The following is a 56,743-nucleotide window of genomic DNA, read 5'->3' as shown; positions in this document are numbered from 1 at the left end:
GGCACGCTCGATCCGTCGGGTCATCAGGTAGCTGTACGGCGTCTCGCCGAAGGCGGCACGGAAGCTGCGGGAGAAGTGACCGGTCGACATCAGCGCGTCGCGGGCGAGCGCGGGTACGTCGAGCGGCCGGGCGTACTCCCGGTTGATCAGGTCACGGGCCCGGCGGAGCCGGACCAGGTCCGCTCGTGTCACGGGGTCCAGCATGGCACGGACCAGTCGGAATCCGGTGTGACGGGCCATCGGCCTCGACACACCGGATCCCTGGCTGACGAGCGTCAGACCTCGACCACGTTCGGCACGATCATCGGCCGGCGGCGGTACGCGTCGTTCACCCAGCGCCCGACCGTACGGCGGACGATCTGCTGCAACTGGTGCGGATCGGTGATGCCGTCGGTCGCGGCCCGGCTCAGCGCCTCGGTGATCAGCGGGATCACCGGGTTGAACGCCTCCGGGTCGTCGGAGAAGCCCTTCGCGGAGACGGTCGGACCGCCGACGACCTTGCCGGTGACCGAGTCGATCACCACGGTCGCGGCGATGAAGCCACCGTCGCCGAGCATCCGCCGCTCGGTGAGGAGCGACTCCCCCACGTCACCGACGGCCAGGCCGTCGACGTAGACGTACCGGCTCTTCACGTGACCGACCAGCGACGCCCGCCCCTCGACCAGGTCGACCACGTCGCCGTCCTCGCAGAGCACCACCCGGTCGGGGGCGACACCGGACTCGATCCCCAGCCGGGCGTGCGCCCGCAGGTGCCGCCACTCACCGTGCACCGGCAACAGGTTGCTCGGCCGCACCACGTTGAGCAGGTAGAGCAGCTCGCCGGCGGGCGCGTGACCGGAGACGTGCACCTTCGCCACGTCCTTGTGCACGACGGTCGCGCCGGCCCGGGAGAGGCGGTTGATCACGCGGTAGACCGAGGTCTCGTTCCCCGGCACCAGCGAACTGGCGAGCACGACGGTGTCGCCGGGCGCGATGGTGATGTGCCGGTGGTCACCGGTCGCCATCCGACCCAGCGCGCTCATCGGCTCACCCTGCGAACCGGTCGACATCAACACGATCTGGTCCGGCGGCAGGGCGGTCGCCTCGTCCAGCCCGACCACCAGGCCCGGCGGGATCTGCAACAGTCCAAGGTCGCGGGCGATGCCCATGTTGCGCACCATCGAGCGACCGATCAGGGCCACCTTGCGGTCGTACTCGGCCGCCGCGTCCAGCACCTGCTGCACCCGGTGCACATGCGAGGCGAACGACGCCACGATGATCCGGCCACGCGCCTTGCCGAAGATCGATCCGAGCACCGGGCCGATCTCCCGCTCCGGTGTGACGAAGCCGGGGATCTCCGCGTTGGTCGAGTCGGACAGCAGCAGGTCGACGCCCTCGGCACCGAGCCGGGCGAAGCCGGCCAGGTCGGTCAGGCGCCCGTCCAACGGGAGCTGGTCCATCTTGAAGTCACCGGTGTGCAGCACCAGCCCGGCCGGGGTACGGATGGCCACCGCGAGCGCGTCCGGGATCGAGTGGTTGACCGCGAAGAACTCACACTCGAACGGGCCCAGCCGCTCCCGCGCACCCTCCCGCACGGTGAGCGCGTACGGCTCGATCCGCCGCTCGGCGAGCTTCGCCTCGACCAGCGCGAGGGTGAACTGCGAGCCGACGAGCGGAATGTCCGGCTTGTGGGCAAGCAGGTACGGCACCGCGCCGATGTGGTCCTCGTGCCCGTGCGTCAACACGATCGCCTGCACGTCCTCCAGCCGATCGAGGATCGGTGCGAAGTCAGGCAGGATCAGGTCCACGCCGGGCTGCTCGACGTCGGGGAAGAGCACCCCGCAGTCGACCACCAACAGCTTGCCGTCGTACTCGAAGACGGTCATGTTGCGCCCGATCGCGCCCAGACCGCCCAGCGGTATCACCCGCAGCCCACCCACCGGCAGCGGTGGGGGCAACTCCAACTCCCGCGCTTGCGGCTGGCTCATGCCACCGCCTCGTCGCGCTCGACCACAACCGCCGCCTCACTGTTCAACTTGCCCCTATCGCCGACCTTACTGACTGACCCACTCATGCCGGCAACTCCAGACCGGCGTCCGCACAGTCGACCCGAAGCTGCGCCAGCTCCGCCTCGGTCGCGTCGACCAGCGGCGGCCGGACCGGTCCGGCCGGCCGACCCGACGCGGCGAGACCCGCCTTCACCAGAATGGTGCCCTGGGTCCGGAAGATGCCGGTGAACAGCGGCAGCAACCGGCGGTGCAGGAGCAGCGCCGTCGCGTTGTCGCCGCGGTCGTACGCCTCGATCATCTGCTTCGCCAGCGCCCCGGTGAAGTGCGTGGAGGTGCCGACCAGGCCGACCCCGCCGACCGCGAGCGAGGCCACGGTGAGCGAGTCCTCGCCGGAGTAGACAGCCAGGTCCGTCCGGCTGGTCACCCAGGAGGTCGCGGTCAGATCGCCCTTTGCGTCCTTGACACCGACAATCCGGTCATGCTCGGCCAACCGCACCAGCGTCTCCGTGGCGATCGGCACCCCGCTGCGGTGCGGGATGTCGTAGAGCATCACCGGCAACCCGGTGGCGTCCGCGACCGCAGTGAAGTGCCGCAGCAGCCCCGCCTGCGGCGGCTTGCTGTAGTACGGCGTCACCACCAGCAAACCGTGCGCGCCGGCTTTCTCGGCCGAGACGGCCAGCTCGATGGTGTGCCGGGTGTCGTTGGTGCCGACCCCGGCGACCACCTTCGCGCGGTCACCGACGGCCTCCACCACCACACGCAGCAGTTGTTCCTTCTCCGCGTCGGTGGTGGTGGGCGACTCGCCGGTGGTGCCACTGATCACAAGAGCGTCGTTGGCCTGTTCGTCCACCAGATAGGTGGCGAGCTGAGCCGCGCCGTCGAGGTCCAGCGAGCCGTCCGGGGTGAACGGCGTGACCATGGCCGTGAGCAGTCGCCCGAAGGGACGGGGTACCGCCCGGTCGGCGGCGGCAGGGTGGTCGTGCGTCATACCGCTAACCTATCGGACGCCCAACCCCCGGCCACCGGGGAAGTCGCTGCTCGGTCCCGTCCCCACGGCCGACCCTCGCTCAGGACTGCTGGGCGTACGGGCTCGCCGCCACCTCGCTGCCGTCGGGCAGGGTGCTGATGGTGAAGTCCGCGAAGACGTTCGGTGCCACCCGCTGGAGCTGCCGGAGGCATTCCACCGCCAGCTCGCGAATCTCGACGTCCGCGTGCTCAGTGGCACGCATCGCCACGAAATGCCGCCAGGCACGGTAGTTGCCGGTGACCACGATCCTGGTCTCGGTGGCGTTCGGCAGCACCGCACGCGCCGCCTGCCGGGCCTGCTTGCGCCGCAACGTCGGGTTCTCGACGTCGGCGAAACGCTGCTCCAGCCCCTCCAGCAGGTCGTTGTACGCCCGTACGCTCGCCTCGGCCGCCTCGACGAACCGCTTGTGCAGCTCAGGGTCCTCGGCAATGGCCGCCGGCGCCACCACCGCGGCGTCCCGCTCCGGGACGTAACGCTGGGAGAGCTGCGAGTACGAGAAGTGCCGGTGCCGGATCAGCTCGTGGGTGAACGACCGGGACACACCGGTGAAGTAGAAGGTCACGCTGCCGTGCTCCAGCACGGAGAGGTGACCGACCTCAAGAATGTGGGCGAGATAACCGGCGTTGGTGGCAGTCGCCGGGTTGGGCTTGCGCCAGGACTGGTAGCAGGCCCGGCCGGCGAACTCGGCGAGCGCCTGACCCCCGTCCGCGTCCGTGGACCAGGGCACCTCCTCCGGCGCCTCGAACTGAGTCCACGCGATGAGCTTGACCTGCGGCGACACGATTTCCGGCATTCCTGGGACTCTAGTTGCCCCGGCTACACCAGTGGCAGATGGGGCCGGCGGGTCAGACGTAGAACCAGGTGAACGGGGCCCAGGGCAGGTTGCGCAGCACCGAGAACGCCATCCAGGCACCGAGGAAGATCCCGATCGTCATCGGCCCCACGGTCAGCCGGGGCAGCCGCCAGCCGAAGAGCTGTTTGGAGGCCCAGGCCAGATAGAGGTAAACGACAAAGGGGACGGCGAAGACAAAGAGGATGTGGTGCCGGGCAGCGGCCGGTAGGTCGCCGTGGAGCAGGTACCAGAACGCGCGGGTCCCCCCACAACCGGGACAGTCGAGGCCGGTGGTGAGCTTCAACAGGCAGGTCGGAGCCGCGTCCGGGGCGCTGCGGGTCGGGTCGGCGTAGAGGGTGTAACCCACCGCGCCACCAAAACAGGCGAGCACGGCGATCGGGGCCAACCAGCGCGGGGACCGGGTGGCGATCCGGTCGAAGAAACGGGTGATCCGGTCGGGCCGCGCCACCTCGTAGACCGGCTCTCCCGGATAGGGCGCCGCTTCCCCCGGGTAGGTGGGCTCGGCGGGCGGCATCGTCGGTCCACCGGCGCTCGTCATCGCCACCCCACTCGTCGCATCGGCCGGTCTCACCGTACACCGATGGTGCTTGCCAACGCGGCGGCGAGCGGGCCGGCAAGATCTCCCACGACGGGCGGCGCCACCGCGCTCAGGCCGAGCCAGCCGGCGAGCCGGCGCAGCTCGGCCGCGAGCGCCAGGGCGGTGTCCGCCGGGTCGGCCCCCGGCTCCAACCAGGCCGCCGGCACCAACAGCACACCCGCCTTCCGGTCGGCCTTCAGGTCGACCCGGGCGGTGAACCGCTCCCCCTGCAGGAACGGCAACACGTAGTAGCCGTACACCCGCTGCGGCGCCGGAACGTAGATCTCGATCCGGTAGCTGAGGTCGAAGAGCCGCTCCGTCCGGGCCCGCTCCCAGATCAACGGATCGAAGGGGCTGACCAGGGTGCTGGCCCGGACCCACCGGGGCACCCGGGCGTCCACGTGCAGGTACGCCGGAGCGCGCCAACCCTGCACCGCCACCGGCCGCAGCTCACCCGCCTCGACCAGCTCGGCGACCGCCACCCGCGCCGCCGCCACCGGCAACCGGAAGTAGTCCCGCAGCTCCGGTTCGGCGGCCACCCCCAGGCAGCGTGCGGCGACCGACACCAACCGCCGGTACGCGTCCGCCGGAGCCGGCGTCGGCGCCCCCACCACCGCCGGGGGCAGCACCCGTTCGGGCAGGTCGTAACGGCGGGCGAAGGAGTTGGTCCGACTGGCCGCGGCAACGTCGCCGGCCCAGAAGAGAAACTCCAGCGCCCGCTTCACCTCCGACCAGTTCCAGCCCCAGTTGCCGGTCTGCCGGGGTGCGTCGTGCTCGATCTCGGCGGCGGTCAGCGGCCCTCGGTCACGTACCTCGTCGCGGACCCAGGCGACCAACTGAGGCTGCTCCTGCGCGATCCGGCGCATCCCGCCCCAGGCATCGTCCCGGGCCGCCGCCATCCGCCAGCGCAGCGCCGGGTGCAGGTCGACGGGGACCAGCGACGCCTCGTGCCCCCAGTATTCGAACAACTCCCGCGGCGGCTGATAGGCGGCCCGGTCCAGCAGGCCGGTCGGATAGGGGCCGAGTCGGCTGTAGAGCGGCAGGTAGTGGGCTCGCTGCAACACGTTGACCGAGTCCATCTGGATCAACCCGACCCGGTCGAGCACCCGGCGCAGGTGACGCAGGGTCGGCACACCGGTCGGCACGGGATCGGCGAACCCCTGGGCGGCGAGCACCACCCGGCGAGCCTGCGCCAACGACAAAGATTCCGGAACACCCACCCTCGGAACCCTAGCCACCTCCCCCGACACCCTTGGTGGAAGGAAGGGCCCCTTGTTATCGCTTTCGGTAGTACAAGGGCCCCCTCCTAACCCGCCGGGGGGCGCGGACGGATGAGCTGGACTCGCCGCCCGGCAGGGGTTAGAACGGAGACGTGCTGACCATCCGACCCGAGGAACCCGCCGACGCCGAGGCGGTGGCGAGCGTGCACGTACGCACCTGGCAGGCCGGGTACGCGGGAATCATGCCGGACGAGGTGCTGGCCCGGCTGAACATCCAGGCGTGGGCGCAGCGGCGGCGAGACGTCGGCACCGCCGAACCGGACCACCCGTTCACCACCCTGTTGGCGGAACGGGACGGCACGGTGATCGGCTTCACCACCTTCGGGCCGTACCGCAACAACCAGGACCGGGACGACCTCGACCACGCGTACGGCGAGATCCTCACCATGTACGTCGACCCGGAGCACTGGGGTACCGGGGTCGGCCGGGAGCTGATGAACGCCGGGCTGACCGGCCTGACCGGGCGCGGCTGGCGGGACATCCGGCTCTGGGTGTTGGAGGAGAACGAGCGGGCCCGCCGCTTCTACGAAAGGGCCGGGCTAGTCACCGACGGTGAGCGGTCGACGTACGAGATCCACCGGACCGCGGGACGGCCGCCGCTCGGGCTGATCGAGCTTCGGTACGCCGCCCGTCTCGGCGAGCCCTGACCCGGATCCGCCGCCGGCCGCCGCACCGGGTCCGGTCTCCGGTGTCGGCCGAGCCGGTGCGGCCGACCGGGGCCGGTTGCCGATCGGCATCCCGACCAGCAGGGCGATGCTGACCCACACATAGGCGTTGCTGCCGAGGAAGCCGCCGACACCGGTGGAGTCGTGTTCCCAGATCCAGACGAGGCGACTACAGAGCACCCCGTACGCGATGATCGCGAAGGCCAGCAGGCCACGTCGCCGGCGGCTGCCCACGGGCGCCGCGACCGCGTGGTCGACCACGAGCACCAGCGCCGGAATCAGCCAGACCAGGTGGTGTACCCAGGTCACCGGGCTGACCAGGGCACCGAGCACCCCGGTCAACGCCAGCCCGGCCACCTCGTCCCCGGCGGCGACCGCCGCCCGCACCCGCCAGGCCCAGACCGCCAGCGCGGCGACGGCCAGCACCAACCAGGCCAGGGTGCTCGGGTCGGCCGGGTCGAGCCGGGCGACCACACCCTGCAGCGACTGGTTGGAGATGAACGCCAGCTCACCCACCCGGTCGGTGTCCCAGAGCGCGCTGGTCCAGAACTCGCGGGAGGCGTCGGGGGCGACCGCCGCGGCGATCAGCGTGGCCACGGCGGCGGCACCGCTCGCCGTCACGGCCGCGCGCCACCGGCCGGTCACCAGCAGGTAGACGATGAAGATGCCCGGGGTGAGCTTGATCGCGGTGGCGAGACCGATCCCCACCCCGGCCCAGCGCCGGTAGCGGGCCGGGTCCCGGCGGCCGGCCGGTGGACGTCCGGGCAGTGCGTGACCGGGCACGACCTGACCCGGTGCGGCGTACCCGGGGCGGACCAGCCAGAGCAGGTCGGCCGCGACCAGCACCAACAGCAGCATGTTGACCTGACCGAAGTCGACCGTCTCGCGCATCGGCTCGAACGCCGCAGCCAGGCAGACCGCCACCGCCAGCGCGAACCAGCGGGTCCAGCCCATCCGACGGGCGACCGGGTCGACCAGCCACCAGAGCAGCAACACGCTGACCAGCGCGGTGAGGGCCACGCTGAGCACTGTCGAGAGCAGGAACGGCAGGTACGCGAGCGGGAGCATCAGCAGCGCCGCGAACGGCGGGTAGGTGAAGCCGTACTTGCTGTTCGGCTTCAGCCAGTCGTAGATCTCGCCGCCCTCACGGGCCCAGTAGTGCAGGGCGCCGGAGTAGACCTTCAGGTCGAAGAAACCGTGCCCGACCGCCGCGACCGAGAGGAAGGCGGCGACCAGCACCGCCAACGCGACCACGAAGAGCACCTGGTACCGGATCTGCCGGAAGGCACCCTGCGCCACCGTCGTCTCCCTCGCGTCCGTACGCTCACCGTTCATGGCTCTCGGGTACGTCCGCCCGGCGCGTCCGGAGGACGCCGCCGAAATCGCACGCATTCAGCTCGCGACCTGGCGGGTCGCCTATCGCCGGTTGCTCCCCAAACACGTGCTCGAACGGTTGGACGAGGGGTGGCTCGGCAAGCGGTGGAGTGCCGCGATCGAGGCACCGCCGTCCGGTCAGCATCGTGTGCTGGTCGCGGTCGAGCAGGCCGAACAATCGTATCTGGTGGGTTTTGCCGCATCCGGACCGGCGGACGAGCAGTCCCTCGCCCCGGACGAGCCTGCCGACGCCCTCGGCCCGCAGGTGGTCGCGGTGACCGACCTGCTGGTCGAACCGCGCTGGGGCCGTCGTGGGCACGGCAGTCGGTTGCTGGCGGCCAGCGTCGACCTGTGGCGTGAGGACGGCTTCGGTACGGCGGTCGCCTGGGCCTTCGACGGCGACCCGGCCACCCGGGCGTTCCTCACCAGCACCGGTTGGGAGCCGGACGGGGCGAGCCGGGCGCTGGACGTGGACGACATGCTGGTGCCCCAACTGCGCCTGCACGTGGCCGTCGACGCCGCCCCGGACCCCGACGCCGGCTGAGTGGCGTCGGGGCCTGGCGCGCGGGTCACTCAGCCCTTGTCGGGCCCGTACCGGTCACTCAGCCCTTGTCGGCGCCCTGGTTGGCGTCGCGGACGAAACAGCGCTGGATGACCACGAAGATGATCGCCGCCGGGATGGTGGCGAGCCACCTGCACCGTGTCTACGGCACCGAGGTCAGCGCCCCGGTGGACCGGACCGGTGCCGCCACCGTCACCGGGCTCCCTGCCGGCCTCACGCTCGTGCGGGAGCAGTAGGAACGCCCAAACGAACGCCGTCCCGGCACCGGTTCGACCGGGGCCGGGACAGCAGACGTGCACAGGGGCGTGCTCAGTCGAGCAGGGCGTCCAGGCCGATGGTGAGACCCGGACGACGGGTCACCGACCGGACGGCGAGCAGCACGCCCGGCATGAACGACGCCCGGTCGTACGAGTCGTGCCGGATGGTCAGCGTCTCGCCGGTCGTGCCGAAGAGCACCTCCTGGTGCGCGACCAGGCCGGTGGCGCGGACCGCGTGCACCCGTACGCCGTCGATGTCGGCCCCGCGCGCACCCGGCACCTCGTCCTTGGTCGCGTCGGGCATCCCGGCCAGACCGGCCTCGGCCCGCGCCTGGGCGATCAACCGCGCGGTGTGCGTGGCGGTACCGCTCGGCGCGTCAAGCTTCTTCGGGTGGTGCTGCTCGATCACCTCGGCCGACTCGAAGTAGCGGGCGGCGCGGGCGGCGAACTGCATCATCAGCACCGCGCCGATGCCGAAGTTCGGTGCGATGACCACGCCGACCCCCGGCTTGTGCGACAGCCAGTTGCGCACCCGGTCGAGCCGCTGCTCGGTGAAGCCGCTGGTGCCGACGACGACGCTGATCCCCTGGTCGACGCACCAGTGCAGGTTGTCCATCACCACGTCCGGGGTGGTGAAGTCGACGACCACCTCGGCACCGGCGTCCGAGGCGTTGAACAGCCAGTCGCCCTGGTCGATCATCGCTACCAGTTCGAGGTCGTCGGCGGCGTCGACCGCCTTGCACACCTCGACGCCCATCCGGCCCCGGGCGCCCAGCACCCCGACCCGCAGCGGCTCCGTCGACGTCTCGGCCAGTGCTTCAAGTCCGTCACTCACGGGGCACAACCTATCCCACCCGGCGCGGGCACATCCGGGGACGTCCCATGCCGACCGTACGCCGGGCGCCCGACCACCCGTTCAGGCAACGGGCGCGGTGAAGTCGTCCTCGCCGAACGGACCGACGACCGCGAGTGACATCGGTCGGGCCAGCAGGTCTGCGGCGAGTGTGTTGACCTCCTCGGCGGTCACCGCGTCGACCCGGGCCAGCAGCTGGTCGACCGAGAGCAGGTCGCCGTAGAGCAACTCACCCTTGGCCAGCCGGCTCATCCGGGAACCGGTGTCTTCCAGGCCGAGGACGTACGAGCCCTTCGCCATGCCCTTGCCCCGGGCCAGCTCACCGTCGGTGACACCCTGCGCGGCAACCGTCGCCAGTTCCGCGCGGACCAGACCCAGCACCTCCTCGACCTTGCCCGGCGCGCAGCCGGCGTAGACGGCGAAGAGACCGCTGTCGGCGTACTGGCTGGCGTAGGAGTAGACCGAGTAGGCCAGGCCCCGCTGTTCGCGGATCTCCTGGAAGAGCCGGCTGGACATGCCGCCGCCGAGCACGTTGTTGAGTACGCCGAGCGCGAACCGCCGCTCGTCGACCCGACCGATGCCCGCGCTGCCGAGCACCACGTGCGCCTGCTCGCTCTCCTTGTGCTCGACCACCGTACGGCCGGCCCTGGTCCTTGCCGCGGGTGTGGCCGCCCGGGGTGCCGCCGGCTGGGCCGGCGGAGTGTCCAGCGGAGTGCCCCGCAGCGCCTGGCGGACCAGCTTGACCACGGCCGCGTGGTCGAGATTGCCGGCGGCGGCGATCACGATGTTCGGCGCGGTGTAACGCCGCTTGTAGAAGCTCTGGATCTGCCGGCGGGTCATCGGGGAGATGGTCTCCTCGGTACCCGAGATCAGCCGGCCGAGCGGGTGGTCGCCGTAGATGGCGGTGGCGAAGAGGTCGTGCACCTCGTCACCGGGCTCGTCGTCGTGCATGGCGATCTCTTCGAGGATCACCCCACGCTCGGTCTCCACGTCGGCGGGTTCGAGCACCGAGTCGGCGACCAGGTCGCACATGACGTCGATGGCGAGCGGTAGATCCTGGTCGAGCACCCGCGCGTAGTAGCAGGTGTACTCCTTGGTGGTGAAGGCGTTCGTCTCGCCGCCCACCGCCTCGATCTCGGCCGAGATCTCCAGCGCGCCCCGCTTGTGGGTGCCCTTGAAGAGCAGGTGCTCCAGGAAGTGCGAGACACCGGAGGAGGTCCCGGTCTCGTCCCGGGAACCGACCGCCACCCAGATGCCGAACGACACGCTGCGGACCGTCGGGATCGCCTCGGTGAGGACACGCAGCCCGCTCGGCAGGACGGTACGGCGCACGGTGCCACCCAGCGGGTCGGCGCTGAGCGTACGGGTCACCGCCCGGTGCGCGGTGCCCGAGCCGGGTACGTCGGCGGGCCGGCGGTGGCCCCGCCCGGTCAGCAGAGATGGTGGTTGCGTATCCCGCTTCAAGAGGCCAGGGCTCCTAGTTTGACGGAGATGGACAGGCCGTGCCCTGCCGATCGAGGTGATCGACAGGACACGGCCCGGTTGAACCTGTGGATCAGCTACGGCGGTCGCGGCGACGACGTTCGCCGCCACCACCCTCGCCGCCGCCTTCGCCGCCCTCACCGCGGCTCGGGCCCCGGTCGCCGCGGTCCCGGTCGCCCCGGTCCCGCGGGCCCCGGTCGCCCCGGTCACGGCTGGCCGGACGCTCGGCACCGGCATCGGCCGGCGCCTCCTCGCCCTCGGGCCGCACCTTGTCCAGGTAGATCTTGCCCCGGGCGTCGATGTCGGCGATCGACACCTCGACCTTGTCGCCGACGTTCAGGAAGTCCTCGACCCGCTCGACCCGCTTGCCGTCGCCGACCTTCGAGATGTGCAGCAGGCCGTCGCGGCCGGGCAGCAGCGAGACGAAGGCGCCGAACGCGGCGGTCTTGACCACGGTGCCGAGGAACTTGTCCCCGACCTTCGGCAGCGTCGGGTTGGCGATCGCGTTGATCCGCTCCACCGCGGCCTCGGCCGACGGGCCGTTGGTCGCGCCGACGTAGATCGTGCCGTCGTCCTCGATCGAGATCTCGGCGCCGGTCTCGTCCTGGATCGCGTTGATGGTCTGGCCCTTCGGCCCGATCACCATGCCGATCTTGTCGACCGGGATCTTCACCGTGGTGACCCGGGGCGCGTAGTCCGACATGGTGGCCGGACCCTCGATCGCCGCCTGCATCACGCCGAGGATCGTGGTGCGGGCCTCGTTCGCCTGCTGCAACGCGGCGGCCAGCACGTCCGACGGGATGCCGTCGAGCTTGGTGTCGAGCTGCAGCGCGGTGACGAACTCCGGCGTACCGGCGACCTTGAAGTCCATGTCACCGAAGGCGTCCTCGGCTCCGAGGATGTCGGTCAGCGTCACGTACTGGGTCTTGCCGTCGACCTCGTCCGAGATCAGGCCCATCGCGATGCCGGCGACCGGCGCCTTGAGCGGCACACCGGCGGAGAGCAGCGCCAGGGTGGACGCGCAGACCGAACCCATGCTGGTCGAGCCGTTCGAGCCCAGCGCCTCGGAGACCTGACGGATGGCGTACGGGAACTCCTCCCGTGCCGGCAGCACCGGGATGAGGGCCCGCTCGGCCAGCGCGCCGTGGCCGATCTCGCGGCGCTTCGGCGCACCGACCCGGCCGGTCTCACCGGTCGAGTACGGCGGGAAGTTGTAGTTGTGCATGTAGCGCTTGGACTTCTCCGGGGAGAGGGTGTCCAGCGCCTGCTCCATCCGGAGCATGTTGAGCGTGGTGACGCCGAGGATCTGCGTCTCGCCGCGCTCGAACAGCGCCGAACCGTGCACCCGGGGCAGTACCTGGATCTCGGCGGTCAGCGGCCGGATGTCGCGCGGTCCACGGCCGTCGATCCGGACCTGCTCGCGCAGCACCCGGGCCCGCACCTCGGACTTGGTCAGCGACCGGAAGGCGGCGCTGATCTCACGCTCGCGCCCCTCGTAGTCGGTGGCGAGCTGCTCGCGCACCCGGTCCTTGATCCGGTCCAGGGCTTCCTCACGCTCGGCCTTCGGAGCGATCTTGAGCGCCTCGGCGACCTCGCCGCGGCCCGCCGTGGCGACCGCCTCGAACACGTCGTCCTGGTAGTCCAGGAAGATCGGGAACTCGGCCACCGGCTTCGCCGCGACCTCGGCCAGCTCGCTCTGCGCCCGGCACAGCTCACGGATGGCCGGCTTGGCGGCCTCCAGACCGCTCGCCACGACCTCCTCGGTCGGGGCGATCGCACCGCCGGCGACCAGCGCCACGGTGTGCTCGGTCGCCTCGGCCTCGACCATCATGATGGCGACGTCGCCGTCCGGCAGCGTGCGGCCGGCAACCACCATGTCGAAGGTGGCCCGGGCCAGCTCCTCGTGGGTCGGGAAGGCAACCCACTGGCCGTCGATGTGGGCCATCCGGGTCGCCCCGATCGGGCCGGAGAACGGCAACCCGGAGAGCTTGGTGGAGAGCGACGCCGCGTTGATCGCGACGACGTCGTACGGGTGCTGCGGGTCGAGCGCGAGCACGGTCTCGACGACCTGCACCTCGTTGCGCAGCCCCTTGACGAAGGACGGGCGCAGCGGCCGGTCGATCAGGCGGCAGGTGAGGATCGCGTCCTCGCTCGGGCGACCCTCGCGGCGGAAGAACGAGCCGGGGATCCGACCCGCGGCGTACATCCGCTCCTCGACGTCGACGGTGAGCGGGAAGAAGTCGAACTGCTCCTTGGGCTGCTTGCCCGCGGTGGTGGTGGAGAGAACCACCGTCTCGCCGAGCTGGGCGAGTACGGATCCGGCGGCCTGGCGGGCCAGCCGGCCGGTGGAGAAGGTGATCTCACGGGTGCCGAACGCACCGTTGTCGATCACGGCCTTGCTCTGCTCGTTGCCGAGTTTGTTCTGCTCGGTCATGAGTGTGTTGCACTCCTTCGGTCGTGGGGCTCACGACCGCCCGGTGCGTCGGTACGTCCCGGCGCACGCCCGGAAGGCATCGGGGAACTGTTCGAACGGCCGGTCTTCGATCGAAGCGCCCGGGGTGTCGGCTCGTGCCGGGCGCCCGGGGGCCACTACCGAGGACCGGTGCCGACCCGCTCCCGCTGGGTGGTCGCGCTGGCCCCGGTTATTCGTTGGTGACGGGTCGGGGGAGCGGGCGCCGCCGGGTCCGACCCGGCCGTGCACCACTCCCCCGCTCAGTCACCTCCGCAGGCCGAGCCGCTCGATGAGCGACCGGTAGCGGCTGATGTCCTTCTTCTGCATGTAGTTGAGCAGCCGGCGACGACGGCCGACCAGCAGCAGCAGACCACGACGGCTGTGGTGGTCGTGCTTGTGCACCTTCAGGTGCTCGGTGAGGTCGGCGATGCGCTTGGTGAGGACGGCAACCTGCACCTCGGGCGAACCGGTGTCGCCCTCGACGGTCGCGTACTCCTGCCGGATCTTGCTCTTGGCTTCCTGATCGAGCGCCATTTTCTCCCTGTTCTGATGGGTTTCAGTGGTAACCCTCGCACCCGCGGCGTCGTGCAGGCGCGCGAGGACCCTCGTCGGTGACCCGACGTCTCCGCCACATTACCAGCCTGTGGGCCGTCAACCCCCCGAAGGGCGGTAGGGACCCGCCGTGATCAGGCCCGGAACCCCCACACCCGCCGGGCGGGCAGAGAGCCGGCGGCGGCGCAGCCGGATCAGCCGAGCAGCTTTCGGGCCTGGGCGACGTCCTCGTGCATCTGCGCCACCAACGGCTCGACGCCGTCGTACTGGCGGGTCTCCCGCAACCGGGCCACGAAGTCCAGCGCGAGCCGCTCTCCGTACAGGTCACCCTCGAAGTCGAGCACGTACGCCTCGATCCGCCGTTCCCGGCCGTTGAAGGTCGGGTTGGTGCCGATCGAGACCGCCGCCGGCAGGACCTCCGGGGCGTGGCCGGTGCGACCGCGCTGCCGGATCAACCGGGCCGCGTAGATCCCGTCCGCCGGCACCGCCGCGTGCCGGTGGCAGAGCAGGTTGGCCGTCGGGAAGCCGATCTCCCGCCCCCGCTGGTCGCCCCGGACCACCACACCTTCGAGCCGGTGCGGGCGGCCGAGCGCGGCGGCGGCGGCGGTCACGTCCCCGGCCGCGACACAGGCCCGGATGTACGTCGAGGAGAAGACCGTGTCGTCGACGGCGACCAGCGGCGCCCCCTCCACCCCGAACCCGAAGGTACGGCCGAGCCGTTCCAGCAGCACCACGTCACCCGCGGCCCGGTGCCCGAAACGGAAGTTCTCCCCGACCACCACCAGCGCGGCGTGCAGGTTCTCCACCAGCACGTTGTGTACGAACGCCTCGGCGGTCAGCCGGGAGAAGTCGGGGGTGAACGGCACCACCCAGAGCACGTCGACGCCGAGCGACTCGATCAGTTCGGCCTTCCGGACCGGCTCGCTCAGCACCGCCGGGTGCGAGCCGGGGCGCACCACCTCGGCGGGATGCGGATCGAAGGTGACCACCACCGACTGCACGCCGAGGTTCCGGGCGCGCTTCACCGCGTACCCGATGATCGCCTGATGCCCCTGGTGGACCCCGTCGAAGACGCCGATGGTGACCACCGAGCGACCCCAGCCGCCCGGCACCCCGTCGTTCCCCCGCCAACGCTGCATGCGTTTCCCTTTCCGCTCCTACGCCCGCGATCCTCGGTCGACGGCCCCGCCCCGGTCAGGCCGGCGCGAGCACGATCTCCGCCCGGGCCCGGCCGTCCCGCTCGCTGACGATAGCGATCAACCCGCCGGCCGGGTCGAAGACCGCGTACGGCCCGACAATGCCGGCCGGGTCGAGCGGGCCACCGTGCGAGAGCACCTTCGCCTCGGCCGCATCCGCCTGACGGGACGCGAAGAACCGCCGGGCGGCGGCGTCGACCGGCAGGTTGACCACGGTGTCCGGTTCCCGCTCGGCCAACTCGTCCAGGGTCACCGCCTCGGCCAGGTCGAATCCCCCGACGGCGGTACGGCGCAGCGCCGTGAGGTGCCCGCCGACGCCGAGTGCGGCACCGAGGTCCCGGGCGATGGCCCGGATGTACGTCCCCGACGAGCAGCTCACGTCGACGTCGAGGTCGACCAGGTCCGGGGCGGGTCGCCGGATCTCCAGCAGGTCGAGTCGGGAGATGGTCACCCGACGGGCGGCGAGGGTCACCGCCTCCCCGTCCCGGACCCGCTTGTACGCCCGCTCCCCGTTGACCTTGATCGCACTGACCGCGCTCGGCACCTGGTCGATCTCGCCGGTGAGCGGGAGCAGTCCGGCGCGGATTCCGTCGTCGGTCACCGAGGCGGCCGAGGTCTGCGTGACCACGTCCCCCTCGGCGTCGTCGGTGACGGTCGACTGGCCGAGCCGGATCGTGGCGGTGTAGCGCTTGCCGGCCCCGATCACGTACGTCAGCAGCCGGGTCGCCCGACCGACCCCGATCACCAGTACTCCGGTCGCCATCGGATCCAGGGTGCCCCCGTGCCCGACCCGCCGGGTCCGGGCAAACCTCCGGATCCGCGCGACCACGTCATGCGACGTCATGCCGCCCGGCTTGTCCACCACGATCAGACCGTCCACGCTCACGACCGCCAAGCCTGCCAGACGCCGGCCGGCCGGCCACGCCGGGTCGTGCCGGGTGGTTCCGGGTGGTTCCGCCACCGCCCGCGTGGCGCGGTGTGCGGGCGACGCCTCCTGCCCGCGTCGTTGCGCGGGGTGCCGTCGACCACCGTCCAGGCGCTGTTCAGCGGGTGCCGTCGACCACCGCCCAGGCGCTGTTCAGCGGGTGGCGCCGGCCACCGCCCAGGCGCCGGAACGGAGCCGGAGCAGCAGGCCGACCAGGCGCACCAGTACGAAGAGCGAGAGCCCGGCCCAGATGCCCCCGAGCCCCAGGTCGAGCCCGTACGCCAACCAGATGGCCGGCAGGAAGGCGCAGACCGAGCCGACGACGGTGAGGTTACGCAGGAACCGCAGGTCGCCCGCGCCGATCAGGACCCCGTCCAGTGCGAAGACGACGCCGGCCAGCGGCTGCATGGCGACGAACCACGGCCAGGCGGTCAGCGCCTGCTCGCGTACCTCGGCGTCGGCACTGAACCAGGACGGCACCACCGATGCCCCGGCGGCGACCAGCAGGGCGAAGACGATCCCACAGCCCAGGCCGGTCAGGGCGAACCGACGGGCCATCGCCCGCGCCCCGGCCACGTCACCCGCGCCGAGGGCGGCACCGACCAGTGCCTGTGCGGCGATGGCCAGGGCGTCCAGGGCGAGTGCGGTGAAGAACCAGAGTTGCAGGGCGATCTGGTGCGCGGCGACCGACGCGGCACCGAACCGGGCGGCCACCGCGGTGGCCGAGAGGAAACTGATCTGGAAGGCCGCGCCGCGCACGAGCAGGTCCCGACCGAGGACGAGTTGGTCGGCGATCATCTTCGGTCGGGGTCGCAGTGACACCCGCTCGGCGACCAGCGCGCCGACGAAGAGCAGCCCGCCGATGGTCTGGGCGACCACGTTCGCGACCGCGCTGCCGGCCAGGCCGAGCCCGGCGGGGTAGACCAACAGTGGGCAGAGCGCGGCCGAGAGCACGTTCGGTCCGAGCACGAAGTACAACGGGCGACGGGTGTCCTGCACCCCCCGGAGCCAGCCGTTGCCGGCGGCGGCGAGCAGCAGCCCGGGGGCTCCGAAGGTGGCGATCCGCAGCCACTGCGCGGCAGCCGCGGCCACCTCCGGGTCGTCGCCGGCGAGAAGCCGGGCCAGCGGCGTGGCCCCGACCTGTGCCAGCACCAGGAGCAGTACGCCGACGGCGAGGGCCAGCCACGACGCCTGTACGCCCTCGGCGACGGCCGCGGCACGGTCGCCGGCGCCGAACCGGCGGGCGGACCGGCCGGTGGTGCCGTAGGCGGTGACCGTGCCGAGCCAGACGATCAGGGTGAGGACCGTGCCGCCCACCGCCAGCGCGGCCAACGGCACCCGACCGAGGTGCCCCACCACGGCGGTGTCGACCAGCACATAGAGGGGTTCGGCGGCGAGGACGACCAGGGCCGGTACGGCGAGTTGGGCGATCCGGCGTGAGGAGACCGGCGGCGCGGGCGTGCCGGTGGCGGTGAAGCTACTCATCGCGGCTGATCCTGGCACGATCAGCGTAAGGAGCGCAATGTTCTGCTGGGCTTACTCTCCAGTGGGCGCCGAAGCGCTCCGGTCAGACCACGATGCGGGCCGGGTACGACGATCGGCTGGCGGCCGAGAACTGCGGCTCGGCCGTCAGCCGAGGATCGCCGAGTACGTCACTGGCGGGTGTCCATCGACGTCTGCAGGGCGCGCCGCGCCTGCTCGCGTGCCTCGTCGGTGGTCTCCTGCTTGCTCTTCGCCGGCTTGGTCGCCATCGGAAACTCCTTTTCCAGGGTGCGCCGAACCGCTTGAGCCGCGGCCGGTCGCGTGCGGGTTCTGCTGATGCCGTGGACGCCCTCCGGGGTCGCCGGACGGGTTGGTCGGGGCAGCGTGAGCCCGGGTCGGTTGACCCTGGAGGCGGACGGTGTCCGGTCGGGCACCGTCGTACGCATCACAAAACCAAGCTATCGTTCAGGTCCACATCCTGTGCACCATTCCCGCGATACGGAACGGTACGAGGCCGTGACCTGCGGTGTCAGCGCGCGAAGAAGTGCCAGCCCACCCACCACCAGAACCCGAACAGGCCGATACGGCCCACCGGGACCGGGCCGACCTCGTACCGCATCACGGTGGCGCAGACGTCGCCCAGGGTCGGGATCCGGGACCCCTCCCGTCGGGCGGCCCACTCCACCGCGGCGAGCAGGACAAAGGCCAGCACGAAGCCGCCGATCGCCAGCATCCTGGTCGCGCTCATCGGCGTACCAGCGCCCAGAACGCCGCCAGCCAGCCGAAATACGCGGCCGAGCGGGTCATTTCGTCCTTCAGCAACGGATCGGCGAGGCGGGAGAAGGTGGGAAAATCGTCACCGGAGCCGAGCACGAAGGTCGCCCCCTCGAACACCCCGAAGACCGCCACCGGCAGCACCCACCAGATGGTGCCGGGCATCGGACGGCCGGAGTGCGGACGGCGCGGCAGCCGGTTGGTGAGTCCGAGCCAGATCAGTGCACCACCGGTGCCGAGCGTGTAGAGGTTGGCCGAGAGCGAGAACGACTGCAACTGACCGCCGACCAGTGACAGGCCGGCGAGGACCGGGAGGGAAACGACTGGTTTGTCCCAGGGACGTGGCAGATCTACGGCTATTTCCGAGGGCTGCTCCATCTTCCGATTGTGCCCGCGGTCACAGAGAGCCGAAAGTGCGTTACTCCCCTGGCTTGTCCCCGATCTCGCGACCCTGCGCCGCCCCGGACGCGCGGGACCTCGACCCCGCGCCGGCCCGGGTCGTGACGAGGGCCCGGGTCGTTACTCCAGCCCGGGTCGTTACTCCGGCTCCGCCAGCACCCGGTCGAGTTCGGTGCGGATCGCGGCGACGACGTCGTTCGCGGAGCCACGGCCGGTGAAACCCGCCGCCAACCGGTGGCCGCCACCGCCGAGCGCCACCGCCACCCGGCTCACGTCCACCGGACCCTTGCTCCGCATCGAAACCGCCCACTCCGACTCGGCGACCTGCTTCAGCACACAACTCACGTCAGCCTCGGCGGTGCAGCGCACCGAATCGATCAGGGCCTCCAGCACGTACGCCGGCTGTCCGTGTCGGGCCAGGTCGTCGAGGGTGGCGTAGGTCCACACCAGCCCGAGCCCGGCCGCGGCCTCCGGTTCGAGTTCGGCCCGGCCCAGCACGTCACCGTAGAGACGGACCGCGCCGAAGGGGCGGGTGTCGAAGACCCGGCGAGAGATCTCCTCCGGTCGGAGCCCGGTCGCCAGCAACCGCGCGGCCATCTCGTGTACGGCCGGAGTGGTCATGGCGAACCGGAACGAACCGGTGTCGGTGGTCAACGCGACGTAGAGGCACTCGGCGATCTCCCGATCGAGCGGGACGTCCAGCCGATCGAGCAGGCCCTCCACCACCACCGAGGTCGCCGCCGCGAACGGGTCGACCAGGTGGATCCGGCCGAAACGGGTGTTCGAGGCGTGGTGGTCGAGCACCACCACCTCACCGGCCCGGTCCAGCCGATCGGCCAGATCACCGATCCGGGAGACGCTCGCCGCGTCGAAACAGAGCACCAGGTCCGGATCGGTCCAGGCGTCGGCGGCCGGGACGAGCAGGTCGAGGCCGGGCAGGCCACTGAACGGTTCGGCTACTCCGGGCGGCCCGGGAAAGGTCGCCTGGAGCTGCCGCAGACCCATCCGGCGTAGGCCGAGCGCACAGCCGAGCATGCTGCCGAGCGCGTCCCCGTCCGGGTTGACGTGGCAGATGAGCAACACCCGCCCGTCCGCCGCGACGGAGCGTACGGCCGCGACCGCCGCCGCCCAGTCAGCCCCTGACGGAGCGGCGTCAGCCGGCGACTGGGCCAGCGCCGGGCCGGTCAACGCCGGTCACCGGCGTTGGTCGGCGGCTCGTCCTCGTCGTCGGGTCCGTCTTCTTCGTCCTCGTCCTCGTCGTCCTCAAGCTTGTACGGCTGCGCGTCCCCGGCGTACTCGGCGCTGGCCGCCCGACGTTGCACCTCCGCGTCCGCGCTGCGCGCCACGGCGAGCAGGTCGTCGATGTGCTTGACCTGGTCCTGGACGTTGTCGAGGGTGAAGGTCAGGGTCGGCGAGTGCCGCAGCCCCAGGGCCTTGCCGACGGTGCTGCGCAGCATGCCCTTGGCGCTTTCCAGCGCGGCAGCGGTGGACGCCTGCTCGGTGGCGTCGCCGAGAACGGTGTAGAACACCGTGGCGTCCCGCAGATCCGCGGTGATCCGGGCATCGGTGATCGTGATCATGCCGAGCCGGGGATCCTTGATCTGGGTACGCACCACGGAAGCCACCAGCTCCCGGACACGCTCAGCGTGCCGGCGTACCTTGGCTGGGTCCGACATTTCCGCACCTCCACGGCATACCAACTCCCGGTCTCCACCGGCGGCACGGACGCGCCACCAGCGGCCACCGGCCGACTTTTGAACATTACCTGCGCCTCCCGCCGGAGCGCTCCCGGGCGTGACCCCGAGGGCGGTGACCGGTGGCGGCGCTCTCGGAGACGGACCCACCGTCCCCGATCAGTCGTCCTCGCCGTGCAGCCGACGCCGCACGGAGAGCAACTCGATCTCGGGCCGTCCGGCGACCAGGCGCTCGCAGTTGTCGAGCACCTCGCCGACGTGTCCGGCCTCGGCGGCGACCACAGCGACCGCGATCTCGGCCCGCCCGTGCAGTTCGAGCGCGCCCACCTCGGCGACCGAGATCTCGAACCGGCGCAGGGCGGCCACGATCGGCCGGACATAGGCGCGCTTCGCCTTCAGCGACCGGGAATCCCCCGGCAGCAGTACGTCGAATAGAGCAGTTCCGGTAAACATCGAACCGACGATACCGCCCGGACACCCCGCATGATCAAGGGGTTTACGCCGGGTGGGCGTAAACCCCTTGATCAGTTGCAGCTACCGCGTCAGGCGCGGGTCTTCTCCCGCATCTCGAAGGTCTCGATGATGTCGCCAACCTGGACGTTGTTGTAACTGCCCAGTGTCAGACCACACTCGAAGCCTTCGCGCACCTCGGTCGCGTCGTCCTTGAACCGCTTGAGCGAGCTGATCGTGAGGTTGTCCGCCACGACCGCCCCGTCGCGCAGCAGGCGGGCCTTGGCGTTACGCCGGATGACCCCCGAGCGGACGATACAACCGGAGATGTTACCGATCTTGGAGGACCGGAACACGTCGCGGATCTCCGCGCTGCCGAGCTCGACCTCTTCGTACTCCGGCTTGAGCAGACCCTTCAGCGCCGCGTCGATCTCCTCGATGGCCTGGTAGATCACGGTGTAGTACCGGATCTCCACGCCCTCGCGGTCGGCGATCTCGCGAACCTTGTTCGAGGCCCGCACGTTGAAGCCGATGATCGTCGCCGCCTCGGCCGACGCGCTCGCCAGCATCACGTTGCTTTCCGTGATGGCACCGACGCCACGGTCGAGGATCTTGAGCTGAACCTCCTCGGGGATGTCCAGCTTGAACAGCGCGTCCTCCAGGGCCTCCACCGAACCGGAGACATCACCCTTGAGGATGAGGTTGAGCGAGGTCTTCTCGCCCTCCTTGATCTGCTCCATGAGCGTCTCAAGAGTGGCCCGACCACGGGAGTTGGCGAAGCTCGCCGCCCGCCGCCGTGCCTGCCGCTGTTCGGCGATCTGGCGCACCGTACGGTCGTCCGCGGCGGCCAGGAACGTGTCGCCGGCACTGGGCACCGCGGTCAGACCGAGCACCATGACCGGACGCGCCGGTCCGGCCTCGGCGACCTGGTTGCCGTTCTCGTCGAGCATCGCCCGGACACGTCCGTGCGCCCCACCGGCGACGATCGAGTCGCCGGCCCGCAGGGTGCCCTTCTGCACCAGCACCGTCGCCACCGCACCGCGACCCTTGTCAAGGTGCGCCTCGACCGCGACACCCTGCGCCGGACCGTCGATCGGAGCGGTCAGCTCCAGCGACGCGTCGGCGGTCAGCAGAATCGCCTCAAGCAGCTCGTCGATGCCGATGCCCGGCTTCGCCGCCACGTTGACGAACATGGTCTCGCCGCCGTACTCCTCGGCGACCAGGCCGTACTCGGTCAACTGCTGGCGAACCTTGTCCGGGTTCGCCTCCGGCTTGTCGACCTTGTTCACCGCGACCACGATCGGCACGTCCGCCGCCTTGGCGTGGTTGAGCGCCTCGATCGTCTGCGGCATCACGCCGTCGTCGGCCGCGACCACCAGCACCACGATGTCCGTCACCTGGGCACCACGGGCACGCATGGCGGTGAACGCCTCGTGACCCGGGGTGTCGATGAAGGTCAACGCCCGCTCGGAGCCGTCGTGCGGAACCCGCACCTGGTAGGCACCGATGTGCTGGGTGATGCCACCGGCCTCGCCCGCGACCATGTTGGTCTTGCGGATCGCGTCCAGCAGCTTGGTCTTACCGTGGTCGACGTGACCCATGACGGTCACCACCGGCGGGCGGGTGACCAGCCGGTCGGCGTCGATCTCGGCGTCGAGGTCGATGTTGAACTGCGCCAGTAGGGCGCGGTCCTCGTCCTCGGGGCTGACGATCTGCACGTCGAAGCCGAGGTGCTCACCCAGGAGCAGCAGGGTCTCGTCCGAGCAGGACTGGGTCGCCGTGACCATCTCGCCCAGGTTGAACATCTCCTGGACCAGCGAACCGGGGTTGGCGTTGATCCGGTCGGCGAAGTCCGACAGCGAGGCACCGCGCGACAGCCGTACGGCCTGGCCCTGACCCCGGGGTGCACCCGAGCTCATGGTCGGCGCGGACAGGTTGTCGAACTCTTGTCTGCGCTGCTTCTTCGACTTGCGACCACGGGTCGGCTTGCCCCCCGGACGCCCGAAGGCACCCGCGGCACCGCCGCCACGGCCACGACCGCCACCACCCGGACGGCCTGCGCCACCAGCGCCCGCACCGGCCGGCGCCCCGCCACCGGGGCCACCGCGGTAACCGCCACCGCCACCGGGGGCGCCACCGCCACCGCCCGGACGGAAGCCACCGCCACCGCCGCCGCCACCGGGACCGCCACGGAAGCCACCGCCACCGCCGCCGCCACCGGGACCGCCACGGAAGCCACCGCCACCGCCGGCACCACCGGGACGACCCGCACCGCCACCGGGACCACCCGGACGGCCGGGGCCGCCACCGGGACGACCGGGACGCTGGGTCGGCATCGACGCCGGGCTCGGCCGAGGCGGCATGGAGGCCGGACTCGGACGGGGCGGCATGGAGGCCGGGTTGGGCCGGGGCCCACCCGGGGCTGCCGGTCGCTGACCACCAGGGGTGATCCCGAACGGGTTGTTGCCGCCGCTACGTGCCGGCGGACGACCGCCGGGACCGGGCCGGCCGGGCGCCGGAGCACCCGGGTTCGCCGGCCGCGCCGCCGGGGAACCCGGACGCGGCGGCACCGCGTTCGGACCCGGCCGCGGACGGCTGGTCTGCGCGCCACCCTCGGCCGGAGGTTCCCGGCGCGGGGCGTCGCGCTGCTGCTGACGGGCGGCCTGAGCGGCCTTGACGGCCGCCTCCTGTTCCGCCTTGAGGGCGGCGGCACGCGCCTCCGCGGCCGCTACCTCGATGTCGTGCGCACTCGCCGGCTTGGCAGTCGGCGCCGGGGCTGCCGGCTGAGGCGGACCCGGAACGGGTCCCTTCGGCCGGACCGGAGGCGCGGTGGGCCGCCGGGGCGGCATGGGCTTCGCGGAAACCCTCGGCTCGCCCGGGGCGGTGGGCCCAGGGGTGGGCGCCGGGGCCGCGGAAGGGGCTGGGGTCGCCGGTGCGGCCGGAGCCGCAGAGTTCGACGACGCGACGAACGCGCCGCGCAACCGGCGGGCGACGGGCGCCTCGACCGTGCTCGACGCGGACTTCACGAACTCGCCCATTTCCTTCAACTTGGCGAGAACGGTCTTACTTTCGACCCCGAGCTCTTTTGCCAGCTCGTGTACGCGGGCCTTGCCTGCCACTGCACTCCTCACTCCGAGGTCGTGCGGGCAGTACCCGCAACGACCTCACTCGTGCACTTGAAGCCTGGTCATTTCTGGGACTTCATCGTGTGCTCATGTAAGTCGTCCTACCTTGCTTGCGACCCTCGCCCGGCCGGATTGCCGGACGTACTGGTTGACGCATTGATGTGCTCGGCCAACGCCCCGGTATCCGGGACACCAGAGACACGCAGTGCCCGCCCGAAGGCGCGCCGCCGCTGTGCCAGCGCGAGACACGCCGGATCTGGGTGCAGGTGCGCCCCCCGACCCGGCAGTTTGCGGGCCGGATCGGGTCGGAGATTGTAGTCAACCCCGTCGCCGACCGCGATAACCCGCAGCAACTCTCCAGCCGGCGCACGTCGCCGACAGCCCACACAGGTGCGCTCCGGCCACGCGTGTCGTACCACTGGGAAAGTCTACCCCTACCCGGCCGAGATCGCTCCGCCCGGCTCAGTCACGTGATCAGCAGCGCCCCGCGCACCGGTCGGAGCGGGGCTGCTCACCTGTTCGTTGTCCGGTCGGATGTCGATTCGCCAACCGGTCAGACGCGCAGCCAAGCGGGCATTCTGCCCCTCCCTGCCGATCGCCAACGAGAGCTGGAAATCTGGCACGGTGACCCGGGCCGTACGGCTGGCCAGGTCCACCACGTCGACCCGGAGCGCCTTGGCCGGCGACAACGCGTTGCCGACGAAGTTCGCCGGGTCCTCGGACCAGTCGATGATGTCGATCTTCTCGCCGTGCAGCTCGCTCATCACCGCGCGGACCCGCTGTCCCATCGGACCGATACAGGCACCCTTGGCGTTCACTCCCGGAATGGTCGACCGGACCGCGATCTTCGTACGGTGACCTGCCTCACGCGCGATCGCCGCGATCTCCACGGTGCCGTCCGCGATCTCCGGCACCTCCAGGGCGAAGAGCTTCTTCACCAGGTTCGGGTGCGAACGGGAGAGGGTGATCTGCGGTCCACGGAAGCCCTTGGCCACATGGACCACCACGCAGCGCAACCGCTGGCCGTGTTCGTAGATCTCGCCCGGCACCTGCTCGGGCTGGGGCAGCACGGCCTCCAGCTTGCCCAGGTCGACGCTGACGATCCCCTTCTCGGCCCGCCCCTCGTGCGCCTGGACCACGCCGGTGACCAGGTCACCCTCGCGGCCGACGTACTCACCGAAGTGAACCTCGTCGGTCGCCTCACGCAGACGCTGAAGGATCACCTGCTTCGCGGTCATCGCGGCGATGCGGCCGAAGTCGTGCGGAGTGTCGTCCCACTCCCGGCCGACCACACCCTCCTCGTCGATCTCCTGGGCGTAGACGAGGGCGGCCCCGGTCTTGCGGTCGATCTCGACCCGGGCATGCGTCTCCGCGCCCTCGGTGTGCCGGTAAGCAGTCAGCAACGCGGTCTCGATCGCCGCGAGGATCGTGTCGAACGGGATCTCCCGCTCGCGCTCCAGAGCGCGCAGTGCCGCGAGGTCGATGTTCACCTCTCCTCGCCCTCCACATCTTCGTCGTCAGTGTCGTCGGTTTCGGGCAGGTTCCCGGCCACCGTCTCCGGCTGGCCGTCGTCCTCGTCGTCCTGGTCGTCGTCTTCCTGGTCGTCGTCTTCCTGGTCGTCGTCGAACTCGGCGAGGTCCTCGTCCGCCACCTCGTCGAGGCGACTGAACTCCACCTGCACCCGGCCCGGGCCCAGGTCCGCGTACGCCCATTCGGTCGTACGCCCGTCCAGGTCGAACCGGACCCACTCGTCGTCGGCGGCGACCACCCGCCCGGTGATCTGCCGCTCGGCGGAACGCCGGGACTCCGACGCCGCCTCCGACAGACGCTGCTCCGGCGCGGGCTGTCCGGTGCCGGAAGTGGTGACCTTGACCAGCCGTCCGACGTTGCGCCGCCAGTGGCGGGGCAGGGTCAGCGGCCGGTCCACCCCGGGAGAGCTGACCTCAAGCTGGTACTCGCCGGCAACCAGGTCGCCACCGGTCTCCTCGGCCAGGTCGAGCGCTGCCGAGATGGCCCGGGAGATGTCGGCGACCGCGTCGAGGTTGATCCCCTGGTCGCCGTCCACGATGATCCGAACCACGTGTCGGCGGCCGGCGCGGGAGACCGAGACGTCCTCCAGGTCGTAGCCGGCGGCGGTCACCACCGGCTCGATCACTGCCCGCAACCGGGCCCGGCGAGCCGCAAGGTCACCCCGCGGGCGCTCTGCGGCCCGGCGCTCACCAGACCGTGGAGCGGCCGTCGACCGGCTGGCGGCACGGCCACGCTGCGTCATATCCGCACCCCTTTCCGAATCGTCGGCGGCCCGTCCGGGCAGCCATGCCAGTGCGCCACCGGGCGAAGACGCGCCCGGCGGCTGCGCAGAGCGTAACGCGCGGGTCGACCGGCGAGCCGGGCGGCGCACCGACCGGCCCCGGCGCTGGATGCCGGCCTTGCGCTCGGACCGCAGCGCCCATGGTGTTGACTTGGCCCGGTGCGGACCCCGGACACGAATCCAGACTCGCGCGTACGGGGACGGTCCCGACGCGACGTCATGCGTGCGGTCGGGCTGGTGGCACTGGCCACCGGAACCGGTTCACTGAGCGCGTGCGGGCTCTTCGACGACGAGCAGGTGCCACCACCACCCGACCCACTCGCCGTACTGGTGACCAACGCGCTCGACCTCGCCGGCCGGTACGACGCGGCGATGGCAGCCTTCCCGGAGCTCGCCGATCGACTCGGCCCGGTCGCGCAGGCCCACCGCGCGCACGCCGAGGAACTCGCCCGGGTGACCCACACCACGTTGCCGAGCGGCGCCGCGACCCCCGGCGCGACCGGCGAGCCGTCCGCTCCCGTTGCCGGGGACCAGAAAGCCACCCTGGCGCTGCTGCGCACGGCCGAGACCGAGGGGCGGCAGACGATGGCCAAGGCGTGCATCGACGCGCCGCCGGAACGGGCCGCCCTGCTCGGCTCCATCGCCGCGGCCCGCGCCACCCACCTGGAGGTGCTCCGATGAGCGCGGCGCTGGAGGCGGCACTGACCGCCGAGTACGCGGCGATCTTCGCGTACGGGCCGATCGGGGTGCGCCTCGACGGTGCCGCCGCAGCCGACGCCCGCGCCGCCGAGGCCGCACACCGGACCCGGCGGGACGCCCTGGTGCTGCTCCTGACCACGGGCGGGGGCAAGGCCCCGGCCGCCGCGCCCAGCTACGAACTGCCGTTCCCGGTGACCGACGCGGCGGCGGCGATGCGGTTGGCGGTGGAGATCGAGGAACGTACCGCGGGGATCTGGCGCGCGGCGCTCGCCGGGACCACGGGGGCGGAGCGCGAGCGGGCCCTCGACGCGCTGACCGACTGCGCGGTACGGGCCACCCGGTGGCGACGTACCGCCGGGATCGACCCGGTGACGGTGGCCTTCCCGGGGCGCCCGGCCTGACCTGTCACCGCCTTCCCGCTGCCGAGTTGCCAGCGGGATACCCCGTATACATACTCGGTAGCCGTGTCCATCCGCTACGGCCTGCTCGCCCTGCTCGAACGCGGGCCGATGTACGGCTACCAGCTCCGTTCCGCCTTCGAGGAGTCGATCGGAGCCGCCTGGCCACTCAACATCGGTCAGGTCTACACCACTCTCGGCCGCCTCGTCCGGGACGGGCTCGTCCGCGCCCTACCGGAACACGAGGCGGGGCAGCGCCCGTACCAGATCACCGAGGCCGGACGCGCTGCGCTGGCCTCCTGGTTCGACACCGCGGTCAACCACGCCGACCGACCGCGGGACGAATTGACGATCAAGCTGGCGCTGGCGCTCGCGACACCCGGCGTCGACGTCGCCACGGTGGTGAGCACCCAGCGCGCGGCGACCAAACGGGCCTTGCAGGAGTTCGTCCGCCGCAAGGTCCGGGAGACCTCGACCGAGAACGTCTCCGGACGGTTGGTGCTCGATGCGATGATCTTCCAGACCGAGGCGGAGATCCGCTGGCTCGACCACTGCGCGGAGAGCCTCGCCGCCCCGACCGTCGTCGCCGAACAGCCGTGACAACCGGGGGCTGTTCTTTTCCGTGATTCCCGGCACACTGTCACGATGTCCGCACTCGGTACGATCGCCCGCCGGTTCAGCCACCGGCGCTGGTTCGCCCGAAGCGTCCGGTTCGTCGTGCCGCTCGACCGGTTGATCGGCCGGCTCTCCAAGGGACGGGTGGTGGCACTCGGCATCGCCCCGTCGCTGATCATCACCACCACGGGTCGCCGTTCCGGGCAGCCGCGCAGCAATCCCCTGCTCTACGTACGCGACGGCGGCGCGTACGTGGTGATCGGGTCCAACTGGGGCCAGACCCAGCACCCGGCCTGGTCACTCAACCTGCTCGCCGACCCGATCGCCACGGTCACCCTCGGCGGTGCCCGGATCCCGGTCCGGTCCACCCTGGCCGAGGGGGCCGAACGGGAGCGCCTCTGGCGGCTGCTCCTGCGGGAGTGGCCGGCGTACCAGACCTATGTGGAGCGAGCCGGCGGGCGCGACATCCGGATCTTCCGACTGGCTCCGGAGGGCCCCGCCGAGGCGACCGGGCCAGGTGTGCCCGACCGCCAGCGGCCCTGATTCCCGTCGCGGAGGCTAGGCGGATCAGCCGAGCGGACCGCCGAGCCCGATCAGCCGACCCACCAGGTACGTGACCAGCGCCGCCGCCATCCCGAGCAGCAGTTGCCGGCCACCGCTCATCCACCACGGGCGGCTCGTGAACCGGGCGACCAGCGCACCGGCCACGAAGAGCCCCAACGCACCGACGCCGAGCGCCAGCCAGAGGCTGGTGAAGCCGACCAGATAGGTGAGCAACGGCACCAGGGCACCGATCGAGAAGCAGACCAGCGAGAGGATCGCTGCGGTCCACGGGCTGGGCTGCTCGTCCGGGTCGACGCCCAGTTCCTCGCGTACGTGCACGCGCAGTGCCTCGTCCGGGTTGTCCCTCAGCGCGGCGGCCACCTGATCGGCGAGTTCGCGGGGCAGCCCTCGCCGCACCCAACTGTCGGCCAGTTCCCGCGCCTCCGCCTCCGGGTGGCGCTCCAACTCGCGCCGCTCCTTGGCGATCTCGGCGGCCAACTGCTCGTTCTGCGACCGGACGCTGGTGTACTCACCGAGCCCCATCGAGATCGCACCGGCGACCAGGCCGGCCACGCCGGTCACCACGATGGTGTGCGGCGTGACGCCGCCTCCGCCGACACCGGCGATCAACGCGATGTTGGTGACCAGACCGTCCATGGCGCCGAAGACCGCCGGGCGCAGCCAACCGCCGGAGACGTCGGCGTGATGGTCCTCGCGGGCCGCCGCGGGCGCGTCGGTCATGGCAGGGTGAGGATCTCGTGACCGTCCTCGGTGACCAGGATCGTGTGCTCGAACTGTGCAGTCCAGCGCCGGTCCTTGGTCACCACCGTCCAACCGTCGGCCCACATGTCGTACTCGTGCGTGCCGAGGGTGATCATCGGTTCGATGGTGAAGGTCATCCCGGGTTCCATCACGTCGGTCGGCCGGGGGCTGTCGTAGTGCGGCACGTAGAGGCCGCTGTGGAAGGTCTCGCCGATGCCGTGACCGGTGAAGTCGCGTACGACGCCGTAGCCGAAGCGGCGGGCGTAGGACTCGATCACCCGGCCGATGACGTTGATCTGCCGACCGGGGGCGACCGCCTTGATCCCCCGCATCATCGCCTCGTGGGTCCGCTCCACCAGCAGCCGCGCGGGCTCGTCCACCGTGCCGACACAGAACGTGGCGTCGGTGTCGCCGTGTACGCCGTCGATGAAGGCGGTGACGTCGACGTTGATGATGTCGCCGTCCTCCAGCACGGTGGAGTCCGGGATGCCGTGGCAGATGACCTCGTTGAGACTGGTGCAGCAGGACTTGGGGAAGCCCCGGTAGCCGAGGGTCGACGGGTACGCGCCGTGGTCGACGAGGAACTCGTGCACGACCCGGTCGATCTCGTCGGTGGTGACGCCCGGCTTGCAGTGCTCACCGGCGAGCTGGGTCGCCTGTGCCGCGAGCCGGCCCGCGACCCGCATCTTCTCGATCGTCTCCGCCGTCTGGACGTGCGACCCGCGCCACTGCTTCGGGCGCGTCTTGCCGACGTATTCCGGTCGCGCGATGTGCGGCGGCACCGGCCGCCACGGCGAGAGCGTGCCTGGGGTGAGGGGTGCGCGGACGGTCATGCCGTCCAGCCTATCGTCGGGCCCCGGAGCACTCACCACACCGTGACACCTGCCACGAGCGGTGCCGGCAGGGCGATCGCGCCCACGTCGGTCCGATCCGCTGCCCGACCCGTGTCAGTTGGCCAAGCGCCGCCAGAAGGTGACCTCGGTCCCCGCCGAGGTGCGGTTGACACTCAACTCACCGAGCGCCCTGATCAGCGCCAGTCCCCGGCCACGGAACCCCGGGTCGTCGGACTCCCGCCACTGGCCGCTGTCGCGTACGGTCGCGACCACCGTCCCGTCGGCGACCGTCACCTCGACGGTGATGCTCCGCTCGGCCGGTGACACGGGGTGCTCTATCGCGTTGGCCGCCGCCTCGGAGACCGCGACCACCAGGTCGAACAGATCGGGCTCGCCCACCCCGTGCCCGGTGAGAAAATCCGTCAGCCGCTTGCGCAGGGCGCCCAGTCGGGTCGGATCCGCGGGCAGTCGCAGCGCGAGCCGCTCGGGGGCGTTGTCGGCGAGCAGCATGACTGCCACGTCCTCGGCCCGGGGGCGGCGCGGTGCCTGGACAAAACGAACGTGGACCAGTTCCTCGATCTCCTCCTCGGCCGGCCCGTGCGGAATCGCCGCGAGCGGCTCCCCGCCCTCCCGGTGGCTGACGAGGTCGCTGACGGCCTGACCGGGGGGCCCAGAATCCGGGCCGCGACCGTCCCTCACCCCCACGGTGGTGTGCACCGGGACCTGGTTGGCCTGGTGGAACAGGAGTCGCACCCCGGACGGCAGGCGGGTCTCCACCGTCTCGTAGCGGGTGTCCGACCGCTCCCCGACCGGCGGGCCGAGCGGTCGCCGGTGCAGCAGGTCGATCTGGCCTTCGGGGCCGAGGCAGAGCGGCGACGGATGCCCTGCGCTGGCGTACCGAAGCTCACCGGTGCCCGGGTCGAACTGGAGACAGAGCACGATCGCGTCCCACCGGCGACGGGCGTGGCCGAAATGGTGGTTGAGCCGGGTAAGGGCGGTGCCGGGAGGGACTCCGGCGAGGAGGTGGGCCAGCAACGCCGTACGGAGCTGCCCCATCGCCGCCACCGCGAGCACGCCGGTGTCGAGGACCTCCCCCACCACCAGCACCAGATGGCCGTCACCGCGGGTGACCACGTCGTACCAGTCGCCGCCCGCCACCAGATCGGCCTCGGCGGTGAGTTGACGCAGCCCGTACCCCGGGTGGGCGTTCCTCCGCCTGCCGTCTGTCGCCGGGCCCGAACTCATCTCGCCTCCTGCTTCGGTGAGTGCGTCCGGGTGCCCTTGCGCCCTCTCACCGTGCCCGCCCATGTACCCGATCCGACCAGCGCCGTAACGCGTTGACCGAGGTGAGTTGGTCAGGACGCCGACCGGTCAGGAGAGGACCGGCAGCCCGTCGATGCTGGTGCTGTTGCGGCTGGCCCGGTATTCGAACAGTTCGGTCGGGCCGCGCCGGGAATGCGCCTGGATGAGTAGGTCGCGGTCCCCCTGGTAACGCATCAGTGGCACCGCGAAACCGCACGAGTCGCTGACCCGCTCGACCTCGACCGTGATGACCGACCGTAACGCGTGCAGATCGGGCGCGTCGGGAAAGGCGTCCAGCAACGCGGCGCAGCGCGGGTCGTCGACCAGTGCCGCGTCGCCGCGGCCGTGCAGCCGGAGCACTTTCGGCGGCCCGTCGAAGGCGCAGAACATGATCGTGATCCGGCCGTTCTGCCGCAGGTGTGCGAGGGTCTCCGCGCCACTGCCCAGGTAGTCGAGGTACGCGACCCGGTCGGGGCCGAGAATCGAGAACGTGCCGGTCATGCCCTTCGGGCTGAGGTTGACGTGGCCGTCCGGTCCCGAGGGCGCGGTCGCCACGAAGAACATCGGCTGCGCCTGGATGAAGTCACGAAGTCGGGCGTCGATCTCCGGGTACACCTTCCCCATTCCGCGATGGTGACATGTCCGGTACGTGAACCGCGGTCCCGTTCCCGCCAGGCGGACCGGGGCGACCACCTGGTAATCGCGTTGCCGAACCAGCGGCGCCGGCGCATCCTGGTGCAGGAACACCCCACCGCCGTGCTGCCGGCCGGTGGCGGACCACCGGTCATTCCCGCCGCCCGGAACACCCGGGCCCACGTCGGGTCCTCGGACGACCCGGCGTACGCGACGGCGCGGGGCGCGGTCACCTCTCTCCTCCGCACGGCGCCCGCCGTGCCAGCGCCCGTCCCGCGCCGTCGCACCCCACCACCGGTGGCGAATCGTCTGGCCCTCAAGGCGGCGAGGACGTCAGACGACCGCCACGCCGATCACCCAGGTCAGGGCAATGGCGAGACCGACGCCGAGTTCGACCAACATGGCCAGACCGGCCGCCTTGAGTGCGTCCTTCGTGGATGGCCAGGCGAGCCGCCAGTCGCCCAGGCGTAGCCACTCGGCCAGCCACACCCCGAGTACGAACCCACCGATCAGTCCCACCACCGGCACCACGAAGAACCCCACCAGGCCGAGTACGCCACCGGCGAGCAGGGTGCTGTTCGGCACCCCGGTCTGCTTCAGGTTCCGACCCGGCCAGGCGTACTTGATCACGGTGCCGACCAGGGTCAACGCGGTGGCGATCCCGAGCACCACCCATCTGCCCCAGCCGGCGTCGTCGAAGATCGCCCAGAGCAGCACCCCACCCCAGCAGAGCGGTAGAGCCGGGAGCACCGGCATGAGCACGCCGACGATGCCAGCGACGATGAGCAGCCCGGCGACGAAGGTGACGAGGGAATCGGTGTCCATCAGATCCACCCGGTCAGCCTGCCCTACCCTGGTCGGTTTCGCGTAGCCGCGCGGTGATGACGTCCGCGGCCACCGGCGCACCGTAGAAGAGTCCCTGTCCGGTGTCGCAGTTCAGCGCCTGCAACCGCTCGGCCTGCCTGGCGGTCTCCACCGCCTCCGCCGTCACCGACAGGCCCAACGCGTGCGCCAGCCGGACCAGCGCGTCCACGATCCGCTCGTCGACCTGGGCGAGCGCGTCGCCGGATCGGATCCCCTCGACGAACGGGGCGGCGAGCTTCAGCGAGTGGATCGGCAACCGCCGCAGGTACGCCAGATTCGAGTAGCCGGTGCCGAAGTCGTCGATGGCGAGACGTACGCCGAGCGCGGCGAGTCGGCGCAGCGAACGTACCGGCTCGCCGCCGGTGGCCATGACCGCGCTCTCGGTGATTTCGAGCTGGAGCAGTTCGGCCGGGAACCCGGTGTCCCGGAGCACCTCGGCGACCATGTCGACCACGCCCGGATCGTTCGCCTGCCGTACGGCCAGGTTCACACTGACCACCAGTCGGCTGTCCGGGAACTCGCGCCGCCAGCGGCTCCCGTACGCACACGCCTGATGCAACACCCACCGGCCCAGCCGGATGATCAGACCGGTCTCCTCGGCCAGCCCGATGAACTGGTCCGGACCGAGCAGCCCCAGCTCCGGGTGCCGCCACCGGACCAGCGCCTCGACCGCGCGCAGCGACCCGTCGGTCATCGCCACGATCGGTTGGTAGTCCACGATGAACTCGCCGCGTTCCAGGGCGGCCGGCAACACCGCGGCGAGCCCCGCGCGGGCGTTGTCCCGGGCGCCCCGCTCGGCGTCGTACACCGCCCACCGCCCCCGACCGTCCGCCTTCGCCCAGTAAAGGGTGGCGTCGGCGGCCTTCATCAGGTCGGCCGGGCAGGTGTCGGCGAGCGTCCCCTCGACCAGGCCGATGCTCGCCGAGACCTCAAGCTGCTGGTCCCCCACCTGCACCGGCTCCGCGACGGTGGCCAGCGCCGCCTCCGCCACCTCGATCACCTCGTCCGGGCCGCCGCTCTGCTCGACCAGGATGACGAACTCGTCGCCGCCCATCCGGGCCACCAGGTGACCGCGGGCGGAGACCGACGCGGCCAACCGCTGCGCCACCACGCCCAACAGCCGGTCGCCGAGATCGTGCCCGAGACTGTCGTTGATCGCCTTGAAGCCGTCGAGGTCGAGGAAGCAGAGACCGACCCGGTCGGCCGGTTTGCCGTCGGCGAAGACCGCCGCCAGCCGATCGAAGAAGAGGGTACGGTTCGGCAGCCCGGTCAACGGGTCGTGCAGCGCCTGGAAGCGCAGTCGCTGCTGGAGTTCGTACCGTTGGGTGATGTCCTCGACCATGGCCACGACGAACCTGGGCCGGCCGTCGTCGTGCCGGATGAGCGAGAGCGCCAGGTCGGTCCAGACCACGCTGCCGTCCTTGCGGTGGTAGCGCTTCTCCACCCGGGCCGCCTCCCGCTTGCCCTCGACCAGCTCCTGGTAGAGCTCGGCCAGGGGCCCGACGTCCTCCGGGTGGCAGAACTCGGTCACCTGCCGGTCGCGCAGCTCGTCGACGGCGTAACCGAGCATCTCGGCGAAGACCTGATTCAGGTCGATGATCCGGCCGGCGGTGTCGGCGATGCCGATCCCGAGCGCGGCGCCGCTGAAGACCGCCCGGAACCGCGCCTCGCTGTCCCGCAACGCCTGCTCGGTCTCGTCCCGTGCCTGCCAGGCCGACCGGCTGATCCGTTCCTGCTGGCTGAAGGTCAGCTCGCGCAGTGCCCGCGCGAAACCGGCCGCCAGGCCGCCCTGCAACCGGCCGATCCGGTGCCGTACCGCCGGTGAGTCGGGCTGCTCCGGCAGGACCGCGTGGGCGAACCCGGTGCCGAGGGCGCGGACCGACCAGTCGAGCATGGCCGGATCGGTGAAGTGCGCACCGACCAGTGCCCGGCCGACGTCGTCGGCGGGGTCGGCGCTGAACGGCTCGGCGAGCAACGCCCGCGCCAGGCGGACCACGTGTACGCCGAGCAGCCGCTCGGTCTCGGCGGAACTCATCGGCACGAAGCCGAGGCGGGCCATCGCGCCGGCCCACTGCTGCGCGTACCGCTGCACACCGGCCCGGCTGAACTCCTCGCCGCTGGCCGGTGGGACGGGGGCCGGCACCGTTACCCGCCGAGTCGTTCCGGGCGGTCCACCCGGTCGCCGGCCGGCGACGGCACGCCGTCCCCAGTGGACGGATCTACCTCCGGGCGACGTTCGTCAGGCAGTTGCATGGTCCGCCTCAGCTCATTCCGCCGGTACCCCGACCGGCCCGTGGAGCCATCGAGCATACGCGTGGACGAGACGCCCGTGGCCCCACCGAAAGTCCGTACGCTCAGCCCTTCGGTGCTAGTCCACCGCCACTTCGTGCCCCTCGGGGGTCTACTCCGCCGCCTCCAGCATCAACGCGACGCCCTGACCGACCCCGATGCACATCGTGCAGAGCGCCCGCCGCGCCCCCCGGTGCCGCAGTTCCAGCGCGGCGGTCAACGCCAGCCGGGCGCCGCTGGCGCCGAGCGGGTGCCCGAGCGCGATCGCCCCACCGTTCGGGTTGACGTGCTCGGCGTCCTCCGGCAGCCCCAACTCCCGCAGGACCGCCACCGCCTGGGCGGCGAACGCCTCGTTCAACTCGACCACGTCGACCTCGCCGAGGCTGAGTCCGAGTCGGTCGAGCAACCGGTTGGTGGCCGGCACCGGGCCGATCCCCATCACCCGGGGCGGCACGCCGACGGCCGCCGATCCGGTGATCCGGGCCAACGGGGTCAGCCCGTACCGCCGGACCGCCTCGGCGCTGGCGACCAGCACGGCCGCCGCACCGTCGTTGACCCCGGAGGAGTTGCCGGCGGTCACCGTGCCACCGTCCCGGAACGGCGTCGGCAGCGCCGCGAGCCGCTCGATCGTCGTCTCCCGTGGGTGCTCGTCGAGCGTGACCAGCCGGGTCTCCCGGCGACCCGCCGGAACCTCGATCGGCACGATCTCCTCGGCGAACCGGCCGCTGGCCTGCGCGCGGGCGGCCCGCTGCTGGGAACGGAGGGCAAAAGTGTCCTGTGCCGCCCGGTCGACGCCGTACTCGGCGGCCACGTTCTCGGCCGTCTCCGGCATCGCGTCGGTGCCCCAACCGCGCTGCATCAGCGGGTTGACGAAACGCCAGCCCAGGGTGGTGTCGTAGATCTCCGCCGCACGGGAGTAGGGGGTGGTCGCCTTCGGCTGCACGAACGGGGCGCGGCTCATGCTCTCCACCCCGCCGGCCAGCACGAGGTCGGCCTCGCCCGCGATGACCGCGCGGGCGGCGATCCCGATCGCGTCGAGGCCCGATCCGCAGAGGCGGTTGACCGTGGTGCCGGGCACGTTCTCCGGCAGACCGGCGAGCAGGGACGCCATCCGGGCCACGTTCCGGTTGTCCTCGCCGGCCTGGTTGGCGCAGCCGAACACCACGTCGTCCACCGCCGCCCAGTCGACGTCCGGGTGGCGGGCCACGAGTTCCCGGATCACGTGCGCCGCGAGGTCGTCGGGGCGGACCCCGGCGAGCGCGCCGGCGTATCGGCCGATCGGGGTACGGACACCGGAAACGAGGTATGCCACTGTCACGCCGGGCAGCATAGCCATCCAGTGTCGGGCTCACCGGCGGCGGCCGGAGCGCCGGGGATAGTTTGTTCCCATGCGCCGGACCATGGTCGCGCGCGGCGCCGCGGCCTGCGTGCTGGCGGGCACGGTCACCGTGACCCTCGCCGTCGTCGTCGGCCCCACCTCCGCCCTCTCCGGGTACGTCAGCGAGGCCGGCGTGGGTGCCGGCGGGTACGTCACCGCGTACCGGTTGGGGGTTCTCGGGGTGGCCGTCGCCCTGCTCCTGTTCGCCACCGCACTCGCCCAGGTGCTGCGCCCGGCGGCCGGGCTGCTCGCCGCGGGTGCCGCCGGTACGGGCCTGTCCGCCTCGGTGCCGTGCAGCGCCGGTTGTCCGCTCCCCCCGTACGAACCGACCACCGCCGCCGACCTGGTCCACGGCGGCGCCAGCATCGCGGCGGTCGCGTGCGTGGTCTTCGCCATGCTGATGGTGGCCTGGTCCGCCGAGGTGCCACCGCTGTTGCGCCGACTCGGCCTGGTCGGGGTGGCGCTGGCCCTTCCCCTCTCCGCGACGATCGGGGTGGCGATGCTGACCGTCGGCCGGTCGACGCTGGTCGGGGTGGTCGAGCGGGCGTTGCTCGGGGTGATCGCACTCTGGTTGATCACCAGCACCCTGACGGCCAGTTCCCGCGAGTAAGGAAGGGCCCCTTGTTATCGGATTCGGTAGAGGAAGGGGCCCCTCCACACACCTTCGGCGGTGCTCAACCTCGCCCGGTGGTCCGGCGACCTCGGCGGGAGAGGGAGTCGAGGATGACCGCGGCCAACAGCACCCCGGCAGTGATCATGAAACGTACCGACGAGTTGAGCTGGAGCAGGAACATGCCCGAGGTGATCGACCCGAGCACCAGGCTGCCGAGCAGCGCGCCGTAGGTCGAGCCGCGGCCCCCGAAGAGGCTCACCCCGCCGATGACGGCGGCGGCGATCGCGATGAGCAGGGTGTCGGCGGCCCCGGTGGACTGCCCGGCGGAGAACCCGCGCGAGGCGGTCAGCACCCCGCCGAAAGCGGCGAAGGCGGAGGCGAGGGCGAAGACCGAGATCCGGATCAGGGAGACGTTGATGCCGGCCCGGCGTGCCGCCTCGACGTTGCCGCCGACGGCGAAGATGCTCCGACCGTACCGGGTCCGGCGGAGCACCAGGTCGACCAGGATCACCAGACCAACGAAGATCAACAGAGCCACGGGTACGCCCTGCCAGGCGTTGAGTACGCCGACGGCGGCGAAGACCAGCACGGCCAGCCCGAGCACCCGCAGCAGCGAGGCGAGCACGCTCCGGGTCGGGAGTCCGGCCGAGATCCGGCGCCGGGTGTCCACCAGCACCGCCGCGGCGTAGACGGCCACCGCGACCGCGCCGATCACCCAGCCCGAGATCTCGTCCAGGTTGGTGTGGGTCAGCCCGCCGATCAGACCCGTGTACGGGAGGTTGATCGTCCCCTCCGGGCTCAACAGGTAGAGCTGTAAGCCCTGCCAGCCGATGTTTCCGGCCAGCGTGACGATGAACGCCGGTACGCCGAGTCGGGCGAAGATGCTGCCCTGGAAGATGCCGATCAGGATGCCGAACAGTACGGCGACGATGATCGCCGCCACATCGCCCCAACTGTTACGCACACTCAGTACGGCCAGCAGCGCGGCAGCCACGCCGGCCACCGAGCCGACCGACAGGTCGATCTCTCCGAGCAGCAGGACCAGCACGATTCCGACGCTGATCGTGCCGGTGGCGGCGATCTGCAACGCGAGGTTGGAGAGGTTCTGCGGACTGAGGAAGGCGTCGTTGAGCGACTGGAAGACCGCCCAGATGACGATCAGGCCGATCACCACCGGCCAGGCACCGAGTTCGCCACCGCGCAACCGGCGCCGGATCACGTCCAGCGGTCCGGACGCCCCCTGGTCGGCCGGGTGTTGGAGGCCGTCCCCAGCGGGCGGCTCCGGGCTCGTGGTCGCCGTACTCATGCCGAGACCTCCCGCCGTGTCACGTCCGCTCCTCCGGTTTGGGGGAGTCGGCTCCGCCATCCGTGCCAGCCGAACCGCCCGTGCCAGCCGGGCCGGAACCGGCCGGACCGCCCGTGCCAGCCGGACCGGAACCAGCCGGGGTTGGGCCGGTCTCGGTGGCAGCGGGCTCGGTGGCGGCGGGCTCGGTGGCGGCGGGCTCTGGCGCGCCGGCCAGCCCACCACCGCCGGTCGCCGCCGAGCGGGCCCGGCGCCGGGTCACCGCGTTGTCCAGCGCACCGGTGATGGCCTGGACGATCTCCTCCTGGCTGGTCCGCCGCTGGTCGAAGATGCCGGCGTTACGACCGAGCCGCAGCACCACCACCCGGTCCGCGACCGCCTTGACGTCGGCCAGGTTGTGGCTGATCAGGAGTACGCCGAGACCCCGTTGCTTGAGCCGTTCGATCAGGTCCAGCACCTCGGCGGTCTGGGCCACTCCCAGCGCGGCGGTGGGCTCGTCGAGCAGTACCAGCTTCGGGTCACCGAGCAGCGAACGGGCGATGGCGACCGACTGCCGCTGACCACCGGAGAGCCCGGCTGCCGGCAGCCGTACGGAGGGGATCTTCACGGAGAGGCTGACCAGCAGTTCCCTGGCCCGCCGTTCCATCCCGATCTCGTCGATCACCAGGCTCCGGGTCAGTTCGCGGCCGAGATACAGGTTGGCCACGACGTCGAGGTTGTCGCAGAGGGCGAGGTCCTGGTAGACGGTGGCGATGCCGAGCCCGGTGGCGTCGCCCGGCTTGGTGATCTGCACCGGCTTGCCCTGCCAGCGAATCTCCCCGCTGTCGGCGGGATTGACGCCGGCGATCACCTTGATCAGCGTCGACTTGCCGGCGCCGTTGTCACCGACCAGCGCGACCACCTCGCCGGGGTAGACATCGAGCCCGACGTCGGCGAGCGCTTCCACCGCGCCGAACCGCTTGGAGATGCCCGACATGGCGAGCACCGGTGTGTCGGCCACCGCCCTCACCCCGTTTCAGATCAGGAGACGCCTGCGAAAATCAGGAGTTGTCCGTGGCGAACCGGCGATCCGGCACCGGCCACCGCCCGGCGGCGATCACGAGGTGATCCCGGACGATCGCGCGTGGCCGCCGGCCGGTCAGGAGATTCCGGCGGCGGCGCAGGGTTGGGCGAACGCGCCGGTGCAGATCTGCGCCGCGGTGTAGAACCCGTCCTTGATCACCGTGTCCTTGATGTTGCTCTTGGTTACCGCGACCGGTTCCAGCAGCACCGAGGTGACGTCCTTGGTCCCGTTGTTGCGCATGCTGGTCGACTGCGCGGTGAAGTCCTTGCCGGTCGCCGCGTCGATCGCCATCTGGCCGGCGACGTCGGCCTCGGGTTTGATCGACTTGAACACGGTCATGAACTGGTCACCGGAGACGATGCGCTGGACCCCGGCGAGTTCCGCGTCCTGCCCGGTGACCGGTGGCAACGGCGTACCGAATCCGGCGCCCTTCATGGAGGCGATGACGCCACCGGCCATGCCGTCGTTCGCCGCGTAGACCCCGATCACCCGGTCCCGTCCGATCGCGGTGATCGCCTGGTCCATCTCCTGTTGGGCCCGGTCCGGAGACCAGTCCGGGGTGTCGAACTCGTTGCCGATATTGACCTTCCCGTCCAGTACGGAATGGGCGCCGGCCTTGAAGTCGGCGGCGTTCGGGTCGGTCGGCGAACCATTGATCATGACGATGTCGCCGCGTTTCGGGTCCTGCCCGTTCGCACTCAACTGGTCCAGCAGCGCCTGCCCCTGCACCATCCCGACCCGGCGGTTGTCGAAGGAGACATAGAAGCTGACCGGCCCGGAGGCGAGCCGGTCGTACGACACCACCGGCACCTTCTGCGCCTGGGCGTTGTTGACGATCGCGCCGGCCGCCTTGGCGTCGACCGGGTCGAGGATCATCACCTTGATGCCCTGGGTCAGCATCGCCTCGGCCTGCGACTGCTGCTTGGCCGGATCCTGGTCGGCATTCTGGTAGAGCACCTGGCACTTGGGGCAGAGTTCGCTGAGCTTGGCCTGGATCAGCGGCCGGTCGAAGGTCTCGTACCGCGTGGTCTTCGATTCGGGCAGGAGCAGGCCGATCTTGAAGCCGTCGTTGACGTTCGCGTTGCCGGTCGCGGTGCCGCTCCCGCCGTCCTTGTCATCGCCGCCGCCGCAGCCGGCGACCGCGAGCCCGGCCACGAGCAGCGCGCTGGTCACGCGCACGGCGGCGCGAAGTCTCGTTGACACGTCTACCTCCTGGCCTTGCCGACCCCGCCGGCCCACCACCGTGGCAGCGGATTCACGTTTGCCCTGCTTGTCAGCTTGGCGGAAGTAAGCAGTCTTTGGAGCTGCTTTGCCAGCATCGGCCGGTGGCGAACGGGACGGTGGCTCAGAAGAGGACGGTGGCGAAGGTACCGACCGGGCGGAAGCCACAGCGCTCGTACACCCGGCGGGCCGGCACGTTGTAGTCGTTGACGTACAGGCTGACAGTCGGGGCGACCCGGGTCAGCGCGTCCGAGACCACGGCGGCCATGGCCGCGGCGGCCAATCCCCGCCCACGCCAGGCAGGCGCCACCCAGACACCCTGGATCTGCGCGGTACGCCGGGTCACGACCGCGAGTTCGGCCTTGAAGACCACCTGACCGTCGACGAACCGGGCGTACGCCCGCCGCGACCGGACCAGGTCGGCCACCCGGCGACGGTAGCTGCGACCGCCGTCCTCGGCCAACGGCGAGACGCCCACTTCCTCGGTGTACATCGCCACCGCCGCAGGGAAGAGCAGATCCACCTCGGCCGGCCGGACCGGACGCACGTGCGGGTCGGGCGTGACAGCCGGGGTCGCCCCGGTCGCCAGCAACGGCTGGTTCGGGCGTACGTCCCGGGCCGGTCCCCAGTGCGCGGAGAGCTGGTCCCAGAGGCCGAGCACCTCGTCGGCCCGCCCGACAATGGAGGAGCAGAACCGGTCCTCGGCGGCGAGCAACTCGGCGAAGGCCGTGATCGCCGGTCCGGTGGCGCGTACGGGCGTGAGCTGGCCGCCCACCCAGCAGAGCGACTCGATGTCACGCTCGGCCCCGTACCCGTAGACCCGCCCGTCCGCCCGCCACCAGGACAGACCATGAGCGGCGATCCGCTCGGCCACCTGGGCAGCCGCGTACGGCTCAAGGTCGAGCAATCGTTCGACCTCGCCCCGCTCAGCTTCGCCGAGTTGCCGCACCGGAACCATCAGCACATCACCAGCGTGCCAGACGAGCGACCCACGGCGCCGGGCGACGTCCACCCCCGCCCCCGGAGAAGGAAGGGCCCCTTGTTATCGCATTTGGTAGAGGAAGGGGCCCTTCCTAACCGGCGGACGCGGACGCGGCGGTGGGGGTGGCGGTGGGGGTGGGGGTGGCGGTGAACGGGCGGGTTCGGGCGGCCCAGCGGACCACCGGTGGCTGCACCACACCGAGCAGCGCGAAGAGCACGGCGAGCACCAACCAGCCCGGGGCTCCCCAGCCCACCGCGAGGCTGGTCACCAGCACCGGCGCCAGCATGCTGCCGAGTTGCATGCCCATCCCGTACGCGCCCTGGTACTGCCCCTGCGCGTGCGCCGGCGCCAGCTCGAAGGAGATGCCCCAGCCGGCGGCGGACTGCCAGAGTTCGCCGACCACGTGGACCAGCGCGCCGGCCACCAGCAGCCCGACCGCGACCGGGGTCGGTACGCCTCCGCTGACCGCGTAGAGCAGGCAGGCGCCGGCGATGGCGAGTCCGGCCCGGCGGGCGGCTCGCGCGGCTCCGGTGAGCTGTTCGGTGCCGCGTGAGGCGCGTACCTGGAACAGCACGATCACCGTGGTGTTCACCAGCAGCAGGACCGAGATGAGCCAGTGCGGTGCGTCGGTGTGCTGGGCGATCCAGAGCGGCAGCGCGATGTTGAGCAGGCCGAAGTGCATGGACATCATCCCGTCCAGCACGGTGAAGGCCAGGAACGGCCGGTCACGCAGCGCGATCAGGCGTGGCCCGTGTCCGGGTCCGGCGGCGGGGATCGGTGCCAGCGGGATCAGGATCAGGGCGGCGAGAGCCAGGCTGGCCGCGTTGACGCCGATCAGGGCCACGTACGCGGTCCGGGTGTCGGCGGCGAGACCGACACCGCCCAGCACCGTGCCGATCGCGATGCCGACGTTGGTGGTGGCCCGCAGGTACGCCCGGGTACGCACCCGCTGGTCCGGCGGAACCGCTCCGGCGATCATGGCACCACGTGCGCCACGGAACGCCGCGTCGCTCAGTGCGGTGGCGATGCCGACGGCGAGGAACTGCGGGAACGAGTGGACCGCGATCAGCGCCCCGGTGAACCCGGCGGAGGCGAGCAGACCGATGAACTGGACGCCACGCGGGCCGTACCGGTCGGCCAGGTAGCCCATGGGCGCGCTGGCGATCAGGCTGACCAGCGCGGTCACGGTGAGGCCGAGACCGACCTGGGTCACGCTGAGCCCCACCGATCGGGTGAGGAAGAGCGCGCTCGCGGTCAGCCAGATGCCCCGTCCGACGGTCTGCACCAGGGTGGAGATGGCGAGGATCCGGGCCGGTCCGGGTTCTGGCAGGAGTTGCATGACCCCATGCAACCGTACGTCTGTTCGGCTCGTCGTCCGGATATCGCCAGACTCACGTCGAGCGGGGTGATCGGAGCTTCCTAGACTTGTCGACGATGCATTGCCGATATATCGTTGAGCCATCACCGATAGTCAGAGGAGAGTGAGATGAGTTTCCACCGAAGGTTGCACGCGATGCACGAGGAGTCCCGGATGCGCGGTTTCGGCTTCCCGCCGTTCGGACCCGGCGGGCCCGGGCCGCACGGTCACGGTCACGGCCGGGGGCGCGGTCGGGGGCGGGGACGCCGGCCGAACGTGCGCGGCGCCGTACTGGCCCTGCTCACCGAACGACCGATGCACGGCTACGAGATGATCCAGGAGCTTGACTCCCGCACCGGCGGCGCCTGGCGCCCGAGCCCCGGATCGATCTATCCGACCCTGCAACTACTTGAGGACGAGGGCCTGATCGTCGCCACCCCGGCCGAGGCCGGTGGCGGGCGCAAGCGGTTCAGCCTCACCGAGGCGGGCCAGGCGGAGGCGACCGAGGCGGCACAGACGCCGCCCTGGGAGGAATTCGCCCAGGACACGATCAACAGTTGGCAGGAAATCCGCGACGCCGGCTTCCAGGCGATGAACGCGCTGCGCCAGGTGATGGTCAACGGCACCGACGAGCAGCGCGAGCGCGCCGCCCAGGTGCTCGAGGAGACCCGGCGCAAGCTCTACGCCATTCTCGCCGAGACCGAGTAACACGGCAGATGTCGGTAACCCCGACAACAGCCAGGAAGGTTTTCCGGGAGGTCCCCCCGCGACGGGATCAAGCCTGACCACCCAGAGCGGGGAGACCGCCCGGAAAACCGAGAGAACCTAGTGCACGGTGACGGTCGGCCCGACGATCATGTCCCGCAGTTCCTCGGGCAGCTCGGCCCCCATCTCGTCGGCCAACCGCAGCGCCTCTTCGATCAGGGTCTCGACGATCTGCCCCTCGGGTACGGTCTTGATCACCTGGCCGCGTACGAAGATCTGGCCCTTGCCGTTGCCCGACGCGACGCCGAGGTCCGCCTCCCGAGCCTCGCCCGGTCCGTTCACCACGCAACCCATCACGGCCACCCGCAGCGGCACCGGCAGCCCTTCCAGACCGGCGGAGACCTCCTCGGCGAGCTTGTAGACGTCGACCTGGGCCCGCCCACAGGACGGGCAGGAGACGATCTCCAGGCCGCGCTCACGCAGGCCCAGCGACTCCAGGATCTGGTTTCCGACCTTAATCTCCTCGACCGGCGGCGCGGAGAGCGAGACCCGGATCGTGTCGCCGATCCCCTCGGCCAGCAGCGCACCGAACGCGACGGCCGACTTGATCGTGCCCTGGAACGCCGGACCGGCCTCGGTCACGCCCAGGTGCAGCGGGTAGTCGCACTGCTCGGCGAGCTGCCGGTACGCGCGGATCATCACCACCGGGTCGTTGTGCTTGACCGAGATCTTGATGTCCCGGAAGCCGTGCTCCTCGAAAAGCGAGCACTCCCAGAGCGCCGACTCGACCAACGCCTCAGCGGTGGCCTTGCCGTACTTGCTGAGCAGCCGCTTGTCCAGCGAGCCGGCGTTGACGCCGATCCGGATCGGCACCCGGGCCGCCTCGGCGGCGCGGGCGATCTCGGCCACCTTGTCGTCGAACTGGCGGATGTTGCCCGGGTTCACCCGGACCGCCGCGCAGCCGGCGTCGATCGCGGCGAAGACGTACTTCGGCTGGAAGTGGATGTCGGCGATCACCGGGATCTGGGACTTCTTCGCGATCGCCGGCAGCGCCTCCACGTCGTCCTGGGACGGCACGGCCACCCGGACGATCTGGCAACCGGAGGCGGTCAGCTCGGCGATCTGCTGAAGGGTCGCGTTCACGTCGGAGGTCAGGGTGGTGGTCATCGACTGCACCGAGACCGGCGCGCCGCCGCCGACCGGCACCGAACCGACCATGATCTGCCGACTGTTGCGGCGCGGTGCGAGTGGTGGCGGAGGTACGGCCGGCATACCGAGACTGACAGCGGTCACAGGACACTCACCTTGAGAAGAGCGTGATCGGATTTACCACGTCCGCGGTGACGGTGAGCAGCGTGAACGCCCCACCGATCAGGATCACCACATACGTTACGGGCATCAGCTTGAGATAGTCGACGCGACCCGGGTCGGGACGGCCGAGTCGCGAGAAGATCCAGCTCCGGACCCGCTCGAACCAGGCGATCGCGATGTGCCCGCCGTCCAACGGGAGCAGCGGCAGCAGGTTGAAGATGCCGACGAAGAAGTTCAGTGAGATGAAGAGCAGGACCAGGATCTCCCAGGCGTCGTTGGCAACCGCCTCGCCGCCGAGCCGGCTGGCACCGACCACGCTGATCGGGGTGTCCGCGTCCCGCTCACCGCCGGTGATCGCGGTCCAGAGGGCGGGCACCTTCTCCGGGATCCGCTGGAGCGCGTGCAGGGTGCCGACCGCCATCTCACCGGTGTAGTCGGCGGTCGCGCCGAACGCGCCGATCGCGCTGTACTTCACCATGCCCGGGGTCTGGATGCTGACGCCGACGCCGAGCGCGGCGACCGGGGAGACCGGACCGGACGGGTCGCCGAGCGGCGGGCGCTGCACCGAGGCGAGCGGGACCTGCACCTGCTGCGGGTTGCCGTCGCGCACGAAATCGATCGTCGCCGGGGTGTTGGTCGGCGCCCGCCGGATCACGTCGAGCACCCCGCCCCAGGTCGAGACCGGGGCGCCGTTGACCGAGGTGATCCGGTCACCGGTACGGAGTTGTGCCTGCGCGGCCGGGCTCGGCGGGTCGTTCGGGGTGCACGCCCGCTGGACGTTCTCCACCACGACACAGTCGGCCAGCGCGATCACCGCGGGCTCCTGCCGCACCTGCGCCTCGGTCTGCGGGAAGTCGGGGTTGGGCAGTCCCATGAAGATCGCCGCGAACCAGAGCGCCAGGATCGCGAGCATGAAGTGGGTGACCGAGCCGGCTCCCATCACGATGCTGCGCTTCCAGACCGGGAACCGCCACATGGCCCGGGGCTCGTCGGCCGGATCGACGTCGTCGTCCTGTGGCGTCATTCCGACGATCTTGCAGAAGCCGCCGAGCGGGACCGCCTTGAGGCCGTACTCGGTCTCACCCCGCTGGAAGGACCAGACGGTCGGACCGAAGCCGACAAAGTAGCGGGTGACCTTCATCCCGAAGAGCTTGGCCGTCAGCATGTGTCCGGCCTCGTGCAGGCTCACCGAGATGAGAATCCCCAGGGCAATGATCACGACCCCGAGCAGGTACAGCATCAAGCTCCCTTCACCGACATCTCGATGATCTTCCCGGCGTGCTCCCGTGCCCACGACTCCGCCGCGAGCACCTCCTCGACGGTACCCGGTTCGGTCAGGTCCGGAGCCGCCTCCAGAACCCGCTCCAACGTGTCGACGATGCCGAGGAACGGTAACCGACCCGCTACGAACGCGGCCACGCACTCCTCGTTGGCCGCGTTGTAGATCGCCGGCCGACCCCGGCCGGTCAGCCCGGCCTGCTTCGCGAGCCGGACCGCGGGAAAGGCCGCGTCGTCCAGCGGGGCGAACTCCCAGCGGTGCGCGGCGCTCCAGTCGACTCCGGTGGCGGCCCCCGGCACCCGGTCCGGCCAGCCCAGGGCGAGCGCGATCGGCAGCCGCATGTCCGGCGGGCTGGCCTGGGCGATGGTGGAGCCGTCGACGAACTCGACCATCGAGTGGATCACCGACTGCGGGTGCACCATCACCTCGATGTCGGCGTACGGCACGTCGAACAGCTCGTGCGCCTCGATCACCTCAAGCGCCTTGTTCACCAGCGTGGCGCTGTTGATCGTGACCACCGGCCCCATGTTCCAGGTCGGGTGCGCCAGTGCCTGTTCCGGCGTGACCTCGGTCAACTCGTCCCGCCGCCGCCCCCGGAACGGGCCGCCGCTGGCGGTGAGGACCAGCCGGCGTACCTCCGACCGGTGACCGGCGCGCAGGCACTGGGCCAGCGCCGAGTGCTCGGAGTCGACCGGCACGATCTGTCCCGGCCGTTGCACCGCGGCCCGTACGATCGAGCCGCCGGCGACCAGCGACTCCTTGTTCGCCAGGGCGAGCGTACGACCGGCGCGCAGCGCCGCCAGGGTGGGTGCGAGCCCGAGCGAGCCCACCACCCCGTTGAGCACCACCTCGGCCGGCCACTCGGCCAGTTCGGCCATGGCCGACGGGCCGGCGAGGATCTTGGGAATGCGGAAGCCGCCGCTCGGGTAACCCCGCTTGGCGGCCTCGGCGTAGAAGGCGAGTTGCAGGTCCTGCGCGGCGGACGCCTTCGCCACCCCGACCGCCTCGACCCCGAACTCCAGGGCCTGCGCGGCGAGTTCCGCCACGTTGCCGCCGCCGGCGCCGAGGGCCACCACCCGGAAACGGTCCGGGTTACGCCGGGCGATGTCGATCGCCTGGGTGCCGATCGACCCGGTTGAGCCGAGCAGGACGATGTCACGGGGAACACTCACCCGGGCATTCTCCCGCAACCACGCCGACTACCGGACACCGAGCCTCACGCCCCGCCGGTGACCTGCCGATCGGCTCCCCGTCGGCCCGACACGGACGCCGTACGACAAACGACCCAGTTCCTCACCGCCGTACCGGTCGGGTGTGGCGGCTGAGCGCCGTCACTTCCCGGCGCTCCCCGACAGGATCACGCCTGTTCGGCGGACTCACGCAGGCCGAACCGTCGGTGGAGCCGGGCGAGCGGGGCCGGTGCCCACCAGTTCCAACGGCCGAGCAGACGCATCGTCGCCGGTACGAGCAGCGCGCGGACCAGGGTCGCGTCCACCACGATCGCCACGATCATGCCGACGCCGATCAACTTGATGAAGGTGGTGCCGCCGGTGGCGAAGCCGGCCACCACCACGACCAGCAGCAGCCCCGCCGCGGTGATGATCCGCCCGGTGTGCTGCAGGCCGGTGGCGACCGCGGCGGTGTTGTCGCCGGTCCGGTCCCACTCCTCCCGTACCCGGGAGAGCAGGAAGACCTCGTAGTCGGTGGCGAGCCCGAAGAGTACGGCCAGCATCAGGATCGGGTTGCTCGGCTCGATGAACCCGGTCGGGGTGAAGTGCAGCCAGTCGGCGAGGTGCCCGTCCTGGAAGATCCAGACGACCACGCCGAACGAGGCGCCGATCGAGACCAGGTTCATCACCACCGCCTTGATCGGCAGCACCACCGACCCGAAGGCCAGGAAGAGCAGCACCAGCGTGGCCGCCGCCATGATCGCCGCCATCCAGGGCAGCCGCGTACCCAGGCTGTGCAGCAGGTCGGCGTCGACCGCCGGCCGCCCACCAACCAGCACTTCGGCACCGGCCGGACCGGGCAGCCGGCGCAGTTCACGTACGGCCCGCTGCGCGGTCTCGTCGTTCGGCTTCCCCTGGTACGTGACCGCGAGCAGGGTGTGTTCTCCCCGGTTGCCGGCGACCGTGACGCCGGTCACCCCGGCGACCCGTCCGACCTGGTCGGCGAAGCTCTGGGCCGAAGCGATCGGCGTGCCCGACACCAGGACGTAGATCGGGTTGGCGTTGCCGCCGGGGAACTCCGCGCCGATCCGCTCCGTCACCACCCGGGGCTGCGCGTCGGCCGGCAACACCCGCTCGTCGAACCCGCCGAATTTGATCCCGAGGAACGGCGCGGCCAGCACCGCCAGGACCACCAGCACGCCGACCAGGTAGGGCAGCGGTCGCCGCATCACGCTCCGGGCGAGCCGCGCCCACCCGCCGCCGGCCGCCCCGGCCTCGCTCGCCGTCGCGCGTGCCGCGGCCCGGCGGCGCGCACCGGGCAGCGGGACCCGCAGCGCGTTGATCCGCAGCCCGAGTACGGCGAGCAGCGCGGGCAGTACGGTCAGCGCCGCGAGCATGGCGACCAGCACCGCCGCCACCCCGCCCAGCCCCATCGAACGGAGGAACACCTGCGGGAAGATCAGCAGGCTGGCCAGCGCCAGCGCGATGGTCAACCCGGAGATCAGCACGGTACGGCCGGCGGTCGCCATCACCCGGGGTATGGCGTCGTGCGGGTCGTACCCGGCGGCCAACTCCTCCCGGAACCGGCTGACCACGAAGAGCGCGTAGTCGATCGCCATGCCGAGCCCGATCAGGGTGATGATGTTGACCGCGAAGACCGACACGTCGGTCACCAGGTGCAGCAGGCGTACGGCGACGAACGCCCCGAGGATCGCCAGTCCGCCGATCAGCAACGGGGTGGCGGCGGCGACCAACCCACCGAAGATCAGGATGAGCAGCACCAGCAGGACCGGCAGGGAGAGCGTCTCCGCCCGGGTGATGTCCTCGGTGGTCTGCTCGTTCGCGGTCACCAGGAACGGCACGTTGCCGCCGATCTGGGTCCGTACCCCGGGGGCTTCCAGTGCGGGGCGCAGCCGCTCGTACGCGGCCGTCCTGCCGTCGTCACCGTCGGCTCGCAACCGCACCAGCGCGTAGGTGGCGTGCCGGTCGGTGGAGAGCAGCGCCGGCGAACCGGACTGGTACCAGTCGACGACGCCGGCCACCTCGGGGCGTTGCCGGAGCCGTTCCAGGGTGGCGGTGACCGGGCCACGCACCGCCGGCTGGTCCACCGTGGTCGACTCGCTGGAGTAGAGCACCAGTACGTCGGCGCCCTGCTCCCCCAACTCGGCGACGATCCGCTGCTGGGCCCGGCTGGACTCGCTCGCCGGGTCGTCGAAGCCACCACCGGTCAGCGAGCCGAGCAGACCGGTCCCCCAGGTCGCCCCGACCACGACCAGAGCCAGTCCGGCGCCGAGCACCGCCCAGCGGAACCGTACGACCGCCGTGCCCCACCAGCCGAACATCGCCGTCCTCCGCGTCCTCGTCATGGCGTCTCGTCATGCCGCGCGCCCGCCCACGATCAAGATCGGGCTTCAGCCTAGGACCCTCCCCGACGGGCTCGAACCGCACTAGGCTCCCCTGGCATGAGTGCAGAGTTGCCCCCGCGCGCCGACGTGGTGATCATCGGCTCCGGTCACAACGGCCTGGTGTCCGCCGTGTTGCTGGCCCGTGCCGGCCTCGACGTGGTGGTGCTGGAGGCCGCCGCGACGCTGGGTGGGGCAACCCGCACCGAACAGCCGTTCGCGAAGGTACCGGGACTGCGCCACTCGACCGGGTCGTACCTGCTGGGACTGATGCCGCCGGAGCTGATCGCCCTGCTGGACGTCAGGATCCCGGTGCTGCGCCGCGACCCGCACTACTTCCTGCCGACCCCGGGCGGCCTCGGCTCGCCGTACCTCCTCTTTGGCAGCGACCGGGAGGCGACCAGGGCGCAGATGGCGTCGGTCTTCTCCGCCGCGGACGTGGCCGCCGACGACGCCATGCAGGCCGAACTGGCCGCGCTCCGCGACGACCTGGCACCGGCCTGGCTGGCCGAACCGCTGCCGGTCGAACAGACCGCGCAACGGTACGTCCGCCCGGCGCTGCGCGACGCCTTCGTCGACCTGGTCACCGGTTCGGTCGCCGACTACCTGGCCCGGTTCGAGTTCCGATCCGAACTCCTGGTCTCCATGTACGCCGTCACCGACGGGCTCTCCGGTCTGAACGCCGGGCCGGACGACCCGGGCACCGGCCACAACTTCCTGGTGCACAACATGTGCCGGCTGCCCGGGGCGGACGGCACCTGGATGATCACAGAAGGAGGCATGGGGACCGTCTCCCGGACGTTCGCCGACGCCGCCCGCGCCGCCGGGGCCAAGATCTTCACTGGTACGCCGGTCAGCGCGGTCACCCTGGCCCAGGGTGCCGCCAGCGGGGTGGCGCTCGCCGACGGGCGGGAGATCGCGGCGCAGGTCGTCCTCGGCTCCTGTGACCCGTACCGTCTGATCGACCTGCTCCCCGAGGGAGCGCTGCCGGCGGAACTCGGCACGCGGATGGCGGCGGCACGCCGTACCGGCACCACGCTCAAGCTCAACCTGGCGCTGACCGGGCTGCCCCGCTTCTCCTGCCTGCCGGCGGACGCGCCGAGTCCGTTCGGCTCGACCATCCACCTGCTGCCCGGGTCGGCGTCCCTCATCGACGCCGGCACCGGCGAGTCACCGATGGCCGCGCTGCGGGCGATGTGGGCCGACGTCCAGGCCGGCCGGCTGCCGGAGGAGCCGACCATCGAGTGGTACCTGCACACCACCGTCGACCCGTCGCTGCGTGACCAGGAAGGACACCACTCGTCGGCGCTCTTCGTGCAGTCCGTGCCGTACGAGCTGGCCGGCACCACCTGGGCCGAGGCGATGCCGTCGTACGTGGACCGACTGCTGGCGATCTGCGAGCGGTACGCCCCCGGCTGCGCCGACCTGGTCGCCGACGCCGTACCGCTGGCACCGCCCGGCATCGAGGCGCACTTCGGCATCACCGGCGGACACATCCACCACGTCGACAACACGGTCTCGTTCACCGACCGGATGCCGTACGCCACCGGCATCGACGGCGTGTACGCGGGCAGCGCCGGCACCCACCCGGCCGGCAGTGTGATCGGCGCCGCTGGGCACAACGCCGCCCGCCGCATCCTGGCCGACCTCGGCCGCTGACGGCGGGCCGGGGGGCAGCCTCGCCGAGCCCGGCCGGGGTGTCGGGCACCCCGGCCGGGGTTCGTACGACTATTCGGCGGGGACCGGCGCTTCGGCGCCGGCCCGGTGGGCCCGGATCTCGTGTCCGACGCTGGTCAGACAACGGCCGCTGGGCAGGTCGAAGCGCCAGCCGTGCAGCTGGCAGGTGAGCTGGTCGCCGTCGATGATGCCGAACCGGGTCAGGTCGGCCTTCAGGTGCGGGCACCGCCGCTGCACGATCCAGTCCCCGAGCTTGACGTCCTCGGCGTCCGGACGCTGCTCGGCGTACCAGCCCTCGGCGTACTGGAGCCGCTCCTCGGAGAGGCACTTGAAGAACGCGTACACGAACTCGTTGTACTGACCGATCCGGGCAGCCGAGAAGCGGCAGGAGAGGAAGAGGGAGTTGACCCAGTCGACCTCTTCGCTGTGCAGCAACTGCTCGATCAGGGCCCGCTCGGTACGGAACCGGTAGCGGACCTTCTCGTCGGCGTACGGCCGGACCTGCTTGCCGGGGAAGTCCACGACGATCGACTCGACCGACTCGCCGTCGTAGCCGACCAGGTCGAACCGGACCGGGCCGCCGACCCCCTTGGCCAGGTAGACCGACTCCTCCAGCAGCGGCTCGATCCGGCGCTTCATGCCTGCGAGTACGTCGACCTCGGGGTGCCGCCAGCTCGCCTTGGCCGCCTCGATCACCGGCCGCTGCCGGGCCTGGTACTCGCGCAGGTGCTCTTCCTTGCGGGCGAAGAACTCCCGTACGTCGGGGACCGGGTGGCTGGTCTCGGCGGTCTCCGAGGTGACCTCGGAGACGCTGCCGGGCAGCAGGATCACCCCGTTGTCGTAACCGAGGCCGGCGTAGTGGTCGATAAAGACCTGCTGGTCGGGGAAGATGTTGCCCTCGTCGCCGTGGATGTCGTTGAACTGCCACAGGTCGTCGTCGAGGAAGCACGGCGGGCCGGCGATCGGGAAGACCCACGACGCCTTCAGGTCGTCGATGTAGCGGACCGTACGGTCCATCTGCCGGTCGCGCTTCTGCTTGCCGAACGCCGTCTTCGCCGCGTTGGGCAGCTCGTAGACCATCGGGTACCAGATGGCACCGGAGAACTGAAGCATGTGTGCGTGTACGTGACCGAGTTCGGAGAAGACGCCGAGATCGGTCGGGCGGGCGTCGTTCTGGTTCAGCAGCCGTACCCCGTCGTACTCGACCCAGAGGGAGGAGTCACCGATCGGTCCGTCGGTGGGGCTGGTGAGCGCCTGGATCATCACCTTGAGCCCACCGTCGAGCTCGACCACCTCGTTGCTGGTGGTACGCAGAAAGCTGGTGAAGCCCAGCTCGCGCAGCTCGTCCTCCAGCTCGGAGGTCGGATACTCGGGCAGCAGGACGGTCGCCTTCTTGGACACGAACCGCTTCAGGTGTGCCGCGTCGAAGTGGTCCCGGTGCAGGTGCGACACGTAGAGGTAGTCGACCTGGCCGAGATTCTCCCAGTCGAGCTGTGAATTGTCCGGGAATGGGAACCACGAAGCGAAGTAGGCCGGGTTCACCCATGGATCGCACAGGATGCTGCCCGCGCCCGTGTCGATCCGCATACTGGCGTGTCCCGTACCGGTCACTCGCACCGTGCACTCCTCCAAGCATGGAAACCGTGGTGTACGCCCAAACGCTACCGGAGTGCGCACCGGGGCCCACCCGCGACGCCAGGTTGCCTACCGGCAGTCCCGGCTACGGTCGTCGCGACCAGGCTGGAGACCCTGCGGCGGAGCCGCCGACCGGCGTGCCAGACTGAAGCAGAGATCCGAACGTGAGGGGAAGGACCGAACGTGGCAGGAAGCGAGCCGGTAACGTCGCCCGATCAGCACAAGCCAGGCCACCGCAAGGCGGGCCGGATTGGCGCGATCATCTCTGTGGCGGCGCTGCTCTTGATGCTGATCGGCAACCACGAGGGTGCCACCGAGGACATCTGGCTGATCGGCATCGCGGTGGGACTGCTGGTGATCGTCATCGGCGACGCCGTGCTGCGCCGCAACGGCCTGCGCTCCTGATCGTCGCCGACCGGGAAACCTCGGCGGCGAAGCACCGCCAAACGAACATCAGGCCCGCCCCCAGCCGGGGACGGGCCTGATCCGTGTCCTGGGTCAGCGGCGGCGCAGGATGTCCTGGACCTCCTTGAGCGCGGCCTCCACCTCTGCCTCGAAGTAGCCACCGGGTACCAGCCCGAACTTCATCAGATCGAGTTCGGCCGGGTTGACCGGCATCGGGCCACGCCCGGACATGCTCGCCAGGATGCCGTCGAACAACCGGTCGACCTGGTCCGGGTCGTAACCGCTGCCGAAGCGACGCACCTGGAACGTCCGACGCATATGGTCGATACGGGCGATCTCGCCCCCGGGGCCACCCGGCATCGGCGGCGGACCACCCATCGGGGGGCCACCCATGGGCGGGCCGGCAACCGGCGGGCCTCCCATAGGGGGGCCGGCGACCGGCGGGCCACCCGCCGGTGGGCCACCGAGGCCCGGTCCCGGCCCACGACCACGCTGGTCGCGGTCGGGCATCCGGATTTCCGCCGTCATGTCCATCTTGCCGTGCCGACCGGACTCGAAACCATCGAAACGGTCCTCGGGCGAGGGGCCGAATCCGCCACCCGGGCGGGAGCCACCAGGTCCTCCGGGGCCGCCCGGTCCGCCCGGCCCGCGCGGAGCGTCGTAACCACCACGCCCGGGTCCGTCGTACCCGCCGCCGCCGAACACGCCGGTGGGCTCGTCATACCGGCCGTACGGGTCTGGCGGACCTGCCTGTGCGGGCATTGGCCGCTGCGGCAGTGCTGGCGCACCCGGCGGCATTGCGCGGTCGTCCCGCATCGGTGGACTCATGCGGTCCGGGGGGCCCATCCGATCGGGCGGACCCATGCGGTCAGGAGGCCCCATCCGGTCCGGCGGACCCATGCGGTCAGGAGGCCCCATCCGGTCCGGCGGACCCATACGGTCAGGAGGCCCCATCCGATCCGGCGGACCCATACGGTCAGGAGGCCCCATCCGATCCGGCGGACCCATACGGTCAGGAGGCCCCATCCGATCCGGCGGACCCATGTGATCCGGCGGACCCATCCGATCAGGTGCACCCGACCGGGCGGGGAGACGTGAATCCGCTCCCCGGCTGCCGCCCCCGCGCTCCTCAAGCTCGGCGAGCTGTCGCTCGACCCGGTCGAGATGCAGGTCAACCTGCCACTCGTCGTATCCGCCGAAACGAACCCGGAAGACGACATCATGGACTTCCTGCGAGGCGACCGGCGCGCCAACCGGCGAACCGGCAAGCGTGGACTCGACCCGATCCAGGAAGGTGTCCACCTCGTCGACCTTGTAGCCCCGCCTGAGCGCCTTACGCCGGAAGCGCTGACCCTGACTCGCCACTATGTCTCCTGCTTCGATCGCTCATCACGCAGCTCGGTGCGGCAGCCGACCCATCCGCTGTGTCCGCTCATGTCGCCACCTCGGCGGCGGCCAGTTGCCCACATGCCCCGTCGATCTCCCGTCCGCGGGTGTCCCGGACCGTGGTCGACACCCCAGCCTCCCGCAGCCGTCGGACGAACTCCCGCTCGACCGGCTTCGGGCTGGCATCCCAGCGGCTGCCCGGAGTCGGGTTGAGCGGAATGAGATTCACATGTGTCAGCCGTCCGGCCAGGAGCCGACCCAGCAGGTCGGCTCGCCACGGCTGGTCGTTCACATCTTTGATCATTGCGTATTCGATGGAAACGCGACGTCCCGTGCGATCGGCGTACTCCCATGCCGCGTCCAGAACCTCGGCGACCTTCCACCGCTGGTTGACCGGAACGAGTTCATCGCGCAGATCATCATCGGGCGCGTGCAACGACAACGCAAGAGTCACCGAGAGGTCCTCCCCGGTGAGCCGGCGAATCGCCGGCACCAGGCCGACCGTGGATACGGTGATGTGCCGCTGCGAAAGGCCGAGTCCCTCCGGTGCGGGTGCGCAGAGCCGACGGATCGCCGCGATCACCCGCGGGTAGTTCGCCAGTGGTTCGCCCATCCCCATGAACACCACGTGCGACAGCCGGGGCGGTGAACCCGCAACCGCACCGGACGCGGCCACCCCGGCCAGATACACCGCCTGGTCGACGATCTCGGCGGTGGAGAGGTTGCGGGTCAGACCCGCCTGACCGGTGGCGCAGAATGGGCAGGCCATTCCGCAGCCGGCCTGACTGGAGATGCAGACGGTAACCCGGTCGGGATAGCCCATCAGCACGCTCTCGACCATCGAACCGTCGTGCAGCCGCCACAACGCCTTACGGGTGGCACCGTCGTCGCAGGCCAGCTCGCGGACCGGGGTCAGCAGAGTCGGCAGGAGCGCGTCGGTGATCCGGTCACGGGTCGCAGCCGGCAGATCGGTCATCTGCGCCGGGTCGCGTACCAACCGACCGAAGTAGTGGGTGGAGACCTGCCGGGCGCGGAAGGCGGGCTCGCCCAACTCCGCTACCAGAGCCTGCCGGTCGGGCAGGGCAAGATCGGCAAGGTGGCGCGGCGGCATCGACGCACGCGCGGACTTCCCGGCCGCGCTCGACGCGTCCGGACTGATCTGGATCATGGGCAGGCTCGTCATGGCCTGTCCAGTCTCCCACGCCGACGAAAGGACACACCTGGCCGAGGGGTCGGAACCCGGGCCTGATCCCGGTGAGCTTGACGACGTCGAGCCATCTCAGCCGACCGGGACCAGGATCGTCAGCAGGAGATAAGCGACCGGTACGGCGAACAACACCGAATCCAACCGGTCCATCAGGCCGCCATGTCCCGGCAGCAGATTGCTCATGTCCTTCACACCCAGATCGCGTTTGATCATCGATTCGCCGAGATCCCCAAGGACCGAGGCACCCGAGACCGCCACCCCGAACAGCGCCCCCCAGAGCGGGTCCACGTCGAGCAGGAGCGCGAGCAGCAACGCGCTGCCGCCGGCTGCCGCCAGCACCGAGCCGGCAAAGCCCTCCCAGGACTTCTTCGGGCTGACCGAGGGTGCCATCGGATGCTTGCCGAAGAGCACTCCGGCGACGTACCCGCCGGTGT

General features: G+C 70.9%; 53 protein-coding genes and 1 pseudogene (2 of these 54 cut by a window edge). 11 read left to right on the top strand and 43 right to left on the bottom strand.

All coding sequences use genetic code 11. From position 1 onward, the window contains the following. From ACIBF5_RS10425 to ACIBF5_RS10400, 6 genes are all read right to left on the bottom strand, one after another. Positions 1-204 carry the start of a helix-turn-helix domain-containing protein gene (locus ACIBF5_RS10425; RefSeq protein WP_396810428.1) on the bottom strand. Its footprint begins 228 nt before the window's first position, so only the first 204 of its 432 coding nucleotides appear in the window; its start codon is at positions 202-204; its stop codon lies off the left edge, out of view. Positions 205-275: 71 nt separating this feature from the next. Continuing rightward, complete coding sequence (locus ACIBF5_RS10420) at positions 276-1,967, bottom strand: ribonuclease J (protein ID WP_396810153.1); 1,692 nt, start codon at positions 1,965-1,967, stop codon at positions 276-278. Between the two features lie 82 nt (positions 1,968-2,049). After that, entirely contained in the window at positions 2,050-2,976 is a 927-nt protein-coding gene (gene dapA, locus ACIBF5_RS10415; RefSeq protein ID WP_396810151.1) for a 4-hydroxy-tetrahydrodipicolinate synthase, read from the bottom strand. Positions 2,977-3,055: 79 nt separating this feature from the next. Continuing rightward, positions 3,056-3,808 carry an FAD-dependent thymidylate synthase gene (gene thyX / locus ACIBF5_RS10410; protein ID WP_396810149.1) on the bottom strand — a complete coding sequence of 251 codons (753 nt, stop codon included), beginning with the start codon at positions 3,806-3,808 and terminating at the stop codon, positions 3,056-3,058. 52 nt (positions 3,809-3,860) lie between these two features. Next, a complete protein-coding gene (locus ACIBF5_RS10405) occupies positions 3,861-4,406 on the bottom strand; it encodes a DUF2752 domain-containing protein (RefSeq protein ID WP_396810426.1) in 546 nt (181 codons plus the stop codon). Between the two features lie 29 nt (positions 4,407-4,435). Further along, on the bottom strand, positions 4,436-5,665 hold the full coding sequence (locus ACIBF5_RS10400) for a winged helix-turn-helix domain-containing protein (protein WP_396810147.1): 1,230 nt from the start codon (positions 5,663-5,665) through the stop codon (positions 4,436-4,438). Between the two features lie 152 nt (positions 5,666-5,817). Between ACIBF5_RS10400 and ACIBF5_RS10395 the strand changes: the two genes are divergently transcribed. Beyond that, positions 5,818-6,372, top strand: coding sequence for a GNAT family N-acetyltransferase (locus ACIBF5_RS10395; protein WP_396810145.1), 555 nt, complete (start codon positions 5,818-5,820; stop codon positions 6,370-6,372). Here the strand turns inward: ACIBF5_RS10395 and ACIBF5_RS10390 are convergent. Next, a complete protein-coding gene (locus ACIBF5_RS10390) occupies positions 6,265-7,689 on the bottom strand; it encodes a glycosyltransferase 87 family protein (RefSeq protein WP_396810424.1) in 1,425 nt (474 codons plus the stop codon). The genes ACIBF5_RS10395 and ACIBF5_RS10390 overlap by 108 nt on opposite strands. Before the next feature lie 34 nt (positions 7,690-7,723). On the opposite strand from ACIBF5_RS10390, the gene ACIBF5_RS10385 reads away from it, so the two are divergent. Continuing rightward, complete coding sequence (locus tag ACIBF5_RS10385; protein ID WP_396810143.1) at positions 7,724-8,308, top strand: GNAT family N-acetyltransferase; 585 nt, start codon at positions 7,724-7,726, stop codon at positions 8,306-8,308. Positions 8,309-8,415: 107 nt separating this feature from the next. Continuing rightward, a complete protein-coding gene (locus tag ACIBF5_RS10380) occupies positions 8,416-8,562 on the top strand; it encodes a hypothetical protein (RefSeq protein ID WP_396810141.1) in 147 nt (48 codons plus the stop codon). A 73-nt stretch (positions 8,563-8,635) separates the two neighbouring features. Here the strand turns inward: ACIBF5_RS10380 and dapB are convergent, their stop codons facing one another. The 16 genes from dapB to rimP form a co-directional block, all read right to left on the bottom strand. After that, positions 8,636-9,397, bottom strand: coding sequence for a 4-hydroxy-tetrahydrodipicolinate reductase (dapB, locus tag ACIBF5_RS10375; protein WP_396810422.1), 762 nt, complete (start codon positions 9,395-9,397; stop codon positions 8,636-8,638). 102 nt (positions 9,398-9,499) lie between these two features. After that, positions 9,500-10,870: a M16 family metallopeptidase gene (locus ACIBF5_RS10370; protein WP_396810420.1), complete on the bottom strand. Its 1,371-nt coding sequence runs from the start codon at positions 10,868-10,870 to the stop codon at positions 9,500-9,502. A 121-nt stretch (positions 10,871-10,991) separates the two neighbouring features. Beyond that, positions 10,992-13,352: a polyribonucleotide nucleotidyltransferase gene (locus tag ACIBF5_RS10365; protein WP_396810139.1), complete on the bottom strand. Its 2,361-nt coding sequence runs from the start codon at positions 13,350-13,352 to the stop codon at positions 10,992-10,994. Positions 13,353-13,634: 282 nt separating this feature from the next. Next, positions 13,635-13,904 (bottom strand): 30S ribosomal protein S15, encoded by a 270-nt coding sequence (gene rpsO, locus ACIBF5_RS10360; protein WP_377421503.1) that lies wholly within the window; start codon positions 13,902-13,904, stop codon positions 13,635-13,637. Positions 13,905-14,116: 212 nt separating this feature from the next. Beyond that, positions 14,117-15,061, bottom strand: a complete 945-nt coding sequence (locus ACIBF5_RS10355) for a bifunctional riboflavin kinase/FAD synthetase (RefSeq protein WP_396810137.1) — start codon at positions 15,059-15,061, stop codon at positions 14,117-14,119. 55 nt (positions 15,062-15,116) lie between these two features. Next, positions 15,117-16,004: a tRNA pseudouridine(55) synthase TruB gene (gene truB / locus ACIBF5_RS10350; protein WP_396810135.1), complete on the bottom strand. Its 888-nt coding sequence runs from the start codon at positions 16,002-16,004 to the stop codon at positions 15,117-15,119. Between the two features lie 192 nt (positions 16,005-16,196). Next, the gene (locus tag ACIBF5_RS10345; protein ID WP_396810133.1) at positions 16,197-17,528 is read right to left on the bottom strand and encodes an MATE family efflux transporter; all 1,332 of its coding nucleotides are present in this window, start codon (positions 17,526-17,528) and stop codon (positions 16,197-16,199) included. Between the two features lie 526 nt (positions 17,529-18,054). Continuing rightward, on the bottom strand, positions 18,055-18,273 hold the full coding sequence (locus ACIBF5_RS10340) for a DUF6186 family protein (RefSeq protein ID WP_396810131.1): 219 nt from the start codon (positions 18,271-18,273) through the stop codon (positions 18,055-18,057). Then, entirely contained in the window at positions 18,270-18,677 is a 408-nt protein-coding gene (locus tag ACIBF5_RS10335; RefSeq protein WP_396810129.1) for a hypothetical protein, read from the bottom strand. The genes ACIBF5_RS10340 and ACIBF5_RS10335 overlap by 4 nt, the downstream gene beginning before the upstream one ends. A gap of 159 nt (positions 18,678-18,836) precedes the next feature. Continuing rightward, complete coding sequence (locus ACIBF5_RS10330; protein WP_396810128.1) at positions 18,837-19,886, bottom strand: bifunctional oligoribonuclease/PAP phosphatase NrnA; 1,050 nt, start codon at positions 19,884-19,886, stop codon at positions 18,837-18,839. Continuing rightward, entirely contained in the window at positions 19,883-20,374 is a 492-nt protein-coding gene (gene rbfA / locus ACIBF5_RS10325; protein WP_396810126.1) for a 30S ribosome-binding factor RbfA, read from the bottom strand. The genes ACIBF5_RS10330 and rbfA overlap by 4 nt, the downstream gene beginning before the upstream one ends. 177 nt (positions 20,375-20,551) lie before the next feature. After that, on the bottom strand, positions 20,552-20,845 hold the full coding sequence (locus tag ACIBF5_RS10320) for a DUF503 domain-containing protein (RefSeq protein WP_396810124.1): 294 nt from the start codon (positions 20,843-20,845) through the stop codon (positions 20,552-20,554). A gap of 89 nt (positions 20,846-20,934) precedes the next feature. Next, positions 20,935-23,961 (bottom strand): translation initiation factor IF-2, encoded by a 3,027-nt coding sequence (gene infB / locus ACIBF5_RS10315; protein ID WP_396810122.1) that lies wholly within the window; start codon positions 23,959-23,961, stop codon positions 20,935-20,937. A 107-nt stretch (positions 23,962-24,068) separates the two neighbouring features. Beyond that, entirely contained in the window at positions 24,069-24,353 is a 285-nt protein-coding gene (locus tag ACIBF5_RS10310; protein ID WP_396810418.1) for a YlxR family protein, read from the bottom strand. Positions 24,354-24,401: 48 nt separating this feature from the next. Continuing rightward, entirely contained in the window at positions 24,402-25,457 is a 1,056-nt protein-coding gene (gene nusA / locus ACIBF5_RS10305; RefSeq protein WP_396810120.1) for a transcription termination factor NusA, read from the bottom strand. Beyond that, a complete protein-coding gene (gene rimP, locus ACIBF5_RS10300) occupies positions 25,454-26,239 on the bottom strand; it encodes a ribosome maturation factor RimP (protein WP_396810118.1) in 786 nt (261 codons plus the stop codon). The genes nusA and rimP overlap by 4 nt, the downstream gene beginning before the upstream one ends. Positions 26,240-26,497: 258 nt before the next feature. On the opposite strand from rimP, the gene ACIBF5_RS10295 reads away from it, so the two are divergent. From ACIBF5_RS10295 to ACIBF5_RS10280, 4 genes are all read left to right on the top strand, one after another. Continuing rightward, positions 26,498-26,959, top strand: coding sequence for a hypothetical protein (locus tag ACIBF5_RS10295; protein WP_396810116.1), 462 nt, complete (start codon positions 26,498-26,500; stop codon positions 26,957-26,959). Next, complete coding sequence (locus ACIBF5_RS10290; protein ID WP_396810115.1) at positions 26,956-27,378, top strand: ferritin-like domain-containing protein; 423 nt, start codon at positions 26,956-26,958, stop codon at positions 27,376-27,378. Before ACIBF5_RS10295 ends, ACIBF5_RS10290 begins: the two co-directional genes overlap by 4 nt. A 63-nt stretch (positions 27,379-27,441) precedes the next feature. Continuing rightward, a complete protein-coding gene (locus ACIBF5_RS10285; protein ID WP_396810114.1) occupies positions 27,442-27,975 on the top strand; it encodes a PadR family transcriptional regulator in 534 nt (177 codons plus the stop codon). A gap of 45 nt (positions 27,976-28,020) precedes the next feature. After that, positions 28,021-28,533: a nitroreductase family deazaflavin-dependent oxidoreductase gene (locus ACIBF5_RS10280; protein WP_396810112.1), complete on the top strand. Its 513-nt coding sequence runs from the start codon at positions 28,021-28,023 to the stop codon at positions 28,531-28,533. 24 nt (positions 28,534-28,557) lie between these two features. Here the strand turns inward: ACIBF5_RS10280 and ACIBF5_RS10275 are convergent, their stop codons facing one another. The 7 genes from ACIBF5_RS10275 to pcaF all read right to left on the bottom strand — a co-directional run bounded on the left by ACIBF5_RS10275 (position 28,558) and on the right by pcaF (position 36,534). Beyond that, positions 28,558-29,274 (bottom strand): VIT1/CCC1 transporter family protein, encoded by a 717-nt coding sequence (locus tag ACIBF5_RS10275; RefSeq protein ID WP_396810109.1) that lies wholly within the window; start codon positions 29,272-29,274, stop codon positions 28,558-28,560. After that, positions 29,271-30,128, bottom strand: a complete 858-nt coding sequence (map, locus tag ACIBF5_RS10270; protein WP_396810108.1) for a type I methionyl aminopeptidase — start codon at positions 30,126-30,128, stop codon at positions 29,271-29,273. Before map ends, ACIBF5_RS10275 begins: the two co-directional genes overlap by 4 nt. Positions 30,129-30,242: 114 nt before the next feature. Then, positions 30,243-31,373, bottom strand: a complete 1,131-nt coding sequence (locus ACIBF5_RS10265; protein ID WP_396810106.1) for a SpoIIE family protein phosphatase — start codon at positions 31,371-31,373, stop codon at positions 30,243-30,245. A gap of 126 nt (positions 31,374-31,499) precedes the next feature. Further along, positions 31,500-32,054: a pyridoxamine 5'-phosphate oxidase family protein gene (locus ACIBF5_RS10260; protein WP_396810105.1), complete on the bottom strand. Its 555-nt coding sequence runs from the start codon at positions 32,052-32,054 to the stop codon at positions 31,500-31,502. 342 nt (positions 32,055-32,396) lie between these two features. Further along, positions 32,397-32,888, bottom strand: a complete 492-nt coding sequence (locus ACIBF5_RS10255) for a DUF456 domain-containing protein (protein WP_396810103.1) — start codon at positions 32,886-32,888, stop codon at positions 32,397-32,399. A 13-nt stretch (positions 32,889-32,901) separates the two neighbouring features. Then, on the bottom strand, positions 32,902-35,070 hold the full coding sequence (locus ACIBF5_RS10250) for a putative bifunctional diguanylate cyclase/phosphodiesterase (RefSeq protein WP_396810101.1): 2,169 nt from the start codon (positions 35,068-35,070) through the stop codon (positions 32,902-32,904). A 258-nt stretch (positions 35,071-35,328) separates the two neighbouring features. Further along, the gene (pcaF, locus tag ACIBF5_RS10245) at positions 35,329-36,534 is read right to left on the bottom strand and encodes a 3-oxoadipyl-CoA thiolase (protein WP_396810099.1); all 1,206 of its coding nucleotides are present in this window, start codon (positions 36,532-36,534) and stop codon (positions 35,329-35,331) included. 70 nt (positions 36,535-36,604) lie between these two features. Between pcaF and ACIBF5_RS10240 the strand changes: the two genes are divergently transcribed. Further along, positions 36,605-37,204 carry a DUF998 domain-containing protein gene (locus ACIBF5_RS10240; protein ID WP_396810097.1) on the top strand — a complete coding sequence of 200 codons (600 nt, stop codon included), beginning with the start codon at positions 36,605-36,607 and terminating at the stop codon, positions 37,202-37,204. 64 nt (positions 37,205-37,268) lie between these two features. Here ACIBF5_RS10240 and ACIBF5_RS10235 read toward each other — a convergent pair whose 3' ends face one another. From ACIBF5_RS10235 to ACIBF5_RS10215, 5 genes and pseudogenes are all read right to left on the bottom strand, one after another. Beyond that, the gene (locus ACIBF5_RS10235; RefSeq protein WP_396810095.1) at positions 37,269-38,513 is read right to left on the bottom strand and encodes a sugar ABC transporter permease; all 1,245 of its coding nucleotides are present in this window, start codon (positions 38,511-38,513) and stop codon (positions 37,269-37,271) included. A 187-nt stretch (positions 38,514-38,700) separates the two neighbouring features. Continuing rightward, positions 38,701-39,510: pseudogene (locus tag ACIBF5_RS10230) on the bottom strand (ATP-binding cassette domain-containing protein); the annotation flags it as partial. Between the two features lie 138 nt (positions 39,511-39,648). Then, positions 39,649-40,776 (bottom strand): sugar ABC transporter substrate-binding protein, encoded by a 1,128-nt coding sequence (locus ACIBF5_RS10225; protein ID WP_396810092.1) that lies wholly within the window; start codon positions 40,774-40,776, stop codon positions 39,649-39,651. A 142-nt stretch (positions 40,777-40,918) separates the two neighbouring features. Continuing rightward, positions 40,919-41,758: a GNAT family N-acetyltransferase gene (locus ACIBF5_RS10220; protein ID WP_396810090.1), complete on the bottom strand. Its 840-nt coding sequence runs from the start codon at positions 41,756-41,758 to the stop codon at positions 40,919-40,921. Positions 41,759-41,867: 109 nt separating this feature from the next. Beyond that, on the bottom strand, positions 41,868-43,115 hold the full coding sequence (locus ACIBF5_RS10215; RefSeq protein WP_396810088.1) for an MFS transporter: 1,248 nt from the start codon (positions 43,113-43,115) through the stop codon (positions 41,868-41,870). Positions 43,116-43,262: 147 nt separating this feature from the next. Between ACIBF5_RS10215 and ACIBF5_RS10210 the strand changes: the two genes are divergently transcribed. Continuing rightward, positions 43,263-43,841 (top strand): PadR family transcriptional regulator, encoded by a 579-nt coding sequence (locus tag ACIBF5_RS10210; protein WP_396810086.1) that lies wholly within the window; start codon positions 43,263-43,265, stop codon positions 43,839-43,841. 117 nt (positions 43,842-43,958) lie between these two features. Here ACIBF5_RS10210 and ispG read toward each other — a convergent pair whose 3' ends face one another. The 4 genes from ispG to ACIBF5_RS10190 form a co-directional block, all read right to left on the bottom strand. Beyond that, positions 43,959-45,131, bottom strand: a complete 1,173-nt coding sequence (ispG, locus tag ACIBF5_RS10205; protein ID WP_396810084.1) for a flavodoxin-dependent (E)-4-hydroxy-3-methylbut-2-enyl-diphosphate synthase — start codon at positions 45,129-45,131, stop codon at positions 43,959-43,961. 7 nt (positions 45,132-45,138) lie between these two features. Continuing rightward, positions 45,139-46,389 (bottom strand): M50 family metallopeptidase, encoded by a 1,251-nt coding sequence (locus ACIBF5_RS10200; protein WP_396810082.1) that lies wholly within the window; start codon positions 46,387-46,389, stop codon positions 45,139-45,141. Continuing rightward, complete coding sequence (gene dxr / locus ACIBF5_RS10195) at positions 46,389-47,600, bottom strand: 1-deoxy-D-xylulose-5-phosphate reductoisomerase (RefSeq protein ID WP_396810081.1); 1,212 nt, start codon at positions 47,598-47,600, stop codon at positions 46,389-46,391. The genes ACIBF5_RS10200 and dxr overlap by 1 nt, the downstream gene beginning before the upstream one ends. A gap of 185 nt (positions 47,601-47,785) precedes the next feature. Then, a complete protein-coding gene (locus ACIBF5_RS10190; RefSeq protein WP_396810079.1) occupies positions 47,786-49,963 on the bottom strand; it encodes an MMPL family transporter in 2,178 nt (725 codons plus the stop codon). Positions 49,964-50,059: 96 nt separating this feature from the next. Here ACIBF5_RS10190 and ACIBF5_RS10185 point away from each other — a divergent pair, with 96 nt between their 5' ends. Further along, complete coding sequence (locus ACIBF5_RS10185) at positions 50,060-51,658, top strand: phytoene desaturase family protein (protein ID WP_396810077.1); 1,599 nt, start codon at positions 50,060-50,062, stop codon at positions 51,656-51,658. A 69-nt stretch (positions 51,659-51,727) separates the two neighbouring features. On the opposite strand, the gene ACIBF5_RS10180 is transcribed toward ACIBF5_RS10185, so the two are convergent. Then, positions 51,728-53,293, bottom strand: coding sequence for a Rieske 2Fe-2S domain-containing protein (locus ACIBF5_RS10180; protein ID WP_396810075.1), 1,566 nt, complete (start codon positions 53,291-53,293; stop codon positions 51,728-51,730). A 201-nt stretch (positions 53,294-53,494) separates the two neighbouring features. Here ACIBF5_RS10180 and ACIBF5_RS10175 point away from each other — a divergent pair, with 201 nt between their 5' ends. Continuing rightward, positions 53,495-53,716 (top strand): DUF2631 domain-containing protein, encoded by a 222-nt coding sequence (locus tag ACIBF5_RS10175; RefSeq protein ID WP_396810073.1) that lies wholly within the window; start codon positions 53,495-53,497, stop codon positions 53,714-53,716. 93 nt (positions 53,717-53,809) lie between these two features. Here the strand turns inward: ACIBF5_RS10175 and ACIBF5_RS10170 are convergent, their stop codons facing one another. The 3 genes from ACIBF5_RS10170 to ACIBF5_RS10160 form a co-directional block, all read right to left on the bottom strand. Continuing rightward, the gene (locus ACIBF5_RS10170) at positions 53,810-55,081 is read right to left on the bottom strand and encodes a DivIVA domain-containing protein (RefSeq protein WP_396810071.1); all 1,272 of its coding nucleotides are present in this window, start codon (positions 55,079-55,081) and stop codon (positions 53,810-53,812) included. Positions 55,082-55,148: 67 nt separating this feature from the next. Further along, positions 55,149-56,270, bottom strand: a complete 1,122-nt coding sequence (gene rlmN / locus ACIBF5_RS10165) for a 23S rRNA (adenine(2503)-C(2))-methyltransferase RlmN (protein WP_396810416.1) — start codon at positions 56,268-56,270, stop codon at positions 55,149-55,151. A gap of 111 nt (positions 56,271-56,381) precedes the next feature. After that, positions 56,382-56,743, bottom strand: the 3' end of a protein-coding gene (locus ACIBF5_RS10160) for a phosphatidate cytidylyltransferase (RefSeq protein WP_396810069.1). The gene runs 1,066 nt beyond the window's last position; 362 of the gene's 1,428 nt are visible here — the last part of the coding sequence; its start codon lies beyond the right edge, outside the window — the gene reads right to left on this strand; it ends in the stop codon at positions 56,382-56,384.

This window comes from Micromonospora sp. NPDC050417 (assembly GCF_044458865.1).
Taxonomy (GTDB): domain Bacteria; phylum Actinomycetota; class Actinomycetes; order Mycobacteriales; family Micromonosporaceae; genus Micromonospora_G.
The sequence above is the reverse complement of the archived record's forward strand: the minus strand, read 5'-3'. Positions and strand labels throughout refer to the sequence as shown.

What these genes read in the sequence shown, in the direction of transcription:
- ACIBF5_RS10190 (WP_396810079.1), bottom strand. Translation starts at nt 49,963, where the DNA reads ATGACGAGGACGCGGAGGACGGCGATGTTCGGCTGGTGGGGCACGGCG.
- ACIBF5_RS10210 (WP_396810086.1), top strand. Translation starts at nt 43,263, where the DNA reads ATGAGTTTCCACCGAAGGTTGCACGCGATGCACGAGGAGTCCCGGATG.
- rimP (WP_396810118.1), bottom strand. Translation starts at nt 26,239, where the DNA reads ATGACGCAGCGTGGCCGTGCCGCCAGCCGGTCGACGGCCGCTCCACGG.
- ACIBF5_RS10265 (WP_396810106.1), bottom strand. Translation starts at nt 31,373, where the DNA reads ATGAGTTCGGGCCCGGCGACAGACGGCAGGCGGAGGAACGCCCACCCG.
- rpsO (WP_377421503.1), bottom strand. Translation starts at nt 13,904, where the DNA reads ATGGCGCTCGATCAGGAAGCCAAGAGCAAGATCCGGCAGGAGTACGCG.
- ACIBF5_RS10345 (WP_396810133.1), bottom strand. Translation starts at nt 17,528, where the DNA reads ATGAGTAGCTTCACCGCCACCGGCACGCCCGCGCCGCCGGTCTCCTCA.
- map (WP_396810108.1), bottom strand. Translation starts at nt 30,128, where the DNA reads ATGACCGTCCGCGCACCCCTCACCCCAGGCACGCTCTCGCCGTGGCGG.
- ACIBF5_RS10355 (WP_396810137.1), bottom strand. Translation starts at nt 15,061, where the DNA reads ATGCAGCGTTGGCGGGGGAACGACGGGGTGCCGGGCGGCTGGGGTCGC.
- ACIBF5_RS10255 (WP_396810103.1), bottom strand. Translation starts at nt 32,888, where the DNA reads ATGGACACCGATTCCCTCGTCACCTTCGTCGCCGGGCTGCTCATCGTC.
- ACIBF5_RS10320 (WP_396810124.1), bottom strand. Translation starts at nt 20,845, where the DNA reads ATGTTTACCGGAACTGCTCTATTCGACGTACTGCTGCCGGGGGATTCC.
- ACIBF5_RS10380 (WP_396810141.1), top strand. Translation starts at nt 8,416, where the DNA reads ATGACCACGAAGATGATCGCCGCCGGGATGGTGGCGAGCCACCTGCAC.
- ACIBF5_RS10280 (WP_396810112.1), top strand. Translation starts at nt 28,021, where the DNA reads ATGTCCGCACTCGGTACGATCGCCCGCCGGTTCAGCCACCGGCGCTGG.
- dapA (WP_396810151.1), bottom strand. Translation starts at nt 2,976, where the DNA reads ATGACGCACGACCACCCTGCCGCCGCCGACCGGGCGGTACCCCGTCCC.
- ACIBF5_RS10295 (WP_396810116.1), top strand. Translation starts at nt 26,498, where the DNA reads ATGCGTGCGGTCGGGCTGGTGGCACTGGCCACCGGAACCGGTTCACTG.
- ACIBF5_RS10365 (WP_396810139.1), bottom strand. Translation starts at nt 13,352, where the DNA reads ATGACCGAGCAGAACAAACTCGGCAACGAGCAGAGCAAGGCCGTGATC.
- rlmN (WP_396810416.1), bottom strand. Translation starts at nt 56,270, where the DNA reads ATGATCCAGATCAGTCCGGACGCGTCGAGCGCGGCCGGGAAGTCCGCG.
- ACIBF5_RS10275 (WP_396810109.1), bottom strand. Translation starts at nt 29,274, where the DNA reads ATGACCGACGCGCCCGCGGCGGCCCGCGAGGACCATCACGCCGACGTC.
- thyX (WP_396810149.1), bottom strand. Translation starts at nt 3,808, where the DNA reads ATGCCGGAAATCGTGTCGCCGCAGGTCAAGCTCATCGCGTGGACTCAG.
- ACIBF5_RS10185 (WP_396810077.1), top strand. Translation starts at nt 50,060, where the DNA reads ATGAGTGCAGAGTTGCCCCCGCGCGCCGACGTGGTGATCATCGGCTCC.
- ACIBF5_RS10200 (WP_396810082.1), bottom strand. Translation starts at nt 46,389, where the DNA reads ATGCTGTACCTGCTCGGGGTCGTGATCATTGCCCTGGGGATTCTCATC.
- ACIBF5_RS10240 (WP_396810097.1), top strand. Translation starts at nt 36,605, where the DNA reads ATGCGCCGGACCATGGTCGCGCGCGGCGCCGCGGCCTGCGTGCTGGCG.
- ACIBF5_RS10420 (WP_396810153.1), bottom strand. Translation starts at nt 1,967, where the DNA reads ATGAGCCAGCCGCAAGCGCGGGAGTTGGAGTTGCCCCCACCGCTGCCG.
- ACIBF5_RS10235 (WP_396810095.1), bottom strand. Translation starts at nt 38,513, where the DNA reads ATGAGTACGGCGACCACGAGCCCGGAGCCGCCCGCTGGGGACGGCCTC.
- ACIBF5_RS10290 (WP_396810115.1), top strand. Translation starts at nt 26,956, where the DNA reads ATGAGCGCGGCGCTGGAGGCGGCACTGACCGCCGAGTACGCGGCGATC.
- ACIBF5_RS10405 (WP_396810426.1), bottom strand. Translation starts at nt 4,406, where the DNA reads ATGACGAGCGCCGGTGGACCGACGATGCCGCCCGCCGAGCCCACCTAC.
- ACIBF5_RS10260 (WP_396810105.1), bottom strand. Translation starts at nt 32,054, where the DNA reads ATGGGGAAGGTGTACCCGGAGATCGACGCCCGACTTCGTGACTTCATC.
- ACIBF5_RS10215 (WP_396810088.1), bottom strand. Translation starts at nt 43,115, where the DNA reads ATGCAACTCCTGCCAGAACCCGGACCGGCCCGGATCCTCGCCATCTCC.
- ACIBF5_RS10340 (WP_396810131.1), bottom strand. Translation starts at nt 18,273, where the DNA reads ATGAGCGCGACCAGGATGCTGGCGATCGGCGGCTTCGTGCTGGCCTTT.
- ACIBF5_RS10385 (WP_396810143.1), top strand. Translation starts at nt 7,724, where the DNA reads ATGGCTCTCGGGTACGTCCGCCCGGCGCGTCCGGAGGACGCCGCCGAA.
- ACIBF5_RS10335 (WP_396810129.1), bottom strand. Translation starts at nt 18,677, where the DNA reads ATGGAGCAGCCCTCGGAAATAGCCGTAGATCTGCCACGTCCCTGGGAC.
- rbfA (WP_396810126.1), bottom strand. Translation starts at nt 20,374, where the DNA reads ATGTCGGACCCAGCCAAGGTACGCCGGCACGCTGAGCGTGTCCGGGAG.